At 63.9% G+C, this 57671-nt stretch carries 44 protein-coding genes, 1 tRNA gene, 1 other RNA gene and 1 pseudogene (1 of these 47 only partly in view); 28 read left to right on the top strand and 19 right to left on the bottom strand.

All coding sequences use genetic code 11. The features are described 5' to 3' along the window. On the top strand, positions 1–540 hold the 3' portion of the coding sequence (locus IVB31_RS32375; protein WP_247332098.1) for a helix-turn-helix domain-containing protein. It extends 237 nt beyond the left edge of the window; the window shows 540 of its 777 coding nt (coding positions 238–777); its start codon lies beyond the left edge, outside the window; the stop codon is at positions 538–540. 54 nt (positions 541–594) lie between these two features. On the opposite strand, the gene IVB31_RS32370 is transcribed toward IVB31_RS32375, so the two are convergent. Further along, positions 595–1497, bottom strand: a complete 903-nt coding sequence (locus IVB31_RS32370; protein ID WP_247332097.1) for a hypothetical protein — start codon at positions 1495–1497, stop codon at positions 595–597. Positions 1498–2115: 618 nt separating this feature from the next. On the opposite strand from IVB31_RS32370, the gene IVB31_RS32365 reads away from it, so the two are divergent. Beyond that, a complete protein-coding gene (locus IVB31_RS32365) occupies positions 2116–3864 on the top strand; it encodes an ethylbenzene dehydrogenase-related protein (RefSeq protein ID WP_247332095.1) in 1749 nt (582 codons plus the stop codon). A gap of 147 nt (positions 3865–4011) precedes the next feature. Beyond that, positions 4012–5022: a 2Fe-2S iron-sulfur cluster-binding protein gene (locus IVB31_RS32360; RefSeq protein ID WP_247332093.1), complete on the top strand. Its 1011-nt coding sequence runs from the start codon at positions 4012–4014 to the stop codon at positions 5020–5022. A 46-nt stretch (positions 5023–5068) separates the two neighbouring features. Here the strand turns inward: IVB31_RS32360 and IVB31_RS32355 are convergent, their stop codons facing one another. Continuing rightward, the gene (locus tag IVB31_RS32355) at positions 5069–5872 is read right to left on the bottom strand and encodes a substrate-binding domain-containing protein (RefSeq protein ID WP_247332091.1); all 804 of its coding nucleotides are present in this window, start codon (positions 5870–5872) and stop codon (positions 5069–5071) included. Positions 5873–6135: 263 nt separating this feature from the next. On the opposite strand from IVB31_RS32355, the gene IVB31_RS32350 reads away from it, so the two are divergent. Continuing rightward, entirely contained in the window at positions 6136–8739 is a 2604-nt protein-coding gene (locus IVB31_RS32350; protein ID WP_247332088.1) for an EAL domain-containing protein, read from the top strand. A gap of 112 nt (positions 8740–8851) precedes the next feature. Here the strand turns inward: IVB31_RS32350 and IVB31_RS33625 are convergent, their stop codons facing one another. Beyond that, positions 8852–15127, bottom strand: a complete 6276-nt coding sequence (locus IVB31_RS33625; protein ID WP_276576620.1) for a S8 family serine peptidase — start codon at positions 15125–15127, stop codon at positions 8852–8854. Positions 15128–16143: 1016 nt separating this feature from the next. Between IVB31_RS33625 and IVB31_RS33700 the strand changes: the two genes are divergently transcribed. Continuing rightward, on the top strand, positions 16144–19341 hold the full coding sequence (locus IVB31_RS33700; RefSeq protein WP_346730902.1) for a CHAT domain-containing protein: 3198 nt from the start codon (positions 16144–16146) through the stop codon (positions 19339–19341). A gap of 78 nt (positions 19342–19419) precedes the next feature. Further along, on the top strand, positions 19420–21456 hold the full coding sequence (locus tag IVB31_RS32315) for an SIR2 family protein (protein ID WP_247332086.1): 2037 nt from the start codon (positions 19420–19422) through the stop codon (positions 21454–21456). Between the two features lie 366 nt (positions 21457–21822). Here IVB31_RS32315 and IVB31_RS32310 read toward each other — a convergent pair. Together IVB31_RS32310 and IVB31_RS32305 are read right to left on the bottom strand one after the other, a co-directional pair. Continuing rightward, a tRNA-Arg gene (locus tag IVB31_RS32310) sits at positions 21823–21899 on the bottom strand. Positions 21900–22166: 267 nt separating this feature from the next. After that, positions 22167–23669: a HAMP domain-containing sensor histidine kinase gene (locus IVB31_RS32305; protein ID WP_247332082.1), complete on the bottom strand. Its 1503-nt coding sequence runs from the start codon at positions 23667–23669 to the stop codon at positions 22167–22169. Between the two features lie 391 nt (positions 23670–24060). Between IVB31_RS32305 and rpmH the strand changes: the two genes are divergently transcribed. From rpmH to dapE, 11 genes are all read left to right on the top strand, one after another. Next, positions 24061–24195, top strand: coding sequence for a 50S ribosomal protein L34 (rpmH, locus tag IVB31_RS32300; protein ID WP_008542748.1), 135 nt, complete (start codon positions 24061–24063; stop codon positions 24193–24195). A gap of 26 nt (positions 24196–24221) precedes the next feature. After that, positions 24222–24653: a ribonuclease P protein component gene (rnpA, locus tag IVB31_RS32295; RefSeq protein WP_247332080.1), complete on the top strand. Its 432-nt coding sequence runs from the start codon at positions 24222–24224 to the stop codon at positions 24651–24653. 11 nt (positions 24654–24664) lie between these two features. Further along, positions 24665–26521, top strand: coding sequence for a membrane protein insertase YidC (gene yidC, locus IVB31_RS32290; protein ID WP_247332375.1), 1857 nt, complete (start codon positions 24665–24667; stop codon positions 26519–26521). 141 nt (positions 26522–26662) lie between these two features. Continuing rightward, positions 26663–27316 carry a ribosome biogenesis GTP-binding protein YihA/YsxC gene (yihA, locus tag IVB31_RS32285; protein WP_247332078.1) on the top strand — a complete coding sequence of 218 codons (654 nt, stop codon included), beginning with the start codon at positions 26663–26665 and terminating at the stop codon, positions 27314–27316. After that, a complete protein-coding gene (locus tag IVB31_RS32280; protein WP_247332076.1) occupies positions 27313–27675 on the top strand; it encodes a DUF423 domain-containing protein in 363 nt (120 codons plus the stop codon). The genes yihA and IVB31_RS32280 overlap by 4 nt, the downstream gene beginning before the upstream one ends. 100 nt (positions 27676–27775) lie before the next feature. Beyond that, a complete protein-coding gene (gene argB, locus IVB31_RS32275; protein WP_247332073.1) occupies positions 27776–28663 on the top strand; it encodes an acetylglutamate kinase in 888 nt (295 codons plus the stop codon). Positions 28664–28731: 68 nt separating this feature from the next. Beyond that, positions 28732–29718, top strand: coding sequence for a DUF1036 domain-containing protein (locus IVB31_RS32270; protein WP_247332072.1), 987 nt, complete (start codon positions 28732–28734; stop codon positions 29716–29718). A 188-nt stretch (positions 29719–29906) separates the two neighbouring features. Beyond that, positions 29907–30602 carry a pyrimidine 5'-nucleotidase gene (locus IVB31_RS32265; protein ID WP_247332071.1) on the top strand — a complete coding sequence of 232 codons (696 nt, stop codon included), beginning with the start codon at positions 29907–29909 and terminating at the stop codon, positions 30600–30602. A gap of 188 nt (positions 30603–30790) precedes the next feature. Beyond that, entirely contained in the window at positions 30791–31636 is an 846-nt protein-coding gene (dapD, locus tag IVB31_RS32260; RefSeq protein ID WP_247332070.1) for a 2,3,4,5-tetrahydropyridine-2,6-dicarboxylate N-succinyltransferase, read from the top strand. Positions 31637–31857: 221 nt separating this feature from the next. Next, a complete protein-coding gene (locus IVB31_RS32255; protein ID WP_247332069.1) occupies positions 31858–32508 on the top strand; it encodes a DUF805 domain-containing protein in 651 nt (216 codons plus the stop codon). Then, positions 32505–33671: a succinyl-diaminopimelate desuccinylase gene (gene dapE, locus IVB31_RS32250; protein ID WP_247332068.1), complete on the top strand. Its 1167-nt coding sequence runs from the start codon at positions 32505–32507 to the stop codon at positions 33669–33671. Before IVB31_RS32255 ends, dapE begins: the two co-directional genes overlap by 4 nt. A gap of 174 nt (positions 33672–33845) precedes the next feature. Here dapE and truA read toward each other — a convergent pair whose 3' ends face one another. The 3 genes from truA to def form a co-directional block, all read right to left on the bottom strand. Further along, positions 33846–34583: a tRNA pseudouridine(38-40) synthase TruA gene (truA, locus tag IVB31_RS32245; protein WP_247332067.1), complete on the bottom strand. Its 738-nt coding sequence runs from the start codon at positions 34581–34583 to the stop codon at positions 33846–33848. A 118-nt stretch (positions 34584–34701) separates the two neighbouring features. Beyond that, positions 34702–35637 (bottom strand): methionyl-tRNA formyltransferase, encoded by a 936-nt coding sequence (gene fmt, locus IVB31_RS32240; protein ID WP_247332066.1) that lies wholly within the window; start codon positions 35635–35637, stop codon positions 34702–34704. A 12-nt stretch (positions 35638–35649) separates the two neighbouring features. Continuing rightward, entirely contained in the window at positions 35650–36174 is a 525-nt protein-coding gene (def, locus tag IVB31_RS32235) for a peptide deformylase (RefSeq protein ID WP_247332065.1), read from the bottom strand. Positions 36175–36345: 171 nt separating this feature from the next. Here def and rmuC point away from each other — a divergent pair, with 171 nt between their 5' ends. Together rmuC and IVB31_RS32225 are read left to right on the top strand one after the other, a co-directional pair. Continuing rightward, positions 36346–37548 (top strand): DNA recombination protein RmuC, encoded by a 1203-nt coding sequence (rmuC, locus tag IVB31_RS32230; RefSeq protein WP_247332064.1) that lies wholly within the window; start codon positions 36346–36348, stop codon positions 37546–37548. A 107-nt stretch (positions 37549–37655) separates the two neighbouring features. Continuing rightward, positions 37656–39020, top strand: a complete 1365-nt coding sequence (locus IVB31_RS32225) for an MFS transporter (RefSeq protein ID WP_247332063.1) — start codon at positions 37656–37658, stop codon at positions 39018–39020. Between the two features lie 124 nt (positions 39021–39144). Here IVB31_RS32225 and IVB31_RS32220 read toward each other — a convergent pair whose 3' ends face one another. From IVB31_RS32220 to IVB31_RS32190, 7 genes are all read right to left on the bottom strand, one after another. Then, complete coding sequence (locus IVB31_RS32220; protein ID WP_247332062.1) at positions 39145–39582, bottom strand: hypothetical protein; 438 nt, start codon at positions 39580–39582, stop codon at positions 39145–39147. A 26-nt stretch (positions 39583–39608) separates the two neighbouring features. After that, positions 39609–40211, bottom strand: a complete 603-nt coding sequence (gene recR, locus IVB31_RS32215) for a recombination mediator RecR (RefSeq protein WP_247332061.1) — start codon at positions 40209–40211, stop codon at positions 39609–39611. 1 nt (position 40212) lies between these two features. Further along, positions 40213–40533 carry a YbaB/EbfC family nucleoid-associated protein gene (locus IVB31_RS32210; protein ID WP_247332060.1) on the bottom strand — a complete coding sequence of 107 codons (321 nt, stop codon included), beginning with the start codon at positions 40531–40533 and terminating at the stop codon, positions 40213–40215. Positions 40534–40641: 108 nt separating this feature from the next. Beyond that, on the bottom strand, positions 40642–42465 hold the full coding sequence (locus IVB31_RS32205; protein WP_247332059.1) for a DNA polymerase III subunit gamma/tau: 1824 nt from the start codon (positions 42463–42465) through the stop codon (positions 40642–40644). A gap of 95 nt (positions 42466–42560) precedes the next feature. Continuing rightward, positions 42561–42657, bottom strand: an RNA gene (gene ffs, locus IVB31_RS32200) — signal recognition particle sRNA small type. A 93-nt stretch (positions 42658–42750) separates the two neighbouring features. Beyond that, entirely contained in the window at positions 42751–44217 is a 1467-nt protein-coding gene (locus tag IVB31_RS32195) for a hypothetical protein (protein ID WP_247332058.1), read from the bottom strand. Further along, positions 44214–45194: an SIR2 family protein gene (locus tag IVB31_RS32190; protein ID WP_247332057.1), complete on the bottom strand. Its 981-nt coding sequence runs from the start codon at positions 45192–45194 to the stop codon at positions 44214–44216. The genes IVB31_RS32195 and IVB31_RS32190 overlap by 4 nt, the downstream gene beginning before the upstream one ends. A 265-nt stretch (positions 45195–45459) precedes the next feature. Between IVB31_RS32190 and IVB31_RS32185 the strand changes: the two genes are divergently transcribed. The 9 genes and pseudogenes from IVB31_RS32185 to IVB31_RS32145 all read left to right on the top strand — a co-directional run bounded on the left by IVB31_RS32185 (position 45460) and on the right by IVB31_RS32145 (position 52269). Further along, positions 45460–46314 (top strand): transporter substrate-binding domain-containing protein, encoded by an 855-nt coding sequence (locus IVB31_RS32185; RefSeq protein ID WP_247332056.1) that lies wholly within the window; start codon positions 45460–45462, stop codon positions 46312–46314. A 211-nt stretch (positions 46315–46525) separates the two neighbouring features. After that, on the top strand, positions 46526–47188 hold the full coding sequence (locus IVB31_RS32180; RefSeq protein ID WP_247332055.1) for an amino acid ABC transporter permease: 663 nt from the start codon (positions 46526–46528) through the stop codon (positions 47186–47188). After that, entirely contained in the window at positions 47185–47979 is a 795-nt protein-coding gene (locus IVB31_RS32175) for an amino acid ABC transporter ATP-binding protein (protein WP_247332054.1), read from the top strand. The genes IVB31_RS32180 and IVB31_RS32175 overlap by 4 nt, the downstream gene beginning before the upstream one ends. Then, positions 47979–48734, top strand: coding sequence for an SDR family oxidoreductase (locus IVB31_RS32170; protein WP_247332053.1), 756 nt, complete (start codon positions 47979–47981; stop codon positions 48732–48734). Before IVB31_RS32175 ends, IVB31_RS32170 begins: the two co-directional genes overlap by 1 nt. Continuing rightward, complete coding sequence (locus tag IVB31_RS32165) at positions 48731–49858, top strand: muconate cycloisomerase family protein (protein ID WP_247332052.1); 1128 nt, start codon at positions 48731–48733, stop codon at positions 49856–49858. The genes IVB31_RS32170 and IVB31_RS32165 overlap by 4 nt, the downstream gene beginning before the upstream one ends. A 249-nt stretch (positions 49859–50107) precedes the next feature. Then, positions 50108–50527, top strand: coding sequence for an HIT family protein (locus tag IVB31_RS32160; RefSeq protein ID WP_247332051.1), 420 nt, complete (start codon positions 50108–50110; stop codon positions 50525–50527). A gap of 11 nt (positions 50528–50538) precedes the next feature. Next, the gene (gene nudC / locus IVB31_RS32155; protein WP_247332050.1) at positions 50539–51477 is read left to right on the top strand and encodes an NAD(+) diphosphatase; all 939 of its coding nucleotides are present in this window, start codon (positions 50539–50541) and stop codon (positions 51475–51477) included. A 17-nt stretch (positions 51478–51494) separates the two neighbouring features. Continuing rightward, positions 51495–51663, top strand: a pseudogene (locus IVB31_RS32150) (sugar kinase); the annotation flags it as partial. Between the two features lie 96 nt (positions 51664–51759). Beyond that, complete coding sequence (locus IVB31_RS32145; RefSeq protein WP_247332049.1) at positions 51760–52269, top strand: Lrp/AsnC family transcriptional regulator; 510 nt, start codon at positions 51760–51762, stop codon at positions 52267–52269. 144 nt (positions 52270–52413) lie between these two features. Here the strand turns inward: IVB31_RS32145 and IVB31_RS32140 are convergent, their stop codons facing one another. The 4 genes from IVB31_RS32140 to IVB31_RS32125 form a co-directional block, all read right to left on the bottom strand. Next, positions 52414–53913: a phosphomannomutase/phosphoglucomutase gene (locus IVB31_RS32140; RefSeq protein WP_247332048.1), complete on the bottom strand. Its 1500-nt coding sequence runs from the start codon at positions 53911–53913 to the stop codon at positions 52414–52416. A 206-nt stretch (positions 53914–54119) separates the two neighbouring features. Continuing rightward, positions 54120–54632 (bottom strand): TIGR02281 family clan AA aspartic protease, encoded by a 513-nt coding sequence (locus tag IVB31_RS32135; protein WP_247332047.1) that lies wholly within the window; start codon positions 54630–54632, stop codon positions 54120–54122. A 118-nt stretch (positions 54633–54750) separates the two neighbouring features. Next, a complete protein-coding gene (gene hrpB, locus IVB31_RS32130; protein WP_247332046.1) occupies positions 54751–57225 on the bottom strand; it encodes an ATP-dependent helicase HrpB in 2475 nt (824 codons plus the stop codon). Between the two features lie 139 nt (positions 57226–57364). Then, on the bottom strand, positions 57365–57671 hold a 307-nt coding region (locus IVB31_RS32125; RefSeq protein ID WP_276576619.1), incomplete at its 5' end, for a UDP binding domain-containing protein.

Here is a 57671-nt window from a genome sequence, read left to right as displayed (position 1 = left end):
AGTATCGGTCACGCGATGCGGACAGGATCACCGGTGCTCAATACGATCGGAGCGATGATGCGGGCGGAATCGGCGAAGCGCCGGCTCAACGTGGGGCTCGCGGCCGCGGATCGAACCATGATGGTCTATCTCGAATCGATCCGATACAGCCCGCGCGCGGCGCTGCGCAACGTGGTCGCCGGTCAGCAGGTCCCGATGGAGTTGACGTCGCTCGGTCGTGCCTATCTGGCCGGCATTGCGGAGCCCGAGCGCGAGCGATTGCTAAAACTGTTCAGACGGCGCAGCGCCGCGGCGACGAAGGCGCTGCTCGCAGACATCAGGACATCGATCGGTTCCGTCGCACGCGACGGCTATTGCGCGGTGTCGTGGCAACCTGCCGTTCTCGCCGTCGCAACGCCCATCGTGCTCGAGGGGCTTCCAGTCTACGCACTCAACATGAGCCTGCAGAATGTCGACCGGTCCGACGCGCTGGCGAGCGAGATGGGCGCTTACCTCAACGCCTTCGCGGCCAAGTGCAAGGAGGCACTGGCGGGCCGTTGAAGGCGGTCGGCGGCGGCGAGCGGGCGCACGCGCCCGCCATGTCACGCGGCGCCGTTACAGTTTTCCATAGACCCGCCCGGCGACCGCCTTGAGGCGCTCGACCGAACCGGACTCGGGATGCGGGTTGACCGGCGCGAACAGGATCGAGGCCTGCCTGCCGTTCTTCCAGACATAGATGTTGACGGCGTTGCCGTTGCCCTTGGTGCAGGAATGCTCGCCGAACGCTTCATTGCCGAGCTCGGGGATCGCCACATGTTTGCAGGGACCTGCGCGTTTCATCATGCCGATGGCGGTGCCGCGCGAGGTCGCGATCACCGCGACGGTCATGGTGTTGGCCTCGCGATCGAACATCATGCAGCTGCCGGCGCCGGTCCGCTGCACCGTCAGCGTATTCTTGTCGAGAAAGCCGTCGGCATCCGCGGCAGTCAGCCACTCGCAATTGCCGAACCGCTCGCTGGTCTTGCTCGTGTTTCCGACGGCAATTCGCGCGGCTTCGGTGAGCGGTCCGAGCAGCGCGTCGTCGGCACGCCGGCCGATCGGATAGACGCTGATCTGCAGAATTGTATCGCCGGACAAGGCGACGACCGAGGCCTCCTGGCGCTGCGCACCGGCGGCACTCGCTCCGCTCTGGCCTTCGTCGCCGATCCCGGACACCACGTTCAGCGGCATGCGCTCGCCCAGCGTCTTGACGAAGGTCGCATACAATTCCCTGGCGCGGTCCTTGTCGGGATTGCGGAACACGGTCAACATCATCGTGTCGCCGCGCCCGCCCTGATAGATGCAGCCGCGGCCGTCCTGATTTGAAATCAGTGACCATTTGAGCGCCGGCATCGCGCCGGCGAGCTCCTGGGCGCTGATGAACGGGCAGGTCTCAGTTGCGCGCACGGGAGGCACCGGAACGGCTGCGACTGCAAGGAAGAGAATGAGACAGCAGAACAGACGATCGATCATACGCATTGGATGATTCACCACCGCTATTGGCGCGCCATTCAGAACAAAAAAGCGAACTCATGCAATTGAAATTGTTATATGAATTCAAGCTGCTGGGAGGGGCGACTGAAGGCCAGTTACGTCCCCCCAACGTTTCCGCCGAGTTCATGATGGACGTGGTTTAGCGACTCGCGCAACGGCCGCGCTCCAAGCTGCCCAGCGCCAGAGCTAACCTGGACGAGAGACCAGACTTCCAGACTGCGTGTGCCCCAAGGGTGGCTCATTGGCCGACCGCTTTGATTGGGACAATGATCGATGCCGGCCGCCTCGGCTACCATGCCCATCTTGCCAAATCCCCAATGCTTCACGGCCTTTCTGGCGCCATCGCGCAAGCGGAGGGGGCCGTCTACGCAGAGCGGAGCACAACCGCCCACCAGAAATCCTCGGAACCCTCGTGATGCTCGCGCCCTCTCGAATGTCCAGAGGACGGCCGATCTGGGACGAGTTGACGCGAAACGAGACATCTCGCCAGACTTGATAATTTGCTTATGATATCGCTCAGGTAGCTTGATCGCAGCTGTTCGCCTTTCCGGGAGAAGCGAAAAGCGGACGCTGTAGCTCTGCCGGTTTACCGTGGAAAGCTTTATGCAAATGGACGATGTCACCGCTCGAAAGAACGCCGACGCCTCGACCGAGAGAAGCCTCGCTCAAACAAAGACCAGAGAAAGCCCGCCACGCACGGATGTCGGGACGATAGCGCTCCATTGGGCGACCGCGATCGCGTTCGTCGTCAGCCTCGTGACCGGCATACGCATCGCAGCGGACGCGATGAGCGCCCCCTTCTCGAAATGGCTCGCTCCAGTCCTGCCGCAAGGCGAGATCTTTTCCTGGCATTTGCTCGCGGGGCTCGCCGTCTTCTTCTGCGGGGCGGCCTACGTCGCCTACCTCGCGCGCAGCGGCCTGGTCGAGCGCAACAGCCCCAGGAAGACGCGGATCCTCGCGATGCGCGCTCCGGCTCGCCTCAAATGGGGCGCCGTCAACGTCATCCTGCACTGGTTCGTCTATGCGCTCGTGATCTTCCTCACGGGGACGGGCGTCATGATGTATCTCGGCTATGGCGGCTGGTGGGCTTATCTCCACTCGACCGCCGCCTTCGTCGGGCTCGTCTATATCTTCGCGCATATCGCCGCGCATTTTCTCTATGGCGGCTGGCTGCAGATCTTCCGCCTGTTTCGGCCGGAGCCGCTCGCGATCACCAGGGCCGTGCGGCCGAGGCCTCTTCTCGTCGCCGCTGCAATCGGGGTGGCGATCACGTGCGGTGTCGCCGGGCTCGACTGGGCGACGCGCGATACGCTCGTCGTCGCACGGGTGAGCGACGCGCCCAAGCTGGACGGGGCCATGGGCGATCCCGCCTGGTCGCGCGCGCGCCCCGTCGTCATCCGCACGCAGCAGGGTGCCAATCTCGATGGATCGGGCGAATCGCTCGTGGAGGTGCGCGCCCTGCACGACGGGCAGAAGATCTATTTCGCCTTCCGCTGGGAGGATCCCACGCGTTCCCTGCGCCGCATTCCGATCATCAAGAAAGAGGATGGCTGGCACGTGCTCGACGAGCGGGCGGGCCTGCAAGACGCCGTCGACTTCTACGAGGACAAACTGTCGGTCATTTTCTCGGATAATCCATCGCTCGGCGGCGCAGGCGCGACGAGTCTCGGCGTCAACCCGCTGCCGGGAAAACCGTTGCCGATCAACGGCCGGGGCTTCCACTTCACGACGGATGGCAGCTACATCGACATGTGGCAGTGGAAGGCGTCGCGCGGGGGCATGCTCGGGCGTGTCGACAGCCAATATATCGGCCCGCCCTATGCCCCGACCCTGGCCGAGCAAAATTACGATGCCCGCTACCAGGGTGGCTATTGGAATAAGCCCGGTCGCGGTCTTTATTCGTATAACTTCAAGTTCATCCACAAGGACGACAAAGGGCCCGTCACGGTTCAGCGGCTTCCCAAGGACTGGAAGGCGCAGGTCGCAGCCCTCGGCAAATTCGATCTCAATCCCGGCAGCAGCGACGACGAGAACGGCCGCTGGTACATGTTCGACGGGGAGAGCGAACCCTACACTCCAGAGGCCGATGCGAAGATTCCGCTCGGCACGATCCTGCCCGGCGTGATTATTGCTGGTGACAACGACGGAGAGCGGGCCAATGTCACCGGTGTTTCAAAATGGAGCAACGGACATTGGACGCTCGAGCTGACGCGCAACATGAAAAGCGACGGTAGATATGACAAAGCCTTCGTGCCGGGCAACGATCTCTACATGTGGGTCGCTGTCTTCGACCATACGCAGACGCGGCACGCGACCCATAACCGCCCGGTGCTTGTCGTCACGCAGAAATAGGCACCTGATGGGGGGCGACGAGGGCGACCGGAGCCCGCCACCGCACGCCTGCGCTGAAGCATGGCTTCGCCCTCATCCGCGCAACGCATTCCGGCTCGGCGAGCGGCGGCCTGCCCGCAGAAATTCGCAGCGCCGGGAGGTCTCGCGATGAAGCGGCATTGTCGGCTCGTCCTCAACGGCAAGCCCGTCGAAGCCCGCGCCGGCGAAAGTCTGATCGATGCGGCGCTCGGCGGCTCGATCCTCATTCCACACGACTGCAGATCGGGACAATGTCAGAGCTGCCGGGTGACGGTCGTTTCGGGCTCGGTCGATGACGGCGGCACGGGCCATGGCCGCACTGTGCTCGCCTGCCAGGCAGCGGTCGCAGGCGATGCGGAGATCGAATTCGAAGAATTGCCGCAACCGATGAAGCGGGCCTGTACCGTCACCGAGATCAACGAACTCTCGCCAGAGATCGCCGAGGTCGTGCTGACGACCTCGGCGCCGCTCGAGTTTCGGCCGGGCCAGTATGTGCGCGTCAAGTTTTCCGGCTATCCTGCGCGCGAGTTCAGCCCGACCTTCAGGCTCAATGGTTCCTCCAAGCAAGTCGAACTCGTCTTCCACATCCGGCGCCTGCCCGACGGCACTGTGTCGGGACAGATCGGCAAAGCCATCAGGCCCGGCCATGCGGCGCATGTGCAAGGCCCGTTCGGACAAGCCTATCTGCGACAGGGTCAGGGGCCGCTGGTGCTGGTCGCCGGCGGGGCAGGCTGGGCCCCGATCTGGGCACTCGCCTGCTCGGCGCGCTCGACCCAGCGCAACCGCGAGATGGCGGTCGTCGCCGGCAGCCGCGATGCCGATAACCTCTATATGCGTCCCGCGTTGCAGTGGCTGATCGACGACGGTGTCCGCGACGTCATTGCGACGACGGAGGTCGGATCCACCCTGCCGATCAGGCCCGGGCGCCCATCGCACTACCTGCCCCTGCTCGGGCTGGAGGATACGGTCTACGTCGCCGGCCCGGTTGGTCTCGTCGAGATCGTGAAGAACAAGGCGCGCACGGCCAATGCGCAATGCTACGCCGATCCTTTCCTGCCGAGCTCTCAAACCTCATCGCTGATGGACAAGATCACCCATCTATGGCGAAGCCGGGAGCAACCTCATCGCCCCGGTCTGTGAGCCGATGCCGAGCTCGGCTGCGCCGGCGGCCAGCGAGCCCGGCGGCTCAATGCTTGACGGGCAGACTACCGAGGCTGGTGATAACGTCGGCCGCCTTCTGCGTATCGGCAAAGCGTAGAAAGGCCAAGGCGTCCGGATCCTGCAACGTGTTTAAGTAGATCAGCGCCAGCACCACGCTCGAGGGATAATCCGCGTCGGTCGGGTAGTGGCCGTCCACGCGAAGCACCGTGAGCCCCTGTTCCAACGGCCGCGAGAAGGGAGCGAAGCCGATCGCGCCTTGAACATCGCGAACCGTCTCGATCGCTTCCTGTGTGGTCGTTGCCATCTTCGATTTCTCGGTGATCACGAGATCATGCCAGCCGGGCATGCTGGCCCGCAGCACGGTGAGAGTGCTATCCTGGTCCTCGCGCCGCACGACGCGGATGCGTATATCGGCGCCGCCCAGCTCCTTCCAATTTGCGAGGCGGCCTGAATAGATCCCAACGAGCTGATCGCTTGTGACGGCGCTCACTCCACAGCCGGGATGGACGATGAAAGCCGAGGGCAGGCGGGCGATCGCCTTGTAGACGATGCCGGAAGCCGTTTCGGCGTCGGTCAGGCGGCGTGCGACGCGCCCCAAGGTCGCCTTCCCGGCCCCCACGGCCGCAATGCCTCCGCCAGAACCGATGCTCGGCGGGACCTCGACCCGTGCCGATCCTTCCTGCTGCATGAAGCTCGCGGCGATGACGCGCAGGACATCGATGCCGTCTCCGGTCCCGACGATCTCGAGTTTGGGTGTTTCGGCGCTAGCGGCATTCACACCCACGAGCCAGAAGCCCAAAATTGCCGCCGTGATCCTCGCAAATGCCATTGCAAACCCCTTCGAACCACGAGGTGCCAATCTGGCAAAGAAACCTAAACCATCTGTTGTCGCAACGTCGTGCCTTCTGGAATTATCTGTGGCGGACAGGCTGCATAAAATTTGATGGTTTCGAAAAACCGGTTGCTAATTAACCAGCCATAAATAGTCGATAAATAGACGATTTCGAATGGTTCACGCGCCTAAGGTCGCCTGGAAGACGCTTAGTTGGGGGCCTCAGTGAGCGACATTGACCGGGCCCCCGCAAGTTCAGGGTGCTGGCGGTGGTGGCGACTGAGGCGGATATTGCAAAGGCATCGACGGCGCCACCCCGCTGGCGTCGCTGGGCCGTTCCGTCCGGGGTTCCGATTTTCCCCTCGTCTATCGCCATGCGCCTCGTTGCCGTCGTACTCACGACCGGCGTCCTCGGGCTCGGCCTCATCGGCGGCTTGACGGCGCTCCGCCTGCAGCAGCAACTGAGGCACCAGGCTGCAGCACTGGGTGATCTCTCAGAAGACCAGCTCGCTCATCGCCTCGACGGCGAGGCGCAGCTGGCGCGGGCGCGAATCGAGGTCCTGGGCGCGGAAACCGCATCTCGCCTGCGTCAGATCTCTCAGCGCGCCGACGTGGCCAAGGCGGTCGCCTCGAACAACGATGTGACTATCCGCGAACTGCTCAGCGTCGTTGCTTCGACCTCCGGCTTCGAACGGCTGATCGCCTTCGACGAAACCGGTCGTGTGATCGGCGCCAACACGCCCCTCGACCTCCTCGCGCTGAACCGGGCGCTCGAGGGTATCGCCCTCTCCGTCAATCTCGGCGCGATCCTCAAGGAAAATAGCCGCTCGCACCCGCAGGGTGAGGAAGGCACCTACGAGCTGAAATCGCGTGAATTGTCGGCGCTCGGCCTGCCACAGCGCCACACCATAGCGCACACTGCGATCGAGCCCGTGTTCGACGACTTCGGTGACCTCATCGGCGCGCTTGTCGCCATCCGACCGCTCGGGCGCACGGAGCGGACTCTCGAGAACTTCACTTCGCTAGCCAATGCGGGCGTGGTCATCATCACGGGTGACAACGAGATCGTGTCTTCCGCGGGGCCTGAAGGGGCGAGATTCAGCGGCGCCAGGACGCGTTTGGCCGGGCTGCAACACTCGGATGACGGCAACTACGTCGCGCGCTGTGTCGATTACGAGGCGACGCTCAAGGTGTGCACGTTCGCGAACGCCTCGCTCGTGACGACGACACGCGATCAGATGTTCCAGATTGGCGCGGCCCATACGCGTTCGCTGATGTGGCAGTTCCTGGCATCTGCGGCGCTGGCGCTCGGCGCCTTGGTCGTCGCGCTGTTGGCCGCCGTGAGGCACCTCACCAAGGGACTTTCGGCGCTCGCCAAGACCGCCCAGGAAATCGCCGGTGGCAATCTCGACGTGCCGTTCCGCGCAACAGGCATCGGCGAGGTCCGCGGCCTCGGCCTCGCGTTCGAGCGAATGCTGACGCATTTGCGGACCAGCACTCGCAGGATTCGTCAGCTCGCTTTCTACGACACGGTGAGCTGCCTTCCCAATCGGGAGAAGATGCGCGTCGATGCGCCGGCGCTCATCGACGCGGAAGCGGGCGGAGCGTTGTTCTTTCTCGACCTCGACGGCTTCAAATCCATCAACGACACTTTCGGGCACAAGGCTGGCGACGAACTGCTCAGGATGGTGGCCGAGCGCTTGAGCAATTTTCTGACGTCCAGGAGCGCTCCCGGCAAATGTCTGCTCGCTCGCGTCGGGGGCGACGAGTTCGTCGCCATCATCGCCGGGGTGAAGACGGTCGAGGCAGCGAGCCTCAGGGCCCGCGAGATGATCGAGACGCTGCAGGTTTCCTTCAAGCTCCAGAACAACCATGCCACCATCGGCGTCAGCATCGGCATTGCGATCTGGCCCACCCACGGCACAAATTATGACGATCTCCTGATCCGCGCCGACCTTGCGATGTACGTCGCGAAGAGCTCGGGACGCAATACCCACGCGTTCTTCACTCCGGATCTCGCAGAGGTCGCTCGTTCCCGGCATGCGCTCGAAACCGATCTCGCCTTGGCGATCCGCAGTGGAGAGCTCGTCGTCCACTACCAGCCGAAGGTGTCCTGCGCGGATGGCCGCATCCTGGGGGTGGAGGCGCTAGCGCGCTGGCATCACCCGAAGCAGGGCAACATTTCTCCTCAGCGCTTCATCAAGATCGCGGAAGAGATCGGGCTCATCATGGAGATCGACCGCTTCGTGCTCAGGCGCGCGCTCGCCGATATCGGGGGCTTGATCCGGGCCGGATCGAACATCGTGCTCGCCGTAAATGTCGCGGCGACGGACATCGAGGACCCGCTGTTCATCAAGGATATCGTCACGTCCGTTCGCGAGGCCGACTTCCCGCCGCGACACCTCGAGATCGAGGTCACAGAATCGGTCGCGATGCGCAATCCTGATGTCGTGCGCGAGAGAATAAGCCTGCTCAGGCAATTGGGCATACGCTTCGCAATGGACGACTTCGGAGCCGGCTATTCGAATCTTTCGACGTTGGCGAGGCTCCCCTTCGACGCCGTGAAGCTCGATCGCACGCTCGTGGCGGGTGTCGCGGAAGACCGCGAAAAACAGACGATCCTTCGCCTGGCGCTCGGACTTGCGGACGAATTGGGGTTCGAAACGGTCGTGGAAGGCGTCGAAACGGCCGAAGACCTTCGGTTCGCGGCCGAAAACGGCGCGACCATGGCGCAAGGTTATATTTTTTCTCCGGCGCTACCACTGGAAGAGTTCGCCGTCCTGCTCAAGCCGAGCCTCTTGGCTTCGGTGATCGAAGTAGCGCCCAGGCGAAACGGAGCGGAGCGGCAGACTGCGGCCCACTGAGGCGCCGGCGACGACAATGGTTGGCGGTTTTGCAACGAGTGGGAGGTCTGGAGGGCGCATCACGAATTTTCCGCTTTCCGATGCGGAGTCCATGTCTCTCTCCACCATCGGCTCAGACGAGGTGCCAGTCGTGCACGGAAATAGCCAGCGCGTGATCGTGTGCTGCTTCGGCTGCCCTCTGTGCGAAGGTTTCGTTGCCGAGGCTTTCGAGCATGGTGTCGTTTCCGACCCGCCAGGCATCCGCAAACTTCCCTTCGATGATCTTGGTACTCGGATGGAGCAGCGATGTGCCGTCCGCGAGGCGGAAATCGTTATTGGCGTTGCCATCGAAGTCGCCGAGCAATCCTTCGAAACCGCCGGGCCCACGGCCACTGCCCGCATGCACGGAAAGATCCAGATAGCTGCCATGATCGACCAGCTGCACAAAATCGAGTGATGTTTCGATCTGGTGGGTCGTCGCCGTCGCCCTGCCGACGACGACGCCGTCTCCGAGGTCGAGGCTGTCGCCGACCGCGAAGGAGACAGCCTTGCCATCGATGAGCATCATGCTCGGCTTGGCCTCGTCGAACACGATCTGATGGTCGCCGGTCCCGACAGCGACGGCGGTCAGATAGCTGACTCCGACGTGGCCCAACCCTTCCGCACGCCCCTGGATCTCGAATTCCGGACCGGACGTCGCGTGGGTGATTTCATAATCACCGGTTGACTGCAGGTTGAATTTCAATCCGTCAAAGGAAGTGTAGTGGACATCGCCCCAGCCGCCACCTGTGGTGCCGGCCTGGACGGCAACGCCGACCGTACCCGTGGCCACGCCGCCGTGGCTGTCCGAAATCGTGTAGTCGAACGCCGCGGCGCCAGTATAGCCGGCGCTCGGAGTAAAGGTAACGGTCTGGCTGATGGCATCGAGTGCCACGTTGCCGTGCGCCGCGTGACCGACGCTGATCAAGCTCAGTGTATCGCCATCGGGATCGGAGTCGTTGGCGAGAAGATCGGCGACCGAGATAACGAGCGGGGTATGTTCCTGCGCGGAGACATGATCATTGCCAGCGGTGGGTGAGCGATCGGCAGCCGCCGCAAGCGTTGTCGAAACCTGATCCATATTGCCTGCGAGGTCCGTGGCCGAGGCGACAAGCACGTGATTGCCGGCGCCGAGGAGTTCGACGTTGGTGTGCCACCTGCCGTCGGAGTCCACGACTGCGGTGCCGAGAAGCGCCCCGCCTTCGGTGATCGAGATCGTCAGTCCGGAATCTTCGGCTCCAACGGTGCCGGAGATCTCGATCGGTCTATCCGTGATGACGGCTCCGGACAGAGCGGCGAATGCCAGATCCGGCGCAATGGTGTCGTAGGAGAAAGTGATCTCGCCGGCGGTCGAAACGTATCCAGCGGCATTGGTCTGGGTGATACTGACGTGATGGATGCCTTGCGTGAGCCCGCCGGGGTCATAGGAGGCGACGATGCTTCCATCCACCGTATAGGTGAGGGTCCCACCGGGGGCAGCGGCGGTGACCGTAATGGTTGCGTCACGGGTGATGTGGTCGGCGCTGGATGAGCCGGAATCCTGGGCGAGCGTCAGCGTCGGCGCCGCGGGAGTCGCGAAGGCGCCGGCGAGAGTGCCCTGGGCGTTGGTCTGGATCGCGATCAGTGACGCTGTATCTGGTGCGGCAAGAATCCGGCCGTTGATCGATACCAGCGTCTCCGTGACACTGTCCGCGAGCTCGCCAGTCAAGCCGGCGAGGGTCACGATCTGTCCGAGCAGTCCGGCATCGGTCGGATCGATGCTCGAATTGCCTTCGATGACAGATGCCAGGGCCGCAAAGGCAGTCGCCGTCGCGGTCATCGCAGCCATGTTCGATTGGCCTTCGAGGCCGGCGGCGATCAACGCCACGTCGGACATCACGCCTGCGCCGGCCGCAAGCAGGACGAATGCCGATGGATCGCCGGCAGCCGCTATGGCGATCGGGTCGATGTTGAGCAGATCGGTATCGGAGGGCAGATGAAATATCTGGAGCACTTTGGCGACGGGATCGATGACGCCGCTTTCGGCGAGAATCTCGACCAGCGTCGTCATGGGGGTGATCACGGTCGCGCCGGCCGGCGCGGAGAGGAACCCCTTGAATGCCAAACCCGTCGCAATATCGGTTCCGCCGACGGCGACCAGAGGCGCTGTTCCAGCCGCCAGCGTGAAATTGCCCTGCCCGTCTGTCGTGGTCGAGTCTTCGTTGGGATTTAGGACATGATCATGGTTGGTGTCGGCGAAGATCGTCGCGCCGGCGAGATAGCCATCTACCGCTTTGCCCTGGATCGCGGGTGGCAGAGGTGTCGTGGGAGTGAGCTGGAGATCGGACACGACCACATGATGCTGGTTCGACAAGTCGAGTTGGAAGTCGGCGATCCCATCGCCATTGGTATCGCCCTGGACGTAGGTCATGCCTGTCGCAAGATCCTGGCCCGCCCTCAATTCGCCAGCGTGCCCCGAGAAGGCCATCTCTCCAATGAAGGAGAAACTATCCTGTTGAGCCGAGGTTGAGACCGCGTCGATACCGGAGAGGTCGATAACATCGCCGGGGATGAAGTCCGTGATGACGTCGGACGCCAGGCCGGTCGCGCCGCCTCCGATGTCGCTTGCGTGCGCGAAGACGAAGGTATCGTTTCCGCCGCCGCCGGTCAGGGTATCCTGACCGTTCAGGCCCTCGATCCGATTGTTGCCGGTGTCACCGGTGAGGGTGTCGTTGAAATAGCTGCCTTGCAGATCTTCGATCGAGATGTAGGTGTCGCCCTTGGCATCGCCCGTGTTGAGCTCCGCGTGGGCAAGGCTGGCGGTGACCCCCTCGATGGCCCAGCGGTAGCTCGCGGTGTCCTCGCCTTCGCGTCCGTCGAGGATATCGGCGCCTGCCTCACCCATCAGAACATTGTTGCCGGTGGTGCCGTGGAGCGCGTCGTCGTAGAAGCTGCCACCCAGGCCTTTGATTCCGTAGAACCGATCGTCGGCGGCTTCACCGGTGTTTCTGGAATAGTTCTCCAGATCGACCGTCACCGCCGAACCCGCGTACCAATAGCCGACCAGATCATCGCCGCCGATACCGAAGATACTTGAGTGCGCAGATGTGCCGCTGATGTAGGTATCCGCGCCGCCCATGCCGTAGAGCTCGTCATCACCAAGCCCGCCGATGATGATGTTGTCGCCGTTGTCGCCTTCCAGGATGTCGTTGAACTGGCTGCCGATGATATTTTCGACGCCGATCGATTGGGCGATCCCTTCGAAATGGCCGGTGCAATTGGCGATCCACAAGCTGTCGTCGGATGTTGTCCAGGCGTGACCTGTCGCAAGGGGATCGCTGGGCAAGGTCCACCGGGGTCCCGCCGAGCTATCCGCGGAGTCGAGCTGAGCCCAGATCGCGCTGGCGGACTGACTGAAGTTTTCCGTGTCAGTTCCCAGGCCGCCATCGATATGGTCGGCGCCGCCTTGGCCGACCATGAAGATATCGTCGCCACGGCCGCCATTGAGGGTATCGTTTCCGGCGCCGCCGGTCAGCACGTCGTTGCCGGCATTTCCGTCCAACGTGTCACCAAGCGCATCGGCGGTTAGCGTGTCACCTAAGCGGCTGCCGTAAACATGTTCGATGCCGCTGAGGTGGTCGCCCTCGGCGTCACCCCCGAGGCCAATGCCGGTTGCCAGATTGACGTTCACCGCCAAGGATTGCGAGTAGCTTGCGGTGTCGTATCCATTACCGCCGATGAGAACGTCAGCGCCCGCACCGCCGATCAACGTGTCATCGCCGGTGCCGCCATCGAGATGGTCGTCGCCAAAACCGCCATCCAGCGTGTCGTTGCCTGCACGGCCGCGCAGCGAGTCGTCGCCTCGGCCGCCATTGAGCGTATCGTTTCCGGCGCCGCCGAGCAGCACGTCGCTGCCGGCATTTCCGTCCAGCGTGTCACCAAGGGAATCGGCGATCAGCTGGTCGTCCAAGCGGCTGCCGTAAACATGTTCGATGCCGCTGAGGTGGTCGCCCTCGGCGTCACCCCCGAGGCCGATGCCGGTTGCCAGATTGACGTTCACCCCCAAGGAGTCCCAGTAGCTTACGGTGTCGTATCCATCACCACCGACGAGAACGTCGGCCCCGGCGCCACCCGTCAACGTGTCGTCGCCGGCGCCACCATCGAGATTGTCGTTGCCGGCACCGCCATCCAGCGTGTCATTGCCTTCATAGCCGCGCAGCGTGTCGTCGCCCCGCATGCCCTGGAGATGGTTGTCGGCCTCGTTGCCGCCCAGCGCGTCGCCGCCGTCGCCGCCGATGACGTTCTCGATCAGGTGCAGGTGGAAATCATCGGCCGTGCCCCAGCCGCCAGAGTATTCGCGACCCGCAATACGATAATGTCCATTCTCCAGGTCGATGATCGAGGCGGTGGAGACCGCGGCCGCGTTGATGGTGTCGATGCCGCCATCCCGGTCAAACAAAACAAATCCGTGGGTGGAATCATTGCCGAGCGTGCCGAACTCGTCGGTGAAGACGTAGGTGTCGTTGGTCGTATTGGCGCTGCCATAGATGTTGAGCCGGGCATTGGTGATGTCGCCGGTGTAGCCGATGTTGTGGTCAATGATGGAGACGGTCCAGGTTCCAGCGCTCAGTTCGCCCGCGAACTGGTTGCTGGTCATGGTCCATCCGCTGGCCGGGAAGGCGATGGGATTAGCGTTGCCGTGGACGATGGCGGCTTGATAGTCGGCGTTGTCGACCTGATCCAGCATGACGCTGCGCGTCCCGTCGGGCGAGGTCAACACGATCGTCAGATCGCTCACATTCGCATGATTGCTGGTGAGGGTGAGCGTCAGGTCCTCGATCTTGATATCGCTGGCGACATTGATGGAAAATCGCGTAATTCCTTCCTCGCTGTGGACGACGCCGCCGGCGTTGACCACGTAACTGGCGTCGGCGATGTGCAGCGGCTGATGAAAATCTCCCGCCGCAAGGGCCTGATTGGAAGAGACGGATTGCTCGGTCCAGGTTTCGGCGAGGCGAACCGCCGCCTTGGCATCCACGGTGCCAAACCCGTAATCGTTCGAGAAGTGAAGTCCACCGCCGTTCCATTCGTCGGCGCCATTATTGGTCCAGATATATTTTTCGAACCCCGTCGGGGCTGCGTTGATGGCGCTTCCCGTATGGCGAGCGGTCAAGGCGAGAATATCGCGCACGTCACGCCAGCCGAGATCGGGATTGGCTTGCAGCATGAGCGCAGCGACACCCGCCACCTCGGGGGTGGCAGCAGACGTTCCCGTAAAAAGCGCGTAGTCGCCATCAACGAGGCCGCCCGAGGGATTGTTGTTGTAGCCGTTCCAGCCAAGCAGATCGGTGGAAAGGACGCCGTCCCTGGTTCCGATGACGTGCGGCTTCCCATCGGGTGCGGTGCTCGTTCCATTTCTTTGGTCATTGTCGGTGGTGCCGCCCAGACCGCTGAACGCCGAAACCAGCAGAGCGGCGCCTGGTGTGCTGTAATCGAGCACGTTGCCATTGTGATCTACGGCACCCACTGTAATGACCCGCGGGTCGCTGTTGAAATTCTCAGCATTGACATCTGTAGCAAGGAACGGCTGGACTCCGTGCTCGGTCTCGTTCACGTCACGGACATATTCGGACCCGCCCTCGCGATCGTTGCCGGCGCCGGCAACGATGATGGTGCCAAGGCCGCCGCGCCCGGTCGTCACGGCCGCGAAGACCGCCCCTGTGATTGTGACCTCCGGGGCGTGGTTGTAGTTCAGCCCGAAAGCGTGCCTGTCCGTCCAGCTGTTGCTCGTAACATCGAAGTTCTTGAAATAGGTGAGGGTGCTGTAATCAGGAGTGCCGTTGGTATCAAACCGAATGCCGGTAATGCTCGCGTCATAGGCGATGCCGGTCGCACCCACCCCATTATTTGCGGCGGCGATGATGCCGGCGACTTGCGTGCCATGGGCATTATCGGCGTTCCCGAGTTCCTCCACGGTCGGTGAATAACTGGAAAAATTCGTCCCGGGTATGCCGGCTATATTGGCCCGAAGGTCGGGGTGGTTACCTTGAACGCCGGTGTCGAAGATCCCGACATGGACGCCCTTGCCAGTATAGTCCTGCCACACCGGCACGACATTCAGATCCTGGCCCGGGGTTCCGCCGCTCTGCCCGTTGTTCTGAAGGTACCAGTCGCCCTGCCAAAGAGGCTGGGCGAAAAACGGCGGTGGCCGCAGGATGATGCCCACCGGCTGACTGAGACTGATTGGAGAAAAATCGAGAGCCGGTTGGGGCGCCATGTCGCGGAGGCCGAACATGTCGCGGAGGCCGAACGCGAGTTCAGGAAACTGCAGATCGGATAATTGAAAGTCCAGATCGAAAAAAGGGAAGGGCACCGAAACCTTGTAGGGCATTGCTTGATCTCCAAGGGCCGTATTGATCTGGATTCTTCTGTCAGACCGATCACCCGAGCCACCGGCTCAATGGTCAGCGCTGATCATCAGCCTTGGCGCCATCGCTGCTCATGCAATGCGATGCGACGAAGCAGCAGCACCCAATCAGAAATGATGGGTGGCGGCCTCAACCGTTCGGTTGAACGTTGGCTGGTTTGGGCGTGTCCGCGCTCTACGCCCGGTAACAAGACGGAGAGGTGACACTTGAACCACGAGTAACACTGCAGCCAAGCCGGTCATTTCGCCGGCTGCATCGGAGATGGCAAGGCCCCGGTGCTGGCGCAGGCTGAGCTGCCGTCGGAGTCACCGCAGCCCCCGCTGCAGAAGCAAGTGGTCGACGCAGAGGACAAGCGGCCGTTCGATCGAAGACGGCATCGTCGAGCTGGATATATCCTGCGGGAACGCGCGAAGGCCGCCCTTGAGCACGCCCGTGACAGGTGCGGCACTTCCGCACGTGGTCGAGGCTGACGACCACACCATCCCGGCCATCGGCAGCAAGAGATGTCCGTCAAGCCGCCATCACCGGCAAGCAGATCGAGAACGGAAATGTTCGCGTGATCTTGTAGGCAGATGGCGCGCCCGGATCACGGTTACAAAAAAAGGGATAGCCGACGGATCCCCCAACACTCGACCTACCGTTTAGGAAACCGTTCTACCACCTACAAAAAGAACGCCCCGGGTAGAGCGTATGGCGGTGGCGTGCCATTGCAATCTGTCCGCGAGTCCAGCGCCACGACCTGCTGATTTATTTTGTAGACGGGTCATGGGTCAGCGCCGATCACACTTGCTCAAAGTCGCTCAGCCACCAGACGCTCGGATATTCGGACGTCTAAGTCGTTGACAGCATGGCCGGCCGGACCGCCCGCTGCAAGAAGTGCAGTGATCGAAAAAACTTCCTGTAGTTGCAATAGTCGCCTAAGTGAGGTTCAATCGCCGTCATCAAGGCCCGAAATGTCGACGCAATGGGAGAGGGATCGATGGCGAAGAGAATATCGACCCGACGACCCCGCTCGAGACCCGCCAAAACAGCAACTCCCCGCAAGCGCAGCGCAGCGGCCACAAACGGGAAAGAATCTGCGCTGCCGCAATCCGCGGTCGAGCTTCCGGATGCGGCGGTCGAAGAGGCGCTGAGGACCGGCGAAAACCGGGCACTGCTGGAAGATCTGTTCGGAACGGCGGGATATGCCGAGTTGCGCGGGCTGGCGCGGGAGGCGGCGGCGCGATCGGTCCGCGGCGGCGAGCGGGTCCTGATCGTTCCGGGCATCATGGGATCGAAGCTCGGATACGAGCGACCGCTGATCGATGACGTGCTTTGGATTGGGCCGCTCGACATCATGGCCGGCCGGTTAAGCAAGCTGCGACTGGATTCAAGCGGTCCGGGCAAGGTGAAGGCCCTGGGCGTTCTCTTGTTCGCCTATCTGGCGCTGAAGTTGCGCATGCGCATCTGGGGCTATGACGCGGAGTTTGCGCCATTCGACTGGCGCCTGGGAATCCAGGGCCTCGGCGGCGAGTTAGCCAAGCTGATCGACGCTGATTCGAGCCGGCAGACCCATGTCGTGGCGCACAGCATGGGCGGCCTCGTGGTTCGGGCGGCGCTGCAGAAGAATCCGAAGCAACTGGGCCGCGTGGTGACGCTCGGCACGCCAAACTACGGCTCGTACTCGCCCGTGCAGGCGTTTCGCGGCGTCCACTCCGTCGTGCAGAAGATCGCGACGATCGACGTCTTCCACGATCAGGCGGACCTTGCGGAGATATTCGGGACGTTCCCGGGCCTTCTGGAAATGATTCCGAAGCGTGCGCTGCGGCCGCGCAATCTGTTCGACCAGCAGAGTTGGCCGAAAGGCGGCATGCGCCCGGACGCAAGACTGCTGCGTGCCGCAGACGCCGCGCAGCGGGCGCTGCCCGAGCCCAATGACAAGTTCTATCTCATCGTCGGTCTCGACAACGAGACCGTCGTCGACGCGCGGCTGAACGAGGACAAGAGCGAATTCCTGTACGATCTGTCAATGGACGGCGACGGCACCGTGCCGCTGGATCTCGCACGCGTGGATGGCCGGCCGACATGGGTAACCAATGCCTCGCACGGCAGCATGCCGAACAGCGAGCTGGTCGCGAAGGCGGTCGATGAAATCCTGACGACCGGCAGCACCTCGGTGCTGCCACCGCTCAAGGACAAGTCCGCGAGCGCGCCCCGTCGCGCTGCCATGCGTACGGTGAGCGACAGCGACCTGACGCCTGAGCGTACCGTCCCATCCAAGCGAGCGCGAAAACCGGCGAGGCTGCGCAAGGAAGCGCTGCGGACGAGCCACCCGCTTTCCGTCCGCGACCAGCGCAGTCTGGTATCGGAATTCGCCGCGCCGCGCGAGGAGACCGTGGGCGCCGCCTCGAGTCCGCGCACGACGGAAACCCCGGGTGAGGTCCTCGCGACGTCGGAGCCGACATTGGTCAGCAATCTCGTCGTGACGCGGCAGCGGCGACAGCGCGTCGAGATCGATCTCGTTTGCGGAAGCATCACCGAGGTACGGGCTGACGCCTACGTGGTCGGCGTATTCCGCAATGTTACGCCCGACGGGGCGACGGCGGCGATTGACCGCGAGCTCAATGGAGCGCTGCACGAACTGATTGCGCGCCGGATGGTATCCGGCGAGGTCGGAGAAGTGACCTCGTTTCCGACAGGCCGCCATCGCCTGAACGCCGGCGCCGTGATGATGGCAGGACTCGGCACCATCGCGTCCTATTCGGACGTAACCCTGGAGCTGGTGGGCGAAAGCATCATGCGCACCGCGCTGCTGACACGGCTTAACGACTTCGCGATCGTTCCGCTGGGTGCAGCCTCGGGCAGCTACGCCGGTATCTCGTTCGAAATGCTGCTGCGCGGATTCGTTCGTGCGCTGAACACGGTGCCCGATGGACGGCTGCGCGGCTTTACCGTGTGCGAACTCAATCCAGAACGCTTCAACGCGCTTCGCCAGACGCTCTACACTCTGATGCGGGGAGATCTGTTCGGTGACATCGAGATTACCCTGCATGAGCAACGGCTGCCCGCGCCCATCGCAACCCGCAGCGTGACCGCGCCGTCGGTCCCTGAAGCCGTTTACCTGCTCGTGCGCGAGGACATTACACAACAGGGCGCCTACGTGGCGGCCTCCGTCCTCACCGCCGGCGGCAAGGCCGCCATCGTGCAGGGCCGCCAGCCGATCAAGGACTCCGACCTCGACGCGCTTGCCAAGAAAGTCGCCGCGCAGGGCGTCAGCGACGACGAGATGTCCGCGTTCGGCACCAAGCTCGCCGACATGGTGCTGCCGCGAGAAATTCGCGATCTGCTCGGCGACGAGCTCGGAGCGGCCAGCGGCGTAACGTCGAGGTCGCTGGTCGTGGTCCACGACGCGGCGATGTCGCGGGTGCCGTGGGAGACGGTACAGATCGGCAAGGCGGCGCCGGCTCTGGGCGGAGGGCTAACTCATCGCTACGACGGCGGCGTTCTGTCGGTCGCCAAATGGCGCGAGGAGGGTCCGACGACCCAAGGATTGAACGTCCTGCTCATCGTCAATCCGACCGAGGATCTGGACGGTGCCGAGCGAGAGGGGGAGCGTATCACCAAGCTGTTTAGCGGACTGCCGGGTGTGACCCTCGACGTCCTGCACGCGAAGGAAGCCACGCGTCGCGAGCTGTTGCGCCGATTCCAGTTGGGCAAGTACGACGTCATGCATTATGCCGGACACGCGTTCTTCGACCCCGACAACCGCGCCCGCAGCGGAATCCTCTGCGCAGGCAGGGAGGTGCTCGCGGGAGCCGATCTCGCCTCGCTTTCGAAGCTTCCCTCGCTGGTGTTCTTCAACGCCTGCGAGTCGGCGCGCACCCGTCGCTCCGACGGCTCCGAACGGAAAATCGACGAGCCCACGCGCGGCACGATTGGCCTTGCCGAGTCGTTCCTCGCGGGCGGCGTCGCGAACTATCTCGGCACCTACTGGCCGGTCAGCGACACCGGCGCGGAAACTTTTGCCACAACGTTCTACACCGCGCTGCTGCGAGGCGACCCGCTGGGCCCGAGCCTGATCAAGGGCCGCCAGGCGGTGCGCGACAAGAAACTCGGCGACTGGGCAAACTACGTTCTGTATGGTCGCTCGGAGTTCAAGCTGGCGCTCGGGTCAGGTCGGCAAACCAATCCGGTGTGATCTGCACCGACCAAACCTGAATTGACGTCGCGGCGCCCCGGTCGACGACCGGTCGCCTCATTCGACCAGGGATCGAACATGACGCCATCCCCTCCCCCTTCGCTGGTCAGGTATCTGCGCGAAAAGCGCTGTGTGCTGTTTTGCGGCTCCGGAGTGTCGGCGTCAGCCGGCCTGCCGACCTGGAAACAGCTCCTGACGAATATTGTTGAGCAGCTGGCCCAGGAGGATCCCGACGATCCCAACCAGGAGGAACTGCGCCGCCTGATCGGCAGCGGCAAGCTGCTCGAGGTCGCGGACCACTGCAAGGATCGGCTGGGACGACTCTACAATGACGCCCTGTCGGAGAATCTCCGGGATGCCGGTAACGCCGTGCCGGAGCTTCACCGGATCATCACTCAGCTGCCATTCGCGAGCGTCGTGACGACGAACTACGACAAGCTGCTCGAGAGAGCCTACGCCAGCGTCGGCGATCTGCCGAAGACGCCGACGCATCGCGACCTCGACGCTCTCGGCCCGCTCCTGTTCAATGGCGGCTTCTTCGTCCTCAAGGCACACGGGGACATCGACCGGCCGGACAGCATGGTGCTGACGACCCGCGACTATCAGGAGATCATTCACGCCAATCCGTCCTTCAACGCCGTCTTCTCGGCACTGCTTCTCACCAAGGCCGTTCTGTTTGTCGGGTATTCGCTGAACGACCCGGATTTCCGGTTGCTCCTGGATCGTCAGCTGACCGTGTTCAGGGGTCATGTTCCCGAGCGCTTCGCGTTGATGACGGGTCTGGGCAAGGTCGAGCGCGAGGTGCTTTGGCGGACCGCGCGAATCCGGGTCATTCCGTACGACGAGGGACACCACGAGCAGGTGCAGGAATTTCTTTCGTCGCTGCTTGCGGAAGTTGGCACGAAAGAGGCCGAGCTGGCCTCCGCGCCTCTCCCGGAAGCCGCGTCCCGCGGCAGGCCGAAGCCCGCGGCCTTGGGCGTTTCCCCGCCGCCGCAGAAGCTGAAGCAACCCTCAGTCCCGGAGCCAGCAGAACCTGCGGTGCCCGAGCAAGCGGCCTGCGTGTTGTCGATCCGCCTTCGCGGGCCGGCGATAGACGCCTCGCTGGAATGGAGCGGCGGGTTTTTCCAGAGCCTCGGTGCTGAGCTCGATCGCCCCGCCCTGACAGCTTTGATGCGTCAGGCTCTGCGGGACGAGGAGGGTGCCCGCCGCTTCGGCCAGGAACTGGCGAGCCGGCTCCCGTCCACGATATCGGAGGCCCTGTCGCAAGTTCCGAAGGGCCAAACGATCTCGCTGCGCCTCGCGGCCGAAATTGATCTGTTGCCTTGGGAGTTGACGACCATCGGCGGCGATTTCTTGCTGCTGCGAAATCCTGTCGTGCGCATGGCGGGCGTCTCGAACGCAGCGCGCGGCTATCCGAACCTGCGCGGAAACGTTCGCGTGCTGCTGATCGGAGATCCCAACAGGAACGATGACCTGCCGCTGGAAGCAGCGGAACAGGAAATCAAGGCGATCGCCAAAATCTACGAAGGTCACAAGCGTTTCGAGACACTCACTCTGTTGGGGCCGGAGGCGACGTTCGACACCGTGGCAAGCGGTCTGGCATCCGGGACGTTCGACATCATCCACTTCGCCGGCCATGCCTGGTTCGATGATCTGGAGCCGTTCCTGTTGCTCAGCGGGCAAGTCAAGCTTCGTGCGACCGAGATGCGATCTCTGCTAAGCATGCGCCCGCCGGCCGTCCTGTTTCTCAATACTCATTATTCCATCTTTCTGCCGCCGGGAGCTTCAGGCGAGGTACCGCCTGGCGTCATCCGGGACTTGTCCGAGCCGTCTGCGAATTCGGCGACGGTGGTGCACGGCCAGCGCGGCTTCATCGAGGCCGCCGGCACGGCCGGCGTCGGAACCCTGATCGGCAGCTATTCGGGCAATCTCGATGACGTCACCGCGCAACATGTGGGCGCGGGCTTCCACGCCGAGTTTCTGAGCGGGAAAACCGTGGCCCAGGCGCTCCACGACGCTCTCAATCGCGCGTTCTCGTCACCCGACGCACAGCGCGCCTCCTGCCTCACCTACGCGATGAGCGGGTACGGTGACCTTAAAGTGTCGCGGGCCTAAAGGCGCAGGCCGCCCAACGAACGCTTGGACTTCCGCAATAGGGATCAATGGTCCCAACGCACGCGTCGCGATTCTTCGGATGGTCCGCCGCTGCAAGACGCCAGCAATGACTTTCTGGCGCGGGCTTTCACGTGTTCCGGAAAAGCGTGCGCAGGCGGATCATTTGCGCGATGCCTTCGCGGCCGGGAAGATCGCGCCGTGATGGATGCCCATGAGCATGAGATCGAGAAGCGCCGGCTTGCATTCCGATCTCGGCAGTTCGAATTAGTCAACGCATTGCCCAGGTCGACAGCGGAGCTGGTGAGATAGTCTTCCAAGCTGGGGTCAAGCGACTGCCGAAAAAACACATGGGAATCAAAGCCGAAATGGCGCGCCCGGAACGATTCGAACGTCCGACCCTCAGATTCGTAGTCTGATGCTCTATCCAGCTGAGCTACGGGCGCGTTTTTCGCAAACAGCTGTGCGGGCTGGGCCCACACGCAGCCTCCGGCGAAACCGGAGGGGGTGCGAAAGAGCGCTCTGACTAACCGCTCTCGCCCCAATTGGCAAGGTCCGGGATGGGGAGATTTTGCACGGAAATGACGGTTTCCGGGGTCGGCCTTTGGCCGACCTAAGCGCGATGATGGTCGGGACCAATCGTCATCGCGCTTAGGTTATTGTTTGAGCATGATCTTTTCGGAAAACCGCTTCGGACTTTTCCGGATCATGCTCTACGCTCTCTGCCGCTCGTTGCGGATGGAGAGGAGTTCCACGGGGCGGTCGGGGATGACGATCCGGAAGGTGGCGCCGATGGTGCCTTCGACCAGATGGATGTCGCCGCCATGGGCGCGGACGAGCTCGGCGGCGATGGCAAGACCCAACCCGCTGCCGCCGGGGCGGCCGGAGGTCTGGAATGCCTCGAACAGGTGGTCCCTCGTCTTCTGGGGAACGCCGGGGCCGGTGTCGGAGACCTCCAGGATGGCGACCGCGCCCTCGCGTTTTCCCGTGATCCGGATCTGCTGCGCGCCGCCGCCCTCGGCCGACGAATGGCTTTCCAGCGCCTGGGCGGCGTTGCGGACGAGGTTGAGCAGCACACGGAAGAGCTGGTCGGGATCGGCATCGACCGCGAGCCCACGCTCGATCGCGGCGACCCAGACGATCGTGGCATCGGAGGCAAGGCCTGCGGTCTCACGCACCTCCAGCACCACCGGCTCGATCAGGATCATGCGCCGGTCGGGTGCGGCTTCCTGGGCGCGGCCGTAGGACAAGGTCGACTGGCAGAAGGCGATGGCGCGCTCGAGCGAGCGCACGAGCTTTGGCGCAAAGCGCTGCACCCGCGGATCCGGCACGCTGGCGAGCTGGTCGGACAAAAGCTGCGCCGAGGCCAGCAAATTGCGCAGATCGTGGTTGATCTTGGAGACGGCGAGGCCGAGGGCGGCAAGCCGGCTCTTCTGATGCAGCATCGACATCAGATCGCGCTGCATGTCCGACAATTCGCGTTCGGCGACGCCGATCTCGTCGCTGCGCTGGCTCGGCACGATGATCCGCGCCGAACTTTCGGGGTTTTCGTGAAAGCCGACCAGGCTCGCCGTCAGCCGCCGCATCGGCCGCACGAAGAGATAATGCAGCACGAGATAGACGAGGCCCGCGGTCAGCACCGCGATGATCAGTGCGACCACCACGACGTTGCGGGAGAAGCGATACATCTGCTGCCGCAGCGGCAGCTCGTCGGTCACGATCTCGATGAACTGGGCATTGCCGACGCCGGGCCCGACGATACGGATGGCCTGGTTGCCGGTCTCCAGCATCATCCGGAACGAGCCGGTGATCGCCTCCCACGCCGTCATGTCGCGCAGGTCGATGTCGTGCCCGATCGCGGACGGAAGGTTGTCGCTGGCAAGCAGCCGGCGCTGCTGGCCCATCTTGATGGCGACGGCGCGGGCATTGATGCTCTTCAGGATCTCGCGCGACAGCGAATCGGGGACCATGCCGAGCGGCGCGGCATCGAGCACCAGCGCCGCCGTGTTGGCCGCCGCCACGCGGTCATTCAACCGGTTGACCCAGAAGTTGGCGATGGCGGGCACGTAGAGCAGGACCGCCGCGATCATCACCAGGGGAACGGTGAGCAGCAGCAGCTTGCCGGACAGCCCAAGCCCGCGCGACCCACGCGGCCGCACCGCTGGCGGGTCCCGCTGATCCTGATCCTGGATCGGCTGGAGGTCTGTCGCTGCCACGAAATTCGCCCTCGCTGCCTTTTGCCGGGTTAAGATTTGGCCGGGTCAAGGATTGGCCCCATGAGGATGCGACCCGCCCCGGCCCGGGTCAAATTACGGATCGCTCATCTGCCAAGGTAGGATGTAAGCGCAGATCTCGCGAGCCGCCACCTCAAGGGTTAAAAACCCCGCCGAAACAGTGATATTCACTGACATTCACCTCGCCTGCGGGGTCCTGCGGCGTTGACGAGAGGGGGACGCTCGCATATAAGCCGGCCAAATTGTCCGCGATGACCCGGTGTGACGCCGGGAGCGGCTCTCTTGGGGCCGAAAACGGCCCGTTTTGGGCCGTATCTTCCGGACTTTATCATCAATTCTACAGGCAAATTGCCCGGTCAGCGGAGAAAAACCCGTGAAGCGGACTTATCAACCCAGCAAACTGGTGCGCAAGCGCCGTCACGGCTTCCGTGCCCGTCTCGCCACTGCCGGCGGCCGCAAGGTTCTCGCCGCCCGCCGCGCCCGCGGCCGCAAGCGTCTGAGCGCCTGAGCCGGCCCCCTTTTTGGGATTTCATCATGGATCGGCTGAGGCAGCGGGCGGATTTCCTCGCCGTTGCCAATGGCGCGCGGGTGAATAGTCCCGCGTTCGTCCTGCAAAGCCTTGACCGCCGAAGCCTTGCCCGCGACGACAGCGGCCCGATCCGGATCGGCTTCACCGTTACCAAAAAGAACGGCAACGCCCCCCAGCGCAATCGCATCCGGCGCCGGCTTCGCGAACTGGTGAAGCGGCTCGATCCGGTGTCGATACAGCCCCATCATGATTATGTGCTGGTCGGCCGAAGGGACGCGCTCTCGCGCGGCTTCGCCACCATGCTCGACGATCTGCGCATAGCGTTCGCGAAGCCCGCGCGGCATACGCACAAGGGACGCGGCCCAAAAACCGACGGCCAAAGAACCGACGGCTTAAAGCCCGGCCCCGCTCCTGCGACCCGCCGCAAACCGGATTGATGACGAGAATGATGACCGACAACCGCAACACCATCCTCGCCGTCATTCTGTCGGGCCTCGTGCTGATCGCCTGGCAATATTTCTACAACATGCCGGCGATGGAGAAGCAGCGCGCCCAGCAACAGGCGCAGGCCGAGTTGCAGAAGACCACGCCGCAGCCGACGGCTTCGGCGACGCCGGGCGCCACGCCGCAGGCCGGCAGCGCGGCCCAGCCATCGACGCCGAGCGCGAACCAGCAAGCGCAGCCGGTCCAAAGCCGCGACGTAACGATTGCCGCTTCTCCGCGCGTGAAGATCGACACGCCGCGGCTTGCCGGCAGCGTCTCGCTGAAGGGTGGCCGCATCGACGACCTCGCGCTGGTGCAATACCGCGAAACGGTCGACCCGAAGTCGCCGCCGATCATCCTCTATTCGCCCTCGGGCACCGCGGAGCCTTATTATGCCGAGTTCGGCTGGGTGCCGGCGACGGGCGTGACGGCGAAACTGCCGGACGCGCAGACCGTCTGGCAGCAGGACGGCAGCGGCAGCCTGACTCCGACGACGCCGGCGGTGCTGAAATGGGACAATGGCGAGGGGCTCACCTTCCGCCGCACCATTGCGGTCGACGACCACTATCTCTTCACCGTCAAGGACGAGGTGAGCAATGTCGGCAATTCGCCGGTCACGCTCTATCCGTTCGCGCTGATCTCGCGCCACGGCACGCCGCAGGTCTCCGGCTACTACATCCTGCATGAAGGCCTGATCGGCTATCTCGATGGCTTGCAAGAATACGCCTACAAGAAGATCGACGAATCCAAGACGGTCAACTTCAAGGCCACCAATGGCTGGCTCGGCATGACCGACAAATACTGGGCCTCGGCGCTGCTGCCGGACACCAGTGCGCAGCTTCAGGCGCGTTTCTCGTCAAACCCCGTCGGCAACGTCCACACCTATCAGACCGATTATCTGCTCGATCCCGTCACCGTCGCGATCGGCGGCTCCGCGACCGCGAACGCACGGCTGTTCGCCGGCGCCAAGGAAGCCGGCGTCGTCGGCGTGTTCCCGTTCGCCGGCCTCGGCGGCTACAACAAGGAGCTCGGTCTCAACCATTTCGATCTCTTGATCGACTGGGGCTGGTTCTACTTCATCACCAAGCCGATGTTCCTCGGCCTCGACTTCTTCTACCGCTTCTTCGGCAATTTCGGCATCTCGATCCTGCTCGTGACCGTGATCGTGAAGCTGCTGTTCTTCCCCTTGGCGAACAAGTCCTACGCCTCGATGGCGAAGATGAAGTCGGTCCAGCCGCAGCTTGCGGCGCTGAAAGAGCGCTATCCCGACGACAAGGTGAAGCAGCAGCAGGAGATGATGGAGATCTACCGCAAGGAGAAGATCAATCCGGTCGCCGGCTGTCTTCCCGTGGTGATCCAGATCCCGGTGTTCTTCTCGCTCTACAAGGTGCTGTTCGTCACCATCGAGATGCGGCATGCGCCGTTCTTCGGCTGGATCAAGGATCTTTCCGCGCCGGATCCGACCAATCTGTTCACCCTGTTCGGGCTGATCCCGTTCGATCCGACCACGCTGCCGCTGTTCGGCCACTACCTCGCGCTCGGCATCTGGCCGATCATCATGGGCATCACGATGTGGTTCCAGATGAAGCTGAACCCGACGCCGCCGGATCCGACCCAGCAGCTTATCTTCAACTGGATGCCACTGATCTTCACCTTCATGCTGGCGGGCTTCCCGGCGGGACTCGTGATCTACTGGGCTTGGAACAATACGCTCTCGGTGCTGCAGCAGAGCTTCATCATGCGCCGCAATGGCGTGAAGGTGGAGCTGTTCGACAACATTCGAAGTATGTTCAAAAAAAAAGTGACGCCTGAAGCGGTGTAGCCGCCATTGCGGGGAGCCTGAGCACCGAAGCAATCCAGACTGCTTCCGCGGAGGCATTGCTTCGCGGAGCCTGTCATCGGGCCGAGCTTCGCGCGGACCCGGTGGCTGGCAATGACGCGGTAAACAACTGAAAGCCTTCGCATGACCGACGACAAAGATGCGAAGCTGATCGAGGCCGGGCGAAAGCTGTTCACCCGCGACTGGCAGTTCATCTGGGCTTCGCCCTCGATCGAAACGCTGCCGCCGATGGCGGGGCTGGAGATCGCCTTTGCCGGCCGTTCCAATGTCGGCAAGTCGAGCCTGATCAACGCACTCACCGGCCGCAACGCGCTCGCGCGCACCTCGCATACGCCGGGCCGCACCCAGGAGCTGATCTTCTTCGAGGTTCCGGGCAAGACGGACCTGCGGCTGGTCGACATGCCAGGTTATGGCTATGCCAAGGCGCCGAAGTCGCAGGTGGCGTCCTGGACCGAGCTGATCCACAAATTCCTGCTCGGACGCGCCTCGCTGGCGCGCGTCTATTTGCTGATCGACGCGCGGCATGGGCTGAAGGACGTCGATCTCGAAGTCCTCGGGACGCTCAACCGCTCCGCCGTCAGCTACCAGATCGTGCTGACCAAGGCCGACCAGATAAAACCCTCCGAGCTGCAGTCGCGCATCACAGAGACGGAGGCCGCGCTGGCCAAGCATCCGGCCGCATTCCCGAACGTGCTCGCGACCTCGTCACGGAGCTCGACCGGCATGGCCGAGCTGCGCGCCGCGATGGCGAAGCTGCTGGAGGAGCGGACCAAATGATGGCTCGCCTGTTGCTTGGGCTTGCCGGTTTGATGGGCGCCGCCGGGGTCGCGCTGGCCGCCGCCTCCGCACATGGCGGCGATGCCAGCCGGCTGGCCGCCGCCAGCGCCATGCTGTTGTTTCATGCAACTGCCATACTTGGCGTTATCGCCCTGCTCGCTCGCGGTCTTCTGCACGGCGGAATTGGCCTCATTGCCGCGGTCGGCTTCGCAGCCGGTGCCGCGCTGTTCGCCGGCGACCTCACCTTGCGGCAATATGCGGGACATTCGCTGTTTCCGTATGCGGCGCCAACGGGCGGAACGGTGATGATCCTGAGCTGGCTGGCGGTGACGCTGGCGGCAGTGGTGGCGAAGCGCTAGCCCGTAACGCGACCGCGTCCGGGGCACGAAGACCACTTTGCGCTGCCCCCGCCAATCGGATAGAACGCGGCCCGAGTATCCCGCCAGCGAGATCCGCCTCATGACCGAAATCTCACCGCTCGACCAGGCCCGCATCCTGTCCGAGGCGCTGCCGCACATGCAGCAGTATGACGAGGAAACCATCGTCATCAAGTATGGCGGCCATGCCATGGGGGACGAGGAAGCCGCGAAGAATTTTGCCCGCGACATCGTGCTGCTCGAGCAGACCGCGATCAATCCGGTGGTGGTGCATGGCGGCGGCCCGCAGATCGCGACCATGCTCAAGCGTCTCGGCATCGTCTCGGAATTCGCAGCAGGCTTGCGCATCACCGATGCCGCGACCATCGAGATCGTCGAGATGGTGCTGGCCGGCTCCGTCAACAAGCAGATCGTCGGCTACATCAACGAGGCCGGCGGCAAGGCCGTGGGCCTCTCGGGCAAGGACGCCAATATGGTGAAGGCGTCGAAGACGACGCGCACCATCATCGATCCGGACTCGCATATCGAGAGGGCGGTCGATCTCGGCTTCGTCGGCGATCCTGAAAAGGTCGACCTGACGCTGCTCAACCAGCTGATCGGCTACGAGCTGATCCCGGTGCTGGCACCGCTCGCGACCTCGAAAGAGGGCCAGACGCTGAACATCAACGCCGACACTTTTGCAGGTGCCGTGGCCGGCGCGCTCAAAGCAAAGCGGCTGCTGCTGCTCACCGACGTGCCGGGTGTGCTCGACAAGTCGAAGAAGCTGATCCCGCAGCTCTCGGTCAAGGACGCGCGCAAACTGATCGCCGACGGCACCATTTCCGGCGGCATGATCCCGAAGGTCGAGACCTGCATCTATGCGCTCGAACAGGGCGTCGAGGGCGTCGTCATCATCGACGGCAAGATGCAGCACGCGGTGCTGCTCGAGCTCTTCACCAACCAGGGCACGGGAACGCTGATCCACAAGTGAGAGATGAGCGGCCAGGGACAGAGCTGGGAGGGCGGCGGCCTCGCCGCTCTTTCCTCGCGCGCTTCCTGATGACGCTGCCGGCCGCTGCCGTCTCGTTTGTCTTCTCCTCCGCGCCTGCTTTCGCCGATTTGAAAATCTGCAACCGCATGTCCTATGTCGTCGAGGCCGCGATCGGCATCGACGACAAGGCGGCGACCGCGACGCGGGGCTGGTTCAGGATCGATCCCGCCACCTGTCGCGTGGTGGTGCAGGGCACGCTCTCCGCCGACCGCATCCTGCTCAACGCCCGCGCGCTCGGCGTCTATGGCGCTTCGCCCATCCCGCAGAACGGCAGCGACACGCTGTGCGTCGCGCAGGACAATTTCGTCATCGCGGCGGCGCGGCAGTGCCGCAGCGGCCAGACCCAGGCCGCCTTCACCCAGATCACGCCGACGCAGGGCGCGGACGGCAATTTGGTCGCCTATCTCGCCGAGGATTCCGAATATGACGACGAGCAGGCCCGCCTCGCCGCCATCCAGCGGCTTTTGTTGATCGCAGGCTACGACATCGGTGCGATCGATGGCGTCGACGGACCGAAGACACAAGGCGCGTTGGCCGCGTTCCTGAAGAGCCGCGGATTGTCGTCCGACATCCTGTCATCGCCGAACCTCTTCAAGACCATGGTCGACGCGGTGCAGACGCCGTCCGCCACCGGCCTGACCTGGTGCAACGACACCCCGCACAAGGTGATGGCGGCGGTCGCCACCGACGACGGCAAGTCGGTGACGAGCCGCGGCTGGTACCGCATCGATCCCAAGACCTGCCTGCACCCCGACGTGACCGGCCAGCCCAGGCAGATCTTCAGCTTCGCCGAGGCCATCGACGCCGACAACCGCGTCGTCAAGCTGAAGGACAGGCCGCTGAACTGGGGCGGCGACAAGCAGCTCTGCACGCGCGAGACCAAGTTCGAGACCAACGAGCAGACCGATTGCGGCGCGCGCGGGTTTGCGGCGACGGGTTTTGGTGCGGTAGACATGTCGAGCGGCGGCAAGACGCTGCGGTTTGCGGTGCCGTGAGGGGTGAGATGATGACGGCGATGCCACATACTCCGTCGTCGTCCTGGCGAACGCCAGGACCCATTACCCCGAATGCCAATTGCTGCGGCAAGCTGGGACCACTAGCCGTCGCCAAACTCCACCCTGTGGTTATGGGTCCTGGATCGGCGCTGCGCTTGTCCAGGACGACGAACTGAGAGTTTGTTGACATGACCTCACCCCGCGCCTTCGCCCATGTCGACACCTGGGTGTTCGACCTCGACAACACGCTCTATCCGCACCACGTCAATCTGTGGCAGCAGGTCGATGCGCGGATCGGGGAATTCGTGTGCAACTGGCTGAACGTGGGACCAGAGGAAGCGCGCAAGATCCAGAAGGATTATTACCAGCGCTTCGGCACGACCATGCGCGGCATGATGACCCTGCATGGCGTGCGCGCCGACGATTACCTCGCCTACGTCCACAAGATCGACCATTCGCCGCTGGAGCCGAACCCGGCGCTTGGCGAGGCCATCGCAAAATTGTCGGGCCGCAAGCTGATCCTGACCAACGGCTCGGTCGATCATGTCGATGCCGTGCTGGCGCGGCTCGGCCTCGGGTCGCATTTCGACGGCGTATTCGACATCATCGCCGCCGGATTCGAGCCGAAGCCGGCACCGCAGACCTACCGCAAGTTTCTCGCCGACCATGCGGTCGATCCGAGCCGCGCCGCGATGTTCGAGGACCTCGCCCGCAACCTCACCGTTCCGCACCAGCTCGGCATGACCACGGTGCTAGTGGTGCCCGACGGCACCAAGGAGGTGGTGCGCGAGGATTGGGAGCTGGAAGGTCGGGACGCCGCCCATGTCGACCACGTCACGGATGATCTGGCGGGGTTTTTGGACAGGCTGCCCCACCCCAAGTAGCCCGTCATCCCCCGCGAAGGCGGGGTATCCAGTAATCACGGCCATCTCGATTCATCACGACCGCCACGGCGTACTGGATCACCCGCTTTCGCGGGTGATGACGCCGAACCAAGCTTGACTCTCCCGGCCCAAATCCCGAAAAAAGCGCCCCAATCCATCAAAATTGCCGATCCGAAGAGGAAACCCCGATGTCCCTCCAAGCCCTCGAATCCACCATCAATAGCGCGTTCGACGCGCGCGACGGCGTCTCGACCTCGACCAAGGGCGAGGTCCGCGAGGCCGTGGATCACGCGCTGGAGATTCTGGACAAGGGTGAGGCCCGCGTCGCCGAGCGCGAGGCGAGCGGCAAGTGGAAGGTCAATCAATGGCTGAAGAAGGCGGTGCTGCTGTCGTTCCGCCTCAACGACATGGGCGCCATTCCCGGCGGCCCCGGCAAGGCGACCTGGTGGGACAAGGTGCCCTCGAAGTTCGACGGCTGGGGCGAGAACCGCTTTCGCGACGCCGGCTTCCGCGCCGTCCCCGGCTCGATCGTCCGCCGCTCGGCCTTCATCGCCCGCAACGTCGTGCTGATGCCGTCCTTCGTCAATCTCGGCGCCTACGTCGATGAATCCACCATGATCGACACATGGTCGACGGTCGGCTCCTGCGCGCAGATCGGCAAGCGCGTCCACATCTCCGGCGGCGTCGGCATTGGCGGCGTGCTCGAGCCGCTGCAGGCCGAGCCCGTCATCATCGAGGACGATTGCTTCATCGGTGCGCGCTCCGAGGTCGCCGAGGGCGTGATCGTGCGCAAGGGCGCGGTGCTGGCGATGGGGGTGTTCCTGGGCGCCTCCACCAAGATCGTCGACCGCGAGACCGGCGAGGTTTTTGTCGGCGAGGTGCCTGAATATTCGGTGGTGGTGCCCGGCACGCTGCCCGGCAAGCCCATGAAGAACGGCCAGCCCGGCCCGAACCCCGCGTGCGCCATCATCATGAAGCGCGTGGACGAGCGCACCCGCTCCAAAACCAGCATCAACGAGCTGCTGCGGGATTAAGTTCGGCCAAGCTGCTATCCACCGTCGTCCCGGCGAAGGCCGGGACCCATACCCCCAGGGAGTGGTTTGGCGAAGACTCCGAGTTAGCAGCTTCGTGACCAAATGTGTTTTGTGGTTATGGGTCCCGGCCTTCGCCGGGACGACACCGAGAGTCCGTCGAACCCACCCTCCCACCATCGCGACCAACATCCGGGCGACCTCTCCCGCCCGGAGCCTTTGGCATGGACTGGACCTGGTATCTCTTCCGCTTCGACCGCCGCATCAACCGCGCTTTGCTGTGGCAGGCGCTGCTGATCGTTGCGCTGCTGGCGGCCATGCTGGGCGTGATCGGTCAGGTGATTCACCTCTTCAACGCCGAGGGAGCGTTGAAGTTATCTATCAAGCTCGATTTCGACTTCGGCCTCGACGACCTCTTCAAGCTGGTCGACCCCCGGGCCTACGGCTCGCTGGCATCATTCGACCGCGCGACGCTGATTCTGAAGGCATTCGGCATGGCGCTGTTCTCATGGATTTTCGTGGCGACGGCCACCAAGCGGCTGCACGATCGCGACCGGAGCGGCTTGTGGATCGTTCCGTTCTTCCTCATCCCCGGCCTGTTCAGTCAGTTCTCGGACCTGCTGCCCGATTCCAACTGGATGCTGCCGTTCAGTCTGGCAGCTTCCAGCCTGTGGCTATGGGGCTTCGTCGAAATGTTCTGCGTTCCCGGCACCTCGGGCACCAACCGGTTCGGTCCCGATCCGCTGGCCGAGATGGAGGACGGCGCCGTACCTGCCTCGCCCCTGGCGATAAGCTGGGACCAGCAAAGCGAGATCGAATTTGTCCCGCCCAGCGCTAGCCCACCCGGCGGCATGCATGTTAAGCGGGGCACATGACCGATGCTCTCTCGATTGCCCGCGATCTGATCCGCTGCCCCTCGGTAACTCCTGAAGATGCCGGTGCGCTGGGCGTGCTTGAAACAGCCCTCAACGCTGCCGGGTTCATTTGCCACCGCGTGACCTTCAGCGAGGCAGGCTTTGCCGACGTCGACAATCTCTATGCGCGGATCGGCACTGACGGGCCGCACATCACCTTCGCCGGCCACACCGACGTGGTGCCGCCGGGCGACGAGAGCGCCTGGAGCGTCGGCGCGTTCTCCGGCGAGGTGAAGGACGGTTTTCTGCACGGCCGCGGCGCGGTTGACATGAAGGGCGGCATCGCCTGCTCGGTTGCCGCGGTGCTGGAGCATCTCTCCGCCAACGACGGCAAGCCGCGCGCCGACGGAACCGGCTCGATCTCGTTCCTGATCACCGGCGACGAGGAAGACGTCTCCATCAACGGCACCATCAAGCTGTTGAAGTGGGCCGCGGAGCGCGGCGAAAAATTCGACCATTGCGTGCTCGGCGAGCCCTCCAATGTCGAGACGCTCGGCGACACCATCAAGGTCGGCCGCCGCGGCTCGCAATCCGGCACGCTTTACGTGGACGGCGTGCAGGGCCATGTCGCCTATCCGCACCGCGCCGCCAATCCGGTGCCTGATATCTCGCGGCTGATCGTCGCGATCTCCGACGAGCCGCTCGACCATGGCAGCGCGCAGTTCCAGGCCTCCAATCTCGAATTCACCTCGGTCGACGTCGGCAACAAAGCCAACAACGTCATCCCCGGCGAGGCCCGCGCAAAGTTCAACATCCGCTACAACGACAACCATACGCAAGCGAGCCTGCGCGAGCTGGTCGAGACGCGGCTGACCAAAGCCTGCGGCAACCGCATCCGCGCCCGCATCGTCTGGGAGCCCTCGAACTCCAACGTGTTCGTGACCAAGCCCGGCCCGTTCACCGAACTCGCGGTGTCGGCGATCGAAGAGGTGACAGGCCGTAAGCCGGAGCTGTCGACGTCAGGCGGCACCTCGGATGCGCGGTTCATTTCGAGCTATTGCCCGGTGATCGAGTTCGGCCTGGTCGGCCAGACCATGCACCAGGTCGACGAGCGCGTGCCGGTGGTTGACCTGGAGAAGCTGACGAAGGTGTATCGCGGGATTTTGGCGAGGTATTTTGGGTAGGGCGCAAGCGCTTTACACTCCGCCCTCGCCTCTCACTCCGCTGTCATCGCCCGGCTTGACCGGGCGATCCAGTACTCCGAGACCGTCGTAGTTCAATCGAGAAGCCGCGGCGTACTGGATGCCCCGCCTCCGCGGGGCATGACACCGCTGGTTGGGCGAGAGCTCTGCTTCTCGCTAGTAATCCACCTTCATCAGGTACAGCCCGTCCGGCGGGGCGACGATGCCGCAGGCGGCGCGGTTGCGGGCGGCGAGCGCTGCGGAGAGATCGTTGGCGGTCCAGCGGCCTTCGCCGACCCAGGCCAGCGACCCCACCATCGAGCGCACCTGGCTGTGCAGGAACGAGCGCGCCGAGGTGAGAATGGTGATCTCGCGGCCGTCGCGCTCGACGTCGAGCTGATCGAGCGTCTTCTCCGGCGACTTGGCCTGGCACTCGGTGTCGCGAAACGTGGTGAAATCATGCTTGCCGAGCAGGCGCTGCGCCGCCGCATGCATCGCATCGGCATCGAGCTTGCGTGGAATGCGCCAGGCGTGGCCGACATCGAGCGCGAGATTGGCGCGGGTGTTGACGATGCGATAGCGGTAATGGCGCTTCACCGCCGAGAAGCGCGCCTCGAACGTATCAGGCACGATCTCGGCCTCGAGCACCGCCACCGGATACGGGCGCAGATGCGCGTTGAGGCCGTCGCGAAAGCGGCCCGGCGGAAACTGCTTGTCGATATCGACATGCGCGACCTGGCCGCGCGCGTGCACGCCGGCGTCGGTGCGGCCGGCGCCATGGACCCGCAAATCCGCGCCGGTCATCGCCTTCACGGCCGCTTCCAGCGCGCCCTGCACCGAGGGCAACGTCTCCTGCACCTGCCAGCCGAAGAACGGCGCGCCGTCATATTCGATGGTGAGCTTGTAGCGGGGCATCTCAATCCGGGTGGTGTCATCATCCGCGAAGGCGGATGATCCAGTACTCCGCAGCCTATCCGTTCAACCGAGAAGCCTCGGCGTACTGGATACCCCGCCTTCGCCGGGTATGACAGCGTTAGGTGAATTTCGCGCCTGCCCTTAAGGGCACGCCGCGCAAGAAGTCCACCGCCTGCATGCGGGCCTTGCCTTCGCGCTGGATCTCGACGATGCGGATCGCGCCCTCGCCGCAAGCGATGGTGAGGAGGTCGTCGAGCACCTCACCCGGCGTGCCGGAGCCCTTTGCCAATTCGCAGCACAGGATCTTTACGCGCGCATTTTCCTCGACGCCTGTAAGCTCGGCCCAGGCACCGGGAAACGGCGACAGACCGTGGATGTGGCGCAGCACGGCGCGGGCGGGCTTCGTCCAGTTGATCCGCGCCTCGGCCTTGTCGATCTTGGCGGCATAGGTGACGCCGTCCTCGCTCTGCTTCTTGAGCTGGAGCCCGCCGCGGGCGAGCGCGGCCATGGCGCGCACCATCAGATCGGCGCCGAGGCGGGAGAGCCGATCGTGCAGATCGGCCGCGGTCATGGTGTCCGTGATCGCAAGGCGCTCGGCCATGGCGACGTCGCCGGTATCGAGGCCGACATCCATCTTCATCACCATCACGCCGCTCTCGGCATCGCCGGCCATGATCGCGCGGTTGATGGGGGCCGCGCCCCGCCAGCGTGGCAGCAGCGACGCATGCAGATTGTAGCAGCCCAGCTTTGGCGCATCGAGGATCGCCTGCGGCAGGATCATGCCGTAGGCCACGACGACGGCCGCATCCGCGTCGAATGCGCGAAACTCGTCGAGTGCTTCCTGTGTCTTCAACGTCTTCGGCGTCAGCACGGGAACGCCGAGTTTTCGCGCAGCCTCTTCGACCGGGGTCGGCTGCAATTGCAGGCCGCGCCGTCCGCCTGGCTTCGGCGCACGCGTATACACGGCCACGATCTCGTGGCCATGCGCGACGAGCTCGAGCAGCGTCGGCACGGAGAAATCGGGCGTGCCCATGAAGATCAGGCGGAGGGGCATCGACGAAGAACCTTACTCCGCGCGCTTGGCGGCTTTCTCGAACTTCTTGATCACGCGGTCGCGCTTGAGTTTTGACAGATAGTCGACGAACAAGACGCCGTTGAGATGGTCGATCTCGTGCTGGATGCAGGTGGCGTAGAGACCTTCGGCGTCCTCCTCGTGCACCTTGCCGTCCAGATCCGTATAACGCACGCGTACCTTCGCAGGACGTTCGACCTCCTCGTAATATTCGGGGATCGACAGGCAGCCTTCCTCGTAGACCGAGACATCCTCGGAGGAGGCGATGATTTCCGGATTGATGAAGACGCGCGGCTCCGGCTTGGTCTCGCCGTCCGGGTCGGGCTTGGCGAGGTCCATGGTGATCAGACGCAGCGGCTGCGCGATCTGGATCGCCGCCAGGCCAATGCCGGGCGCGTCGTACATGGTCTCGAACATGTCGTCGGCAAGCTTGCGGATCTCCGGCGTGACCTTCTCGATCGGCTTGGAGACCAGACGCAGCTGCTTGTCGGGCAGGATGATGATTTCTCTGAGGGCCATGGCCGCGATTTAATCCGCGCGCGGGAAGCGGTCAATGCGGCCGGGAACCCCGTTAACGCTCCGCTAACCATAAAACTTCAGGTTTCGTTAACCATAAAAATTAAGGGAGCGTTTACCGTAAATGTTCGCTATTCGTTCGTACGGCGGAGCGAATCGGCTAGAAGCAGAGGCATGAACGAGATCATTTTCCTGGCTGGCGACTGGCCGGTGCGCACCGTGGACGCGCTGATCGGCTTCGGCGCGCTGGTCCTCATCCTGATGGTGGTGATCGCCGTCGTAATCGCCCGCTCCGGGCGGCGGGGCGCGGAACTCGCGATGGCCAATGCGATCCGCGCCGACGAGCTCGAGGAGCGCCTGAGCCAGGTGCTGCACGCCCAGAGCGAGGCTTCGGGCCGGGTCGACGCCATGACCCAGACGCTCGCCGGCCGTCAGGCCGACATGGCGCGTTCGGTCAACGAGCGGCTGGATTCGGTGACCCATCGCGTCGGCCAATCGATGGAAAACACCACGCGCAACACCATGGATAGCCTGCGCGCGCTGCACGAGCGGCTCGGCATCATCGACAGCGCACACAAGAACCTCACCGACCTCACCACGCAGGTGACGACCCTGCGCGACGTGCTCGCCAACAAGCAGTCGCGCGGCGCATTCGGACAAGCGCGGATGGAGGCGATCGTCCAGGACGGTCTTCCGAAGGGCGCTTACGAATTCCAGTTCACGCTCTCGACCGGCAAGCGGCCTGATTGCGTGGTGTTCCTGCCCGACCAGCGTCCGCTCTGCATCGACGCGAAATTCCCGCTGGAAGCGATGACTGCGCTGCACGATGCCCGCAGCGACGAGGAGAAGCGGATCGCCACGCAAAGGCTGCGCGGCGACGTCATGAAGCATGTCAGCGACATCGCCGAGAAATACCTCGTCGCCGGCGAAACCCAGGAAATGGCGCTGATGTTCGTGCCGTCGGAGTCGGTCTACGCCGAGATCCATGACGGTTTCGACGACGTGATCCAGAAGGCCTATCGCGCCCGCGTCGTGCTGGTGTCGCCTTCGCTTTTGATGCTGGCGATCCAGGTGATGCAGCAGATCATGAAGGACGCGCGCATGCGCGACGCCGCCGACCAGATCCGCACCGAGGTGATCAAGCTCGGCGACGACCTCGGTCGCCTTAGGGATCGCGTGGTGAAATTGCAGAAGCACTTTGCCGACGCGAACGAGGACGTGCGGCAGGTGCTGATCTCCGCCGACAAGATCGAGAAGCGCGCCGGGCGGATCGAGGAGCTCGATTTCAGCAAGACCGACGCGCCAACGGAGGGACCGCATCTGGTGGCCACCGGTGCGCCCGAGCTGTTCCCGCGGAAGCTTCAGGCGGGGGAGTGATTCGCGCTGAGATGCGGTAACCTGCCGCCTCAATCTCGCTGTCGTCGCCCGGCTTGACCGGGCGACGACTACCTCCCTCGTCGGCCAGAATCTGCTAACACCACCGCATGACCGCACCCGACGCGACCTCCCCTGCTGCGACCTCCGCTCCCACCACCTCCTGGCGCGACGGCCTTGCCGTCTACCTGCAGCCGCGGGTGCTGATCGTGCTGTTCCTCGGCTTCTCCTCGGGGCTGCCGCTGGCGCTGTCGGGCTCGACGCTGCTGGTGTGGATGCGGGAATCCGGCGTCGATCTCAAGACCATCGGGCTGTTTGCGCTGGTCGGCACACCCTACACGCTGAAATTCCTGTGGGCGCCTCTGGTGGATGCGATGCACGTCCCGCTGTTCACGCGCGCGTTCGGGCGACGGCGCGGTTGGCTGCTGTTCTCGCAATTGCTGCTGATCATCGCGATCCTGCTGCTGGCACTGACCGACCCCGCCCGCTCGCCGTTCTATGTCGCGCTCGGCGCGCTGCTGGTGGCGACGACGTCCTCGACGCAGGACATCGTGGTCGATGCCTTCCGCGTCGAGAGCCTGCCGGAGAGCGAGCAGGCAGCCGGCATGGCGTCCTATGTCGCGGCCTACCGCATCGGCATGCTGGTCTCGACCGCCGGCGCGCTGTTCATCGTCTCGGGCTTCGAGAGCACCGGCATCACCCGCACATCCGCCTGGATGTGGGGCTATGTCGTGATGGCGGGAATGGTGCTGATCGGAACGATCACCGCGCTGGTCGCGACCGAGCCCGAGCAGTCGGTGCGGGCGGAAGCTGCGACGCAAACGGAGACCGCGTTCGCACGCGTGCTGCGCGCGGCGATCGGCGCCTTCTCGGAATTCCTGATGCGGAAAGACGCGCTCGCCGCGCTCGCCTTCGTCGTGCTGTTCAAGTTCACCGACGCCTTCTCCGGCACGATGACCGCGCCGTTCGTGATCGACCTCGGTTTCTCCCGCACCGACTATGCGGCGATCGTGAAGGGCGTCGGCCTTGCTGCGACGCTGATCGGCGGCTTCGCCGGCGGTTTTGTCGCGCGGCGCTATTCGCTTGCGACCAGCCTCTGGATCGGCGGCGTATTGCAGGCGGTCGCCAACCTCTCCTTCTCCTGGCTGGCCTTCGTCGGCACCAGCCAATGGGCGCTCGCCTTCGCCATCATTTGTGAAAACTTCACCAGTGCCATCGGCACGGTGATCTTCGTCGCCTATCTCTCGGCGCTGTGCCAGAACCCGCTGCACACAGCGACGCAATATGCGTTGCTCACCGCGCTTGCGGCGGTGGGGCGGACCTATCTGTCATCAGGTGCCGGCTTCGTGGCGGACATCACCGGCTGGCCGCTGTTCTTCGCGGTCTGCATGCTGGTGGCGATCCCGAGCCTGATCCTGCTGGTCTGGCTGCAGAAGCGCGGACATTTCGAGGCACTGGGGCCGGTGCTGGTGTAACGCTCAGGTCTCCCCTTCGTCATTGCGAGCGAAGCGAAGCAATCCAGACTATCTCCGCGGAAACAGTCTGGATTGCTTCGTCGCAAGAGCTCCTCGCAATGACGACGGAGAGAGGATCCGCCCCCTACTGCTTCTTGATCAAACTCCACTTCGTGATCACGGCTTCGCTCATCTGGCCGGGATCGCTGGCGCAGGCGACCTCGTCGACCTTGACCGAGATCTCCTTGCCGGCGAACGTCTTCAGCTGCGCGGCCTGCGCGTCGCCGCTGGGAACGAGCTGGAAGGTCTCGGGTCCGGTCTCGAGATTGCACAGGCCGCTCGGCGCCGGCAGACGGCGCGGCTCGGAGGTGATCTGGTAGGTCGCAACCCGTTTGCCGACATTCTTGACGTCGCGCACTTTCATCGCGTTCAGTGCGCCCGAGAGCACGTCGCCGGTGTTGATCGGCTTGCCGGGTTTTGACGGCGGCGGCGCCTCATCGCCCTGCTGCGCGGAGATGGCCGGTGTCACCAGCATCATCATCGTCGCGACCAAAGCCCATCGTGTGGCGAAAAGTTTCGTCATGTCGTCCGTTCCGTAAGTCTGGATGGCTAGAACAAGGTGCGCTGCCGCATCGCGGCCGATAGCGTACCTTCATCGAGATAATCAAGCTCGCCGCCGACCGGCACACCATGGGCGAGCCGGGTTACTTTTACGTTGGCGTCCTGAAGCAGGTCGGTGATGTAGTGTGCCGTGGTCTGGCCGTCGACGGTGGCATTCAGCGCCAGGATGACCTCATGCACCTGCGCGTCATGCGCGCGCGCCACCAGCGCCTCGATGGTGAGGTCCTGCGGGCCGACGCCGTCGAGCGGCGACAATGTCGCGCCCAGCACATGATAGCGCCCCTGCGTCGCATTGGCCCGCTCCAGCGCCCAGAGATCGGCGACGTCGGCGACGACGACGATGATGGCGCCGTCGCGCTTCGGATCGATGCAGACCGTGCAGGGATTTTGCGTGTCGATGTTGCCGCAGGTCTTGCAGACCTCGACCTTATCGAGCGCGACCTGCATGGCCGAGGACAGCGGCATCATCAGCGCTTCGCGCTTCTTGATCAGATGCAACGCCGCGCGCCGCGCGGAGCGCGGACCCAGGCCCGGCAGCCGTGCGAGAAGCTGGACCAGCCGCTCGATTTCAGGACCTGCAACCGCGCCCATGTTACTGGCCGAACATCCCCGGCGGCAGGCTGAGCCCGCCCGTGAGCGCCTGCATCTTCTCCTGCATGGCGGCTTCCGCCTTGCGGCGGGCGTCACCAAGCGCGGTGACGAGCAGATCTTCCAGCACCTCGCGCTCCTCTGGCTTCATCAGCGAGGGATCGATCTTGATGCCCTTCACGTCCATCTTCGCCGTCATGCGCACGGCGACGAGACCGCCGCCGGAGATGCCTTCGACCTCCACGTTGGCGAGCTGGTCCTGCATCTCCTGCATCTTGGATTGCAGCTGCTGCGCCTGCTTCATCATGCCGAAAATATCGACCATCGGTGCTGTCCTTGGAAAGAAAGGGCTAAAGCGCGATTAGACGCGCTTTAGCATCCTGTTGCGCATGATCTTATCGGAAAACCGCTTCACACTTTTCCGGATCGTGCTCTAGAGATCGTCGCCGTCGGAACCATCGGGCGGATCGTCACTGCCATAGTCCGCATTCATATTGGTTTCCGGTGTCTCGGGCGCAAGCTTGCGGACCTCGACGACCTTCGCACCCGGGAAGCGCGACAGCACCTCCTGCACCCGCGGATCGGCCTCGGCGGTGCGCGCATGCTCCTGCTTGGCCGCATGGTTGACCGAACGCAGCGTCGGCTGGCCCTGCTCGTTGGAAACGATCACGGTCCAGCGGCGGCCAGTCCACTGCTCGAACTTGCGCGCCAGCTCGGTGATCATGGTCTTGGAGGCGTTCGGCTCGAGCGCAATCTCCAGCCGGCCCTCCTCGAAACGGACGAGGCGCATGTCGCCTTCGAGCGCGCCCTTGGTCAGGACGTCGCGCTTCTGGCCGGCGAGCGCGACGAGCTGGGTGAAGCTCGTGACCCGCAGCACGGGTGCGGCGGCTTGCGGGCTAGCTGCAGGCACAGGTGCGGCCATCTGCGGCCGGGCACCGCCGCCGAACGATGACGGCGACGAACTCGGCATACGAACTGGCGCTGCGGAAGCCACCGGCGCGGCCGGTGCGCTGCGCGCGGCACTACCGCCGCTCGCGACCGGCGAACCGCCGCCGTTCTGCTCCAGCATTTTGAGCGCCTCATCCGGCGTCGGCAAATCAGCGACATAAGCGATGCGCACCAGCACCATCTCGGCGGCTGCCGCGGGCCGCGTCGCGGCCTGCACCTCGGTGATGCCCTTGAGCAGCATCTGCCACATCCGCGACAGCACGCGCATCGAGATTTTCGAGGCGAAATCCCGCGCGCGCACGCGCTCGGTCTCGCCATAGGCGACGTTGTCGGCGGTCGCCGGAACGATCTTGACGCGGGTGACGAAATTGACGAATTCCGCGAGGTCGGACAGCACCACGATCGGATCGGCGCCGACGTCGTACTGGTCGCGGAACTCCCTGAAGGCGCTCGCAATGTCGCCGCGCGCCAGCGAATCGAAGAGGTCGATCACACGCGTGCGGTCGGCGAGCCCCAGCATCTGCCTGACGGCGTCGGCCTTCACGGTGCCCGCCGCATGCGCGATGGCCTGGTCGAGCAGCGACAGCGAGTCGCGCACCGAGCCTTCGGCGGCACGCGCGATAATGCCGAGCGCCTCCGGCTCGATCTCGACGTTTTCCTTGGCCGCGATGTTGGCGAGATGCTTCATCAGCACGTCGGCCTCGACGCGGCGCAGGTCGAAACGCTGGCAGCGCGACAGCACCGTGACGGGAACCTTGCGAATCTCTGTCGTGGCGAACACGAATTTGGCGTGCTCCGGCGGTTCCTCCAGCGTCTTCAGGAAGGCATTGAACGCCGCCGTCGACAGCATGTGGACTTCGTCGATGATGTAGACCTTGTAGCGGGCGCTGGCTGGCGCGTAGCGAACGCTGTCATTGATCTGACGAACGTCGTCGACGCCGGTATGCGAGGCCGCGTCCATCTCCAGCACGTCCATGTGCCGGCTTTCCATGATGGCCTGGCAATGCACGCCGAGCGTCGGCATGTGGACGGTCGGGCCCTTCACCGAACCATCCGGCATCTCGTAGTTGAGCGCACGGGCGAGAATGCGCGCGGTGGTGGTCTTGCCGACCCCGCGGACGCCGGTGAGGATCCAGGCCTGCGGAATCCGCCCGGTCTCGAACGCGTTGGAGACGGTGCGGACCACGGCCTCCTGGCCGATCAGATGGTCGAATGAGGAGGGCCGGTATTTGCGCGCGAGCACCCGGTAAGGCGCGTTGCTGGCCTGGCCGGCGCTGTCAGGGTTGGGAGGGGCGCCAGCGTCGGTCATCGGTCGATCCGCAATGAAATCTCTCTCGGCCGGCGTTTTGCGGAAAGGAGCGCGCTGGCGGGAAGCCCGCCGGCGCAATTCGCTCGGAAAAACAGGTAGGAGACTGACGAGCGACCCGATCCGGACCTCGTTAGGGCTGCTTCCTTCCGGACCTGACCCGGTTGGCGAGTGGCTCGTCCACCGCCAATCTCCCGGTCCCTATTTGGGGCCAAAAGGGCCGGAAAGCAAGCGGGGACCGGTCGAAAACCGCCGCCGGATTCGTCTCCCCAACGAGGCTCCGCAGGCTCACGGAACCGGCGGAGGAAGCTCGACCGGCTTTTGACGGTTCGAGATCGAGCCACGGGCGAGGAGCCTGACGATCGGATAGTAGAGAAGGTATGCGATAAACTCGAATAATTTGGTCATGAGCCATATCAAGCCAAGATAGACCGCCGTTAACACCAGCACGATGCCCAGAGTGAATAGGGCTCGCAGCAAGCCCTCCGTGACAGCGAAATAGATATAGATTGGCAAGAGAAGGAGAACGACAAAGACAACGGCCCAGAACGCGATGACCCTGCGGTACAGCCACTTTTCGAACTCGAGTGCAAACGTCTTGAAAACGGCATCCAGCCCGTCATGAGACAATTCGTAGAGGCGAGCGCGCTCGCTGCCGACGTTGAAGCCCTCTTGTTTCTTGAGGAAGCCGTAGGAATGAGCCTTGTCGAGCGTGCCGGCAATCCACGTGATCAGCGTCTCGTTGGGTTCGGATCGCTGTTCGACCGGCTTTAGCAGATAGCGCTGAACCGACCACCCCTTCCCCGCGGCAACGGCCGGGCCGGCAATGCCGAGATCCTTCAACAGCAGCTTTTGAGCCAGCATCTCGGCGGTGACCGATGCCTTCACCCCCTGGGCGACTGACAAATGCCTCGCCAGACCCGCCCACAGGACGCGCTGGTCGGCCGCAAAGGACTGCCCGGACGATGAGTCCGTTTCGAGGTGTCGCCATACGAAGTCGCGAATGATCGCATCGGCCCCGCCAAGGCGGGCATAGAGCGTCTGGTCCAGCACCTGATCCGTTCGATCCGCTTCCTCCCACAAGCGATGGCAAACGAGCTGGAGCAGCCCAGGCTCAACGAAGCGGGCTCCGAGACCGAACGCATTCTGCTGACGCAGATCCCGAAGCAGGCTGTCGACAAAGGGCTTGTCGACGCGGACGCGTCCTTCAAGCTCGATCGGCTTGATGACGGCGCGACGAAGTTCTCTTTCCGAGAGCGGCGCAAGCCTGATCATCGACCCATATGCTTCGGGGATGTACTGTTCGACCTCTTCCCACGCGCCCAGCCATTCCTCCCGCATCGTGACAATGATGCGTGTCCCATCGTCCTCGGTGTTCACGGCTTCGGCGAGACAGTCCCAGAGCGCGTTTCGATCGGTGTCCAGCTTGAACACGTCCTCGAACTGGTCCAGCAACAAATAACCGCCGGCTCCTCCGTTCGCCGACACTGTCAGCCGTTCCAAGGCCCCCCGTACCATCGTCTCGGGCCGGGCCGCTCCCCATTCATTGAGATAGACGATCGGATGCTGCTCTCTCAGTTCCGGTATCAGCCTCGATGTCAGGAAGGAGGATTTGCCGATTCCGCTGCGGGCGAACAGCAATGTCAGCGGGTTGATGGCGGATTTCGTCTCGACATAGGCGGCCGCAAGCTCCCTGCCCATGAACAGGTGGCGTTCATCCTCGCGATACGGGCGCAAACCGACGAATGGATTCATGGTGCGAATTCGAGATGCTGCCTGAGGTTCGACAAGAATAGATCGAGCGAAACGTAGTGGATGTTGACGCCGCGCTTCTGCCAGAAAATCGACTCGACGGGGTCGTTCTGCAGCAGGCACGCATAATGCTTGGTCTCCGCGCCGGCCTGGCTTTCGCGAAGCCGATGCAACAACAGGCGGAAATTCCAGTCCGACAGGGAATAGCCGAGAAAGAGAAACTGCGAATTGTGCAACATGCGCTGCAGCTCGATCGGCAGGCGCTGCATCGTGTTCTTGTCCAGGTAGTCGATGTAGTCCTGCTCGGTGATCACGATCGAATTCAACCCTCCGGCGAGGGCTTCGTCCCGTTTGTCCTTCGGAGCGTATGAGATCGCGCTGCCGTGCATCTTGTAGAGAATGACCCGAGGGCTGCTCCCTTCGAGCCTCTGGAGGAGGAGTTCGTCGGCTTCCGCGCGTGTCAGGATCGATTTTCTGGAGAACCCGTCCAGCTTTTCATAGACGATGAGACGGCCCGCATATTTCGACCGACCTAACACGTGAGAGATACAGACATAGGGAATCGACCTGCTCTCGAGCAGTCGCTCGACGAGCGTGTCGTAGTTGGTCGAGACGATGAGCTTCGGCATGTATTGCGCGGGGACCTCGCCGAGGAAGTCCGTGATCGCACAACGATAGGTTTGAGGAACCTTGTCGTGAAACTGAGCCTTGATATAGCTCAGGATGAGATCGCGGTCTCCGGCATACTCGACCAGATACTGCGCAACCTTCGTCAAGGAATCGCCGGCCTGACTGAGAGGATAGCTTGCCAGATTGGCGAGTGCGGCACTGAGCTGGCTGCCGCTCGGAAGAGCTCCCTGTCCCGCTCCAACGAGGGAGGCGGCGGCGCCAAGGAACAGGGTGAGCGCTCGCTGCTCGATCAGCAGACCGATGGCGCGATAGGGTACGGGAAGGGACCCGTTCGTCGCTCCTTCACCCATGTCATCAATCTCAGGTTGATGAGATCTCATTCAAGTCGACCTTTCCGTCACCGTCAAGGAAGAAAGCGGCGGTACCGGGGGGTAGCCAACGGCGGAAACAGCGCTTCCGCCTCTTGGAACGTCTTGCTATGAAACAGTGCCGGGACCCAAAAGGGGTGCGCGGAAGTCTGACAGAAAGCGGTCTGGGGCTGACCATGTCGCCCAAAAGACAAGCTTTTGCGCTCCCGAACGCCCCCTCATCCAACCAGAAAAGCGATTGATCCCAATGGTTACACGCCGTGATGTTGCATCGATTGTCGGACTTGGCGCCATTGGCGCGGTGACCGCGGGCGCGCTGGCGTCCCCGGCCGCGGCCCAGGCGGCCGATCCGAATGAATCGACCTTCGCCCGCATCCGCCGGACCAAGAAGATGCGGATCGGCGCGGTCGGCGGCGGCGCGCCCTATTACATGAAGGATCTCGCCAGCGGCCAGTGGAAGGGCTTTTACGTCGATATCGCCAAGGCACTCGCCGACGACATGGAGGCCGAGCTCGAGATCACCGAGACCACTTGGGGCAATTCGGTGCTCGATCTACAGTCCAACAAGATCGACGTCTTCTTCGGCCTCAACCCGACCCCGAAGCGCGCGCTGGTGATCGACTTCTCGGTGCCGGTCTTCAACAATGCCTTCGGCATCCTCTGCAAGAAGGACTTCAAGCCGAAGAGCTGGGCCGAACTGAACTCGCCCGAGGTCAAGATCGCGGTCGACCAGGGCTCCTCGCACGACCAGGTCGTCAGCCGGCTGATCCCGAAGGCGCAGATCACGCGGCTGAAGACCGCGGACGACGCCACCGCCGCGCTGCAGACCGGCCGCGTCGACGCGCAATGCCTGATCACCATGCTGTCGCTGACGGTGCTGAAGAAGAATCCCTCGCTCGGCCAGTTCGTGCTGCCGACGCCGATCTTCGCGACGACGTCGAACGCCGGCTTCCGCCGCGAGACCGACAAGACCTGGCGCGACTACGTCAACACCTGGATCGACTTCAACAAGGGCCTCGGCTTCATCCGCAACGCGATCATCACCAACATGGAGCTGGTGGGCGTGACCGAAGCGGACATTCCGCCGGGCGTGTCGCTGTAAGGCGTGATGAGTTTGGATCAGGCTCGATCCACAAACGATGCTGCGCCCCCTCTCCCGCTTGCGGGAGAGGTTGTCTCGGCAAGCGAGACTCCCCAAGAGGAGAGAGCCCTCACCCGACGCTTCGCGCCGACCTCTCCCGCAAGCGGGAGAGGTGCAGTGAGACTGCCGCTCTGCCAAACCAGACTTCTTCGCGACTGAGGTCCGACAAAATATGTATCAGTGGGACTTCGGCATCCTCTGGAGCTATCGCTGGCTCTTTCTCAACGGACTCGGCGTCACCGTCGGCTTCACCGTGGTCATCGTCGTGCTCGGGCTCGTCTTCGGCCTGCTCGGCGCGTTCGGCACCCTGTCCCGCTTCAAGGCAGTGCGCCTGATCGCGCTGACCTTCATCGAGGCGTTCCGCTGCACGCCGATCCTGGTGCAATTGATCTGGTTCTATTACGCGCTGCCGATCCTGGCCGGTGTCGAGATGACCCCGATCACGGCCTCAGCGCTGGCGCTCTCGCTCTATGGCGGCTCGTTCTATTCGGAGATCATCCGCGGCGGCATCATCTCCATCGACCGCGGCCAGTCGGAAGCCGGCGCCGCGCTCGGCATGACACCGGGCCAGGCCATGCGGCGCATCGTGCTGCCGCAGGCGATCAAGCGGATGATCCCGGCGCTGATGAACCAGTCGATCATCCAGTTCAAGAACACCTCGCTGGTCTCGGTGCTGGCGGTGCCCGACCTCGTGTATCAGAGCCAGGTCGCCGCCCATGACAGCTACCGACCGCTGGAAACTTACACCGCGGTCGCGGTCGCCTATGCGGCCATCCTGATTCCCCTGACCATCCTGGTCCGGCGCGGCGAGAAGCGACTGGCGGTCGGCGAATGAGCGACACGTCAAAAATCGAGATCCGGGCCTTGCGCAAGAGCTTTGGCACCAACGAGGTCTTGAAGAACATCAATCTCGACGTGGCCAAGGGCGGCGTGGTGGCGCTGATCGGCCCGTCCGGCTCGGGGAAATCGACGCTGCTCCGTTGCGTCAATCTCCTGGTCGCGCCCGACGGCGGCAGCGTCCGCGTCGGCGAAACGCGCTTCTCGTTCGGCGAGGGTGCGAGGCTCCCCGACGTCAAGACGCTGGCAAGATTTCGCGCCACCACCGGCATGGTGTTCCAGCACTTCAATCTGTTCCCGCACATGACGGCGCTCCAGAACGTGATGGAGGGGCCGGTCACGGTGCGGCGCATGGCCAGGGCGGATGCCGAGAAGCTCGCGCGCGCACAGCTCGCGAAGGTCGGCCTTGCAGAGAAAGCCGACCAATATCCGGCGACGCTCTCTGGCGGCCAGAAGCAGCGCGTCGCGATCGCGCGCGCGCTCGCCATGGAGCCGGACGTGATGCTGTTCGACGAGGCGACCTCGGCGCTCGATCCCGAGCTCGTCGGCGAGGTGCTGAACGTGATCCAGCAGCTCGCCTCCGAAGGCATGACCATGGTGATCGTGACCCACGAGATCGCCTTTGCCCGCGAAGTCGCCGACCGCCTCATCTTCATGCGCGACGGAATCGTGGTCGAGGAAGGCCCGGCGCGGCAGGTGATCGATAATCCCAAGGAAGCCGCGACGCGCGCCTTCCTCAGCCATTTCCACCGCACCGGCGCGCTTGCGCCGGCCAACGCAGCATCGTGATGCCCAATATCGATCGTACATATCTCGTCACCGGCGCCGCCAGCGGCATCGGCCGCGCCACCGCAAAGCTGCTCGCGGCCCCCGGCACCGCGCTCCTGCTGCACACGCGCTCCAACGCAGACGGTCTCGACGCCACCGCGGCGGAGGCCGAAGCGAAAGGCGCCGTGGTCGCAAAGTGCCTCGGCGATCTTGGCGAACAGGCTGCGGCCACCGATGCCATTGCCGCCGCGCAAGGCGCCTTCGGCCGGCTCGACGGATTGATCCTGGTCGGCGGCCATGCCCGCCGCGGCAGCGCCATCGGCACGCCGGCGGATCAGTTCCGGCAGGCGATGGACGAATCGGCGCTGGCTTTCACACGGCTGGTCGACGCCGCGCTGCCGCTGTTGCGCGCCGGCCACGATGCGCGGATCGTGGCCGTGTCGTCGTTCGTGGCGCACGCGATCCGGCCTGAATTTGCGCCGTTCGCCGCGACCGCTGCAAGCCGCGCCGCGCTCGAAGCCCTGGTGCGCCTCACTGCGGTCGAACTCGCCAAGAACGGCATCACCGTCAACGCGGTGGCGCCGGGCCTCATCCTCAAGGACAAGCCGAGCGAGAGCCGGCTGTCGCCCGAGCAGATCGCCGCGACCGAGGCGCTGATCCCGATGCGCCGTCGCGGGCGGCCGGAGGAAGTGGCCGAGATCATCGCCTTCCTGGCCTCGCCGAAGGCGTCGTACGTCACCGGCCAGGTCTGGCACGTCAATGGAGGCCTGACATGACCGAAACGACCGTCGAACGTCTCAGGCTGTTCCTGATCGAAAGCCCGATCAAGATGGCGCGCCTCCAGGGCGTCGGCAACGTCAAGGGCACGGTCAAGCGTGTGCTGATCGAGCTCACCGCAAGCGACGGCGTGGTGGGCTGGGGCGAGGCGGCGCCGTGGGAAGTCTTTACGGGAACGCCGGAAGCGGCGTTTGCCGCGCTCGACATCTATTTGCGCGGAATCGTGCTGGGCAAACCCGTGCGCCGCATTCGCGCGCTGATGGCCGAGCTAGACCGTGCGCTGGTCGGCCATGCCGAGGCCAAGGTCGCGATCGAGATGGCGCTGCTCGACATCGTCGGCAAATCGTCGGGGCTGTCGGTCGCTGACCTTCTCGGCGGCCGTGTGCGCGACACCATCCCGCTGTCGTTCTCCATCGCCGACCCGGATTTCGCTGCCGATCTCGAGCGCATGCGAAAAATGGTTCCCGACGGCAATTTCATTTACAAGGTCAAGACCGGCGTGAAGCCGCATCGCGAGGATCTCGATCATCTCGAGGCGATCCGGAAAGAATTCGGCGACAAGGTCGATTTGCGCGTCGACTACAACCAGGCGCTGGCGCCGTTCGGCGCCATCAAGATCCTGCGCGACGTCGAGCAGTTCGCGCCAACCTTCATCGAGCAGCCGGTGCCGCGCAAATATCTCGACGTGATGGCGCAGCTCACCGCGGCGCTGGAAACGCCCGTGCTCGCCGATGAAAGCTGCTTCGACCGCCGCGACATGATGGAGGTGGTGCGCCGCGAGGCGGCCGACGCCGTCTCGATCAAGCTGATGAAGGCCGGCGGCCTGTTCGAAGCGCAGGCGATCATGGCGATCGCCGACATCGCCGGCCTGCCCGGCTATGGCGGCACGCTGTGGGAGGGCGGCATTGGGCTCGCCGCCGGCACGCAACTGATCGCGGCGACGCCAGGCATCTCGCTCGGCTGCGAATTCTACATGCCGCATCATGTGCTGACCGAGGACGTGCTCGAGGAGCGCGTCGCCAATCGCGGCGGCCATGTCGTGGTGCCCGACGGCCCCGGCCTCGGCATCCGCGTCAGCGAAGCCTCGGTCCGCGCCAATGCGCGGGTGATTGCGGAGGCTTGAGTTGCTGTCGTCCCGGCGAAGGCCGGGACCCAGACCGCGTGATTTATCTATAGACGCAGGTGATCGTATCGCGGGAAGACTCTTCACTACGAACTTTCGCCAAACTTCTTCTTGTGGTTATGGGTCCCGGCCTTCGCCGGGACGACAACAGAGCATGAGGCCTCTGCAGCCCCGATCCTTCCCCTATCGGAATCGCTATCGTATGGTCCGACCAAACGAGCCCGATCGCCGGGCAATCTGGAAACGCATATGTCCGAACCCGCCTGGTCACTGCACTCCCGCCTGAAAGAGGACACCATCGATATCGGCGATTTGCCGTTGTCGAAGGTCCTGGTCATCAAGGACGCGCATTATCCCTGGCTGCTGCTGGTGCCGCGTCGCGCCGACGCCGTCGAGATCATCGATCTCGACGAGGTGCAGCAGGCGCAATTGATGACGGAGATCTCCCGCGTCTCGCGCGCGCTGAAGGAGATCACCAATTGCGACAAGCTCAACATCGCGGCGCTCGGCAACCTCGTTCCGCAGCTTCACGTCCACATCATCGCGCGCCGCACCGGTGACGCCGCCTGGCCGCGGCCGGTCTGGGGCGTGATGAAGCCCTTGGCGCACGACGCCACAGAGGTGCAGAATTTCATCAGCGCGCTTCGCCGAAAAATCTGGTTGGGTTGAAAGAACAAGAAATGTCAGCATTCGACTCGTTTCCGCTGGGGCAACCGGCCTTCGTCACCAATGTCCTCGACCGCGCCGCGCATCTGCGCCGCGACGACGAAAAGCTGTTCGCCATGGAGCAGAAGCCGTCATCGCGCGCCTATGTCGTCTATCGCGACTCGCTGCTGGTGAAGCGCGAAGGTGAAAAAGCGCGTGCGATGCTGGGAATCGACGAGGCGCTGAAGTGCGGCGCCAATCCCGGCACGATCTTTCTGGGCCTGCGCGACGGCGCCGCGATGTTCGGCATGGGCCTGTCGCAGGCCGCGGCCGAGAAGCTGGTCGGCCGCGACGATTACACCGTCACCGAGCTGCGCGGCATGGCGATGCAGGGCGCAGTTCCGCCGCAGGAGCTGTCGGCGATCGCAATGGCGAAGTCGATGGTGGGCTGGCATCAGCGCCACGGCTATTGCGCCAATTGCGGCACGCGTACCGGGATGAAGGAAGGCGGCTGGAAGCGCGAGTGTCCGAGTTGCAAGGCCGAACACTTTCCGCGCACTGACCCTGTCGTGATCATGCACGTCGCCTCCGGCGACAAATGCCTGCTCGGGCGTCAGAAGCAGTTTCCGCCCGGCATGTATTCGTGCCTCGCCGGCTTCGTGGAAGCCGCCGAAACCATCGAGGACGCGGTACGCCGCGAAATCCTCGAAGAGTCCGGGATCCGCTGCACCGACGTGCAGTATTACATGACGCAGCCCTGGCCCTATCCGTCGTCGCTGATGATCGGCTGCAGCGCTCGGGCCGTAAGCGAGGACATCGTCGTCGATCATTCCGAGCTCGAGGATGCGCGCTGGTTTACGCGCGAGGAGGCCGCCCTGATGCTGACGCGGACGCATCCCGACGGGCTCGCCGGTCCGCACCCGTTCGCCATCGCCCATCATCTGCTCGGCCGTTGGGTGCACGACAAGGGCTGAGGCCGCCGATGGCGCCTGGCGACGTCTTCCAGGTGCTTCACGCTTCGCTTCGCCGAAGGCACTGACGTGAGGGAGGCGCTGCGATTCGTCGCCGCCGCCGCAGTGCCGAAATGCAGCCGCCACGGCGGCCGCCTGGCCGCCCCGCAACGCATTGAAGTTGAACAGCTTTTACGGGACGCGCTTTAGAGCATTCTGGTTGCACGCCGCGATTATAGGCTTGCGATAGAAGATTTTTCTCTATATGAGGGAAACAAGCCGCCATAATGGAACAAAGTTCTTCAAATGACTGACCTCGCTGTCCAGATCCCCGAGACCAGCCGCCGCCTCGATGCCATCGACCGCAAGATTCTGATGGTCCTCCAGGACGATGCCTCCCTGTCTGTCGCCGAAATCGGCGACCGCGTCGGCCTCTCCTCGACCCCCTGCTGGAAGCGCATCCAGCGCCTTGAGGCCGACGGCGTGATCATCAAGCGGGTGGCCCTGGTCGACCAGAACAAGATCGGACTCGGCATCTCCGTGTTCGTGTCGGTGGAGAGCGCAGACCATTCCGACGCCTGGCTGAAGAAGTTCGCCGAAGCCGTCAGCGCCATGCCCGAGGTGATGGAATTCTATCGCATGGCCGGCGACGTCGACTACATGCTGCGCGTCGTGGTCGCGGACATGCAGGCCTATGACGTGTTCTACAAGAAGCTGATCAGCGCCGTGCCGCTGAAGAACGTCACCTCGCGCTTCGCGATGGAGAAGATCAAGTCGGTGACCACGCTGCCGATCCCGGCGATGGTGGCGGCTTAGGGCTCACCACACGCAAACTGTCCTCGCCCGGCTTGACCGGGCGATCCAGTATTCCAGAGACGACGATGGATACGGATAAGCCACGGCGTACTGGATGCTCCGGTCAAGCCGGGGCATGACAGCAAGTGAGGCTAGCCTCGCGCCTCAGATCTTCTGATTGTAATCGCCGACTTCCGGATGGGTGCGCAGCACGCTGTTCACCATCTCGAACATGTCGTGCATGCGCTGCTCGGAGACCGGGCTCTCGACCACGACGACGAGCTCGGGCTTGTTGGAGGAGGCGCGCACCAGGCCCCAGCTTCCGTCCTCCACCGTAACGCGAACGCCGTTGACAGTGACGAGATCGCGGATCGATTGTCCGCCGATCTTGGCGCCATCGGCGTGCAGGCCTTCAAAATGCTTCACCACAGCGTCGATGACACCGTACTTGGTCTCGTCGGCGCAATGCGGCGACATGGTCGGTGACGACCAGGTCTTTGGCAGTGCGTCCTTCAGGTCGGCCATCGACTTGCCGGGCGCGCGGTCGAGCATGTCGCAGATCGCGATCGCGGACACCAGGCCGTCGTCATAGCCGCGGCCATACGGCTTGTTGAAGAAGAAATGGCCGGACTTCTCGAAGCCCGCGAGCGCGCCGGTCTCATTGGTGCGGCGCTTCATGTAGGAATGGCCGGTCTTCCAATACTGCGTCTTGGCGCCCTGCTTCTGCAGCACCGGATCGGTGACGAACAGGCCGGTCGACTTCACGTCGACGATGAACAGCGCATCCTTGTGGATCGCCGACATGTCGCGTGCGAGCATCACGCCGACCTTGTCGGCGAAAATCTCCTCGCCGGTGTTGTCGACGACGCCGCAGCGATCGCCATCACCGTCGAAGCCTAAGCCCACATCGGCCTTGTGCTGCAGCACCGCGTCGCGGATCGCGTGCAGCATTTCCATGTCTTCGGGATTCGGATTGTATTTCGGGAAGGTGTGGTCGAGCTCGGTGTCGAGGGGAATCACCTCGCAGCCGATCGCCTCGAGCACCTGCGGCGCGAACGCGCCCGCGGTGCCGTTGCCGCAGGCCGCGACGACCTTGAGCTTGCGCTTGAGCTTCGGACGGCTGGTGAGATCGGCAATGTAACGCGCCGGATAGTTCTCGTGGAACTGGTAGGATCCGCCGGCCTTGTTCTTGAAATCGGCGTTGAGCACGATCTCCTTCAGCCGCGTCATCTCATCGGGACCGAAGGTCAGCGGGCGGTTGGCGCCCATCTTCACGCCGGTCCAGCCATTGTCGTTGTGCGAGGCCGTGACCATGGCGCAGCAGGGCACGTCGAGGTCGAACTGCGCGAAATAGGCCATCGGCGTCACCGCAAGGCCGATGTCGTGCACCTTGCAACCTGCGGCCATCAGGCCGGAGATCAGCGCATATTTGATCGAGGCCGAATAGCCGCGAAAATCATGGCCGGTGACGATCTCCTGACTGACGCCAAGTTCCGCGATCAGCGCGCCCAGCCCCATGCCGAGCGCCTGGATCCCCATCAGGTTGATTTCCTTCTGGAACAGCCAGCGCGCGTCGTATTCACGAAAACCCGTGGCCTTCACCATGGGCTCGGATTCGAAGGCGTAGGTGTTGGGCAGCAAGACGGATTTCGGCTTGGGAAACATTGAGACGGTCTCGCGAAAAGACAGGAATTGGTGCAGCCTTAGCGAATGCCGGGCCGCAGCGGAAGGCAGGAATGGCAGCTTATGGATGATAATTGCGGCAGTTTGGTAACGGGGGCGCGACCAGGGGAGGCGCTTCCGCCTATGCCGTCCAAAAAGGTCCGTGCGAACGTCTATTCGTCTGCTCGATGAAGCGCCCTTGGAGGGGCTTACTGCTCCAGCACCATCTGGCCGTTGGCGTACTCAAAACGCTTGAGGCGGGAGAGGAAGGACAGGCCGAGCAGATTTTCGGACAGCGCCTCGTCCGGCAGCACCATGGCATCGACGTCGCGCACGACGAGGCCGCCGACATCGAGCATGGCGATGCGGGTGCGCGCGGCCTTGATGGTGCCGTTGGCGGTCGAGACACTGGCATTGTAATCGCTGCGCGACGGACGCAGGCCGAAGCGTGCGGCCGAGGTCTCGTTCAGCGCCACCACGGAGGCGCCGGTGTCGACCATGAACCCGATGCGTTGGCCTTCGATCCGGCCTTCAGTCTGGAAATGACCGCGGCCGTCGCGGGGAATGCTGACGCTGCGGCCGCCGGCCGGCGCGGTGGACGCGACTGCGACCGTCGTACGCGGCACCGACGTTGCCGAGGCGGAGCTCATCCTGTCCGCCATCTGCGCCATGAAGGTGCCGAGGCCGATCATGATCGCCGCGAAGATCATTATGTTACGCATCACACCACTTCCGAGCCGAAAGCTCGATTTGACCACGCCGGAGGCCTGTCCGCGAGCCAAGCCCCGGCTGCGCCGGTGTCATTTTGACGAAAAGGATGAGCGGATGGTTAATGCGGCTTCACGTGCCGCGCGGCTTGACTCGCCGGGTCGGCAGCGCGCTCGCCGGATCCTCCGGCCAGGGATGGCGCGGGTAGCGGCCGCGCAGGTCCGAGCGCACCGCGCTGTAGCTGCCGCGCCAGAAGCCGGGAAGATCGCGCGTCACCTGCACCGGGCGCTGCGCCGGCGACAGCAGTTCCAGCACCAGCGGCACCTTGCCCGCGGCGATCGACGGATGGGTGTTGAGGCCGAACAATTCCTGGAGCCGCACCGCGATGGTCGGCCCCTGCTCGGCCTCATAGTCGATCGCGAGCACGCTTCCCGTGGGCGCCTCGAAATGCGTCGGCGCCTCGCGATCGAGCCGCGCGCGCATCTCCCAGGGCAACAGCGCCATCAGCGCATCGGAGAGATCGCCGGCGGAGATGTCCTTGAGCGCGATCTTGTCGTAGAGCGCCGGCAGCAGCCAATCGTCGCGCCGTGCGATCAACCCCTCGTCGGAGAGATCGGGCCAGCTATCGCCTTCGGCCTTGCGCAGGAACATCACCCGGTCGCGCCATTGTTTGGCGGCCTTCCAGGGCAGTCGGTCGAGGCCCGCGGCGATCAGCCCATCCGCGAAAATGCGTGCGGTGTCTTCCGAGGGCGACACGCCGAGTGTCGCCTCGGACAGCGTGATCGCGTGCAGCGCCCGCTTGCGCCGTGCGCGCAGCGCCATCGCGCCGCGGTCGAACGATATCTCGTCGACGGTCTCGATATGCTCGGCGAAATGTTGCTCGATCTCGTCCTGCGTGATTTGCGCGGCGAGCAGGATGCGTCCGCTCGCGGCCGTGCCCGTCATCTCGCCGATCGCGATATAGGGCGCGCGGGCGAGCGACGAGGTCTGCTCGACGGCAGCGCCGCGGCCGTTGGCGAGCACGAAACTGCCGTTGCCGCGGTTGCGCGCGACGCGATCCGGGAAGGCGTAGGCGAGCATCAGGCCGGTCGAGAGGTCACCTTCTCCGGTCGCCGCCTTCTCTGACGCCGCTACCTGTGAAGCCCAGCGCCGCGCCAGGTCGCGCGCGCTTGCGGCACGCGGCGAGCGGTCGCGGCGGAACTGGTCACGCCTGTGCTCGAGGTCCGCGCTGTCGCCGCCGAGCCCGCGCTCGGTGAGGATGGCGGCGATCTCGGCGGCGGCTTCGCCCTCGCCGGCGCGATGCGAATCCACGATCATGCGCGCCAGCCGCGGCGGCAGCGCCAGCGCGCGCAGGCTCTTGCCTTCCGCGGTGATGCGGCCATCGCCATCGAGCGCGTTGAGCTCTTCGAGCAGGCTTTTTGCCTCCTTCCAGGCCGGCTGCGGCGGCGGGTCGAGGAACGACAGCGCTGAGGGGTCAGCGACGCCCCATTGCGCGAGATCGAGCACCAGCGAGGACAGGTCAGCGCTGAGGATCTCCGGCTGGGTGTAGGGCGCAAGCGAGGCCGTCTGCGGCTCGTCCCAGAGCCGGTAACAGACACCAGGCTCGGTACGGCCGGCGCGGCCGCGGCGCTGATCCGCCGCCGCGCGCGAGACGCGCACGGTCTCCAGCCGGGTCAGGCCGATGTCGGGCTCGTAGCGCGGCACGCGGGCAAGGCCGGAATCGACGACGATGCGGACGCCCTCGATGGTGAGCGAGGTCTCCGCGATCGAGGTCGCCAGCACCACCTTGCGCGTGCCCTTGGGCGCGGGTGAGATGGCACGGTCCTGCACGGCGGCGTCGAGCGCGCCGAACAGCGGCACGATCTCGATGGAAGCATCCTGCACGCGCTCACCGAGGAAGTTCTGGGTGCGGCGGATCTCGGCGGCACCGGGAAGGAATGCCAGCACGGAGCCGGCATCGGCGCGCAATGCCGAGGCGATCACATCGGCCATCTGCCGCTCGATCGGCGCATCCGCCTTGCGGCCGAGATAGCGCGTCTCGACCGCAAAGGCGCGGCCCTCGCTTTCAACGACAGGTGCCTCGCCAAGCAGCCTTGCAACACGCGCACCATCGAGCGTTGCCGACATCACGAGGATGCGCAGATCCTCGCGCAGGCCCAGTTGAGCATCGCGCGCCAGCGCGAGGCCCATGTCGGCATCGAGCGAGCGCTCGTGGAATTCGTCGAACAGAACGGCGGCAATGCTCGAGAGTTCGGGATCGTCGAGGATCTGGCGGGTAAAAATGCCTTCGGTCACCACCTCGATGCGCGTCGCGCGCGAGATTTTCGAGCCGAAGCGGACGCGATAGCCGACGGTCTCGCCGGCGCGCTCGCCGAGCGATTTGGCCATGCGGTCGGCGCTGGCGCGCGCCGCGATGCGCCGCGGCTCCAGCACGATGATCTTCTTGCCCTTGGCCCAGGCCGCATCGAGCAGCGCCAGCGGCACCCGCGTGGTCTTGCCGGCGCCGGGAGGCGCCACCAGCACAGCCGCGTTATGCGCCTCCAGCGTGCGCGAGAGGTCGTCGAGCACGGCATCGATCGGGAGGGGCGTGTCGAAGCTGCGGGGCAAGTCTCGATCCGTCATCATCCGCCTCGCGCGCAATGCGCGCTGGGACGGACGATCCAGTCATGTCAGATCCGGGCCATTCCGAAGATCTGTGCGTACTGGATACCCCGCCTTCGCGGGATATGACAATCATATGTGGCTGTCAGCCCTGCACCGGCGGGCGGCCGATGCTCTCATAGGTGAAGCCCGCCGCGGCCATGTCCTCGGGGCGGTAGATGTTGCGGAGATCGACGACGACGGGCTGCGCCATGGTCGCCTTCAGCCGGTCGAGGTCGAGACCGCGGAACTGCACCCATTCGGTGACGACGACCAGCGCATCGGCGCCTTGCGCGCAGGAATAGGCATCCTCGCAATAGGTGATATGGGGCAATTCGCTCTTGGCCTGCTCCATGCCGACGGGATCGAATGCCTTCACCTTCGCGCCCATGTCGAGCAGGCCCGTGACCAGC

Source organism: Bradyrhizobium sp. 21, from assembly GCF_023073335.1.
Taxonomy (GTDB): Bacteria; Pseudomonadota; Alphaproteobacteria; order Rhizobiales; family Xanthobacteraceae; genus Bradyrhizobium.
Note: the sequence above shows the minus strand (reverse complement) of the source record. Positions and strands in the feature narration are given on the sequence as shown.

Coding starts and splice junctions, on each gene's coding strand:
- IVB31_RS32370 (WP_247332097.1), bottom strand. CDS start 1,497: ATGCGTATGATCGATCGTCTGTTCTGCTGTCTCATTCTCTTCCTTGCA.
- IVB31_RS32365 (WP_247332095.1), top strand. CDS start 2,116: ATGCAAATGGACGATGTCACCGCTCGAAAGAACGCCGACGCCTCGACC.
- IVB31_RS32360 (WP_247332093.1), top strand. CDS start 4,012: ATGAAGCGGCATTGTCGGCTCGTCCTCAACGGCAAGCCCGTCGAAGCC.
- IVB31_RS32355 (WP_247332091.1), bottom strand. CDS start 5,872: ATGGCATTTGCGAGGATCACGGCGGCAATTTTGGGCTTCTGGCTCGTG.
- IVB31_RS33625 (WP_276576620.1), bottom strand. CDS start 15,127: ATGCCCTACAAGGTTTCGGTGCCCTTCCCTTTTTTCGATCTGGACTTT.
- IVB31_RS33700 (WP_346730902.1), top strand. CDS start 16,144: ATGGCGAAGAGAATATCGACCCGACGACCCCGCTCGAGACCCGCCAAA.
- IVB31_RS32315 (WP_247332086.1), top strand. CDS start 19,420: ATGACGCCATCCCCTCCCCCTTCGCTGGTCAGGTATCTGCGCGAAAAG.
- rnpA (WP_247332080.1), top strand. CDS start 24,222: ATGGATCGGCTGAGGCAGCGGGCGGATTTCCTCGCCGTTGCCAATGGC.
- yidC (WP_247332375.1), top strand. CDS start 24,665: ATGACCGACAACCGCAACACCATCCTCGCCGTCATTCTGTCGGGCCTC.
- yihA (WP_247332078.1), top strand. CDS start 26,663: ATGACCGACGACAAAGATGCGAAGCTGATCGAGGCCGGGCGAAAGCTG.
- IVB31_RS32280 (WP_247332076.1), top strand. CDS start 27,313: ATGATGGCTCGCCTGTTGCTTGGGCTTGCCGGTTTGATGGGCGCCGCC.
- argB (WP_247332073.1), top strand. CDS start 27,776: ATGACCGAAATCTCACCGCTCGACCAGGCCCGCATCCTGTCCGAGGCG.
- IVB31_RS32270 (WP_247332072.1), top strand. CDS start 28,732: ATGACGCTGCCGGCCGCTGCCGTCTCGTTTGTCTTCTCCTCCGCGCCT.
- IVB31_RS32265 (WP_247332071.1), top strand. CDS start 29,907: ATGACCTCACCCCGCGCCTTCGCCCATGTCGACACCTGGGTGTTCGAC.
- dapD (WP_247332070.1), top strand. CDS start 30,791: ATGTCCCTCCAAGCCCTCGAATCCACCATCAATAGCGCGTTCGACGCG.
- IVB31_RS32255 (WP_247332069.1), top strand. CDS start 31,858: ATGGACTGGACCTGGTATCTCTTCCGCTTCGACCGCCGCATCAACCGC.
- dapE (WP_247332068.1), top strand. CDS start 32,505: ATGACCGATGCTCTCTCGATTGCCCGCGATCTGATCCGCTGCCCCTCG.
- truA (WP_247332067.1), bottom strand. CDS start 34,583: ATGCCCCGCTACAAGCTCACCATCGAATATGACGGCGCGCCGTTCTTC.
- fmt (WP_247332066.1), bottom strand. CDS start 35,637: ATGCCCCTCCGCCTGATCTTCATGGGCACGCCCGATTTCTCCGTGCCG.
- def (WP_247332065.1), bottom strand. CDS start 36,174: ATGGCCCTCAGAGAAATCATCATCCTGCCCGACAAGCAGCTGCGTCTG.
- rmuC (WP_247332064.1), top strand. CDS start 36,346: ATGAACGAGATCATTTTCCTGGCTGGCGACTGGCCGGTGCGCACCGTG.
- IVB31_RS32225 (WP_247332063.1), top strand. CDS start 37,656: ATGACCGCACCCGACGCGACCTCCCCTGCTGCGACCTCCGCTCCCACC.
- IVB31_RS32220 (WP_247332062.1), bottom strand. CDS start 39,582: ATGACGAAACTTTTCGCCACACGATGGGCTTTGGTCGCGACGATGATG.
- recR (WP_247332061.1), bottom strand. CDS start 40,211: ATGGGCGCGGTTGCAGGTCCTGAAATCGAGCGGCTGGTCCAGCTTCTC.
- IVB31_RS32210 (WP_247332060.1), bottom strand. CDS start 40,533: ATGGTCGATATTTTCGGCATGATGAAGCAGGCGCAGCAGCTGCAATCC.
- IVB31_RS32205 (WP_247332059.1), bottom strand. CDS start 42,465: ATGACCGACGCTGGCGCCCCTCCCAACCCTGACAGCGCCGGCCAGGCC.
- IVB31_RS32195 (WP_247332058.1), bottom strand. CDS start 44,217: ATGAATCCATTCGTCGGTTTGCGCCCGTATCGCGAGGATGAACGCCAC.
- IVB31_RS32190 (WP_247332057.1), bottom strand. CDS start 45,194: ATGGGTGAAGGAGCGACGAACGGGTCCCTTCCCGTACCCTATCGCGCC.
- IVB31_RS32185 (WP_247332056.1), top strand. CDS start 45,460: ATGGTTACACGCCGTGATGTTGCATCGATTGTCGGACTTGGCGCCATT.
- IVB31_RS32180 (WP_247332055.1), top strand. CDS start 46,526: ATGTATCAGTGGGACTTCGGCATCCTCTGGAGCTATCGCTGGCTCTTT.
- IVB31_RS32175 (WP_247332054.1), top strand. CDS start 47,185: ATGAGCGACACGTCAAAAATCGAGATCCGGGCCTTGCGCAAGAGCTTT.
- IVB31_RS32170 (WP_247332053.1), top strand. CDS start 47,979: ATGCCCAATATCGATCGTACATATCTCGTCACCGGCGCCGCCAGCGGC.
- IVB31_RS32165 (WP_247332052.1), top strand. CDS start 48,731: ATGACCGAAACGACCGTCGAACGTCTCAGGCTGTTCCTGATCGAAAGC.
- IVB31_RS32160 (WP_247332051.1), top strand. CDS start 50,108: ATGTCCGAACCCGCCTGGTCACTGCACTCCCGCCTGAAAGAGGACACC.
- nudC (WP_247332050.1), top strand. CDS start 50,539: ATGTCAGCATTCGACTCGTTTCCGCTGGGGCAACCGGCCTTCGTCACC.
- IVB31_RS32145 (WP_247332049.1), top strand. CDS start 51,760: ATGACTGACCTCGCTGTCCAGATCCCCGAGACCAGCCGCCGCCTCGAT.
- IVB31_RS32140 (WP_247332048.1), bottom strand. CDS start 53,913: ATGTTTCCCAAGCCGAAATCCGTCTTGCTGCCCAACACCTACGCCTTC.
- IVB31_RS32135 (WP_247332047.1), bottom strand. CDS start 54,632: ATGCGTAACATAATGATCTTCGCGGCGATCATGATCGGCCTCGGCACC.